We start from the raw sequence: 57,671 nt of genomic DNA on the forward strand, positions 1-57,671 counted from the left end.
ATGTCTGAAACCCTAATTCCAACCGCCGCCGACGCGCGGCTCCTGCGCCACTTTGCAGGGGTTTCCTTGGGTTTCTGGACCGGCCCGACGCGCCGCAAGGCGATCTTGCTCTTGGTGGGGCTCTTTGCGTGCCTGCTACTGAATCTCGCCCCCGCCATCGCGGTGAACCGATGGAACAAGTTCTTCTTCGACGCCCTGCAGAACAAGGACCAGCGCCAGATCCTGCTCAGCATCAGCCTCATGCTCGCGCTGGCAGTCGCCTCTGCGTTGGCGAGCGTCACGCTTCTGCAGGCGCGCATGCGCCTCCAGTTACGCTGGCGCGAATGGTTGACGCAGACGCTCGTGCGGCGCTGAATGGAACGCCGCCGCTTTTATCAACTCAGCGTCCTCCGGCTCGTCGATAATCCGGAAGCGCGGATCGCCGAGGATGGACGCGTTTCCATCGAGCTCTTCGTCGATTTCGCCACCGGCGTCACGAACGCTTTGCTCATGGCGGCCTCCTTCGTCAACGTGCTGTGGTTCATCGGCGGCTCGCTGACACTCGGGCACGTGACGATCCCGGGCTATCTTGTGATCGCGGTCGTGATCTATTCCGCCTCGACATCTTTCGGCATGTTGCTTTTGGGCCGCCCGCTCGTTGCGTGCGTCGAGGCGAAAGCAGCTGCCGAGGCGGACTTTCGCTTTGAACTCTCGCACACGCGAGAAAACGCCGAAACGATCGCGCTCATCGGCGGCGACGACGCCGAACGGGAGCGGCGCTGTGCGAGATTTGATCGGGTCGCATTGCGCTGGATAGCGGTGATCGGGCGGCAAGCGCGCATGCTCTTCCTGTCGAGCGGCAACAACGTGCTCGCGCCCGTCATCCCGCTCATGCTCGGCGCGCCGAAATATCTCGCAGGCGAAATGTCGCTCGGCGATCTCATGCAGGCGGCGGCAGCCTTCATACAGGTGCAATCTGCGCTCAACTGGCTGGCCGATAATTCGCTGCGCCTCGCGGACTGGTTCGCCTCGGCGCGGCGCGTCGCCGCCCTTGATCTCTTCTTCGAAAACCTCGACGAGATTGCAATCGGAGCCGAGGATAACATGATCGATCTCGCCTTCAGCGACGATGGCGCGTTGCATCTTTGCGGACTCTCCATCGCTCAGAATGATGGCAGGTTGATGCTCGCGGAAACTGATGCTGTGATTGGACGCGGCGAGAAGGTTCTCGTCAAGGGAGATTCTGGCGCCGGCAAGAGCACGTTGATCCGCGCGATTGCCGGTTTGTGGCCTTGGGGCAGCGGCCGCATTCTCCGTCCAAGGGATGCACGCATCGCTTTCATGCCACAGCAGCTATACATGCCGCGGGGCACGCTGCGCGGTGCGCTCGACTATCCCCACGACGACATCCCACCCGACCCTGCGCGTATCGAAAAGATCCTCTCCGCCTGTGGCTTGGCTCATCTCGTGTCGCGGCTGGACGAGGAGCAGAGCTGGTCCGATGTGCTCTCCGGCGGCGAGCAGCAGCAGCTTGGCTTCGCCCGGGTGCTGCTGAGACCGCCAGACATCATCATCATGGACGAGCCCGCATCGGCGCTCGACGACCTCAGCTAGACGCGGCTAATGGAACTGCTCAGCGAAGGGGCACCGGGCTCGACCATCATACACGCCGCGCGTCGCAATGTAGACAAGCATTTCTATCACCGCGAGATTCAGCTCAAGGCGAGACCCGCATCGTAAGCCCGACGAGCTATCGCGTGATAACGAACCATGCCAATATGCCGCTTTGCAGCCCTTCAGCTTCGTCGTCGTAGCCCCCGCTCAGAACGAGCCAATTACTCCGTAAACCTTGGCGGCTGACATAAATAGCGAGTCTGTAGCGGGGCTGGTATGGTAAGCCTTGGGCCCACGCCGATGCAGGACCGAACCAAAGCTCATCGAACCGCTACCGAAGGGATGAGTTCACAAAAACCCAGTCGGCTCCACGACGAGGACACAAGTCACTCAGTCAGCCAACGCCTGCACGGAGCGACGATAGGAAACGCTCGCTCGCCTACTTGCGACGGAAATATACGCGAAAGGTATTCTGATCATGTCCCTGGAATGGAAATAGATGAAAAGCTGAACGCGTTTTGCTGCAATGCAATGCATTTCCTTGACTTTTTTGTGCGATGCACATAAACAATATGGCGCGTGCGCAACCCAGCCCTAGAAAGAATCCTTATGTCAAAAGACTTCTCGGAGATAAAAGCGTTCAGCACCACCCCGTTCGAGGCATTTGCCGCGGCAACTGCCTCATCGACCAAGGGGCTTCACGCCATTGCCGCCGAAATAATCGACTATTCAACGAAGTCATTTGAAAAGAGCCGAGTGCTTTTTGAAAGGCTGAACAACGTGAAGAAGATCGAGGAGGCGATGCAGCTCCAGTCGGACTTCGTCAAATCCGTCTATGAAGATTACATCACGCAAGCCACAAAGATCGGCGAAATATACGCTAGCCTCGCCAAGGAAGCTTTCAAGCCCATCAATGTTGCGCCGGCGGCGCAGCCATCAGCCGCCGCTCCGCCATTAGCCACCATTTCACCTTCGGGGGCTGCTTCGACGCCGAAATCGAAGGTTGCTGGGAGTCAAAACGGATTCAACGCGAGTTAGCGCGGCGCTATCCGAGAAAAAAGAACACTCGATTTAGCGATTGGCCGATCGGGTGTTTTTTTTCAAGGTCGTCGCGCGGGCGACCGATGTCCTAGTGGATTGAGTCTAACGCTTGGTGCCCGCGTCTGACGGCGGCGATAATTTTGTCGGGGTCGGCGGTCCATGTGAAGGGCTTTGCCTCGCCGTTATGCTCCTCGAGGAAGCGGTTGATGGCTGCCTGAAGATCGGTGACCGAGTGGAAGGCGCCGCGCTTTAACCGCCTCTTTGTAAGCTTAGCGAAGAAGCCCTCGACGGCGTTGATCCAGGAGCAGGAAGTCGGCGTGAAGTGGAAGTTGAAGCGTTCATGGCGGGCAAGCCATTGGCGCACCTTGGGGTGCTTGTGGGCGGCGTAATTGTCCAGGATCACATGCACCACCTTTCCAGCAGGAACCTCGGCCTCGATGGTGTTGAGGAAGCGGATGAACTCTTGATGCCGATGGCGCTGCATGTTGCGCCCTATCACTGTGCCGTTGATCACGTTGAGCGCGGCGAACAGCGTTGTGGTTCCATGGCGCTTGTAATCATGGGTCATGGTCCCAGCGCGGCCCTTCTTGAGCGGCAGCCCGGGCTGGGTGCGGTCGAGCGCCTGGATCTGGCTCTTTTCGTCTACACTGAGCACGATGGCGTGCGCCGGCGGGTCGAGATAGAGCCCCACGATGTCGCGCAGCTTCGCTGTGAACTCGGGATCCTTCGAGAGCTTGAACATTCGGACGCGATGGGGTTGAAGCCCATGCGCCCGCCAGATGCGCTGCACCGAGCTCACCGAGACGCCAACGGCCTTAGCCATCATCGCGCCCGTCCAATGGGTCGCTTCGAAAGGGGGCTCCTGTTGGGTCAGGGCGACGATGCGTTCCGCTATATCTTGCCCAAGGCGCGCGATACGGGAAGGGCGGGTCTTGTCCCGCAGAAGGCCCTCCACGCCTTCCTCCATGAAACGCTCCTGCCAGCGCCAGATACAGGTCTTCGACTTGCCTGTCCGGCGCATGATCTCATTCGTGCCGACGCCGGCGGCGGACAGCAAGACGATCTCGGCTCGCCATGCGTGCTTTTGCGCAGCATTGCGGTCTTTGACGATGGTCTGGAGCCGCTTGCGATCAGCGGCCGAAGCTTTGATGGAAATTCCCGTGCGCATGCGCCAGACTCGCATGCTAAACAGAAATCGGGAATCCAAAACGGGACTCAAACGTCAGAGTTTATCCACTAGCTACAATTTTAAGTCACCCATGAGTGAGGGCTTCGGAGTCGAAATGGCCAAAACAAAAAGTGCGATCAATCGACCCCATGGCGAACTGTTCCAGACACGCCAGGAGCGCAGCAACAGCTGGAAGCCGCTACTGGGGTCAAGTCCTGTCATGTTCATGGCGCTTCGCGCCGGCATGTGCCGCTGGCCAATCGGTGACCAACATGATTTCAAGAGGTTTCGGTTTTGCGGGTGTGCTTGTTCGTTGGAGACAAATTATTGCGAGACGCACAAGAAGCTGGCATCCGCTCCGAACCGGCCCAAGAGCATTCCTGTTGCTGGAAATTCATTGATGTCTACAATCAAAACTGCGTGAAGTCCGCTTCGTCCTCCTGACCGCAGACTCCCTACCGCAAGGGCGGGTTAAACATCCAACTATCGACAAGGCTTCCCAACGGCAGAAGGCTTATTTTTACTGACATCCCTGAAGCGGGTCCGCGACCTCGGCAGCTCAGATCTGCAACAACAAGGATGCGCTCTATCCGTCCGCTGGTCCCCGGAGCCTATCAATCCCCTGTCGCCCTTCGGCGACTAGAATTGCGCTTGACTGGGTCGGCACCGCCCGCGGCCGCGCCGGCTTCCCGGTCACGCTTACCCTTCTCCTCCTACGGCGAAGGCGGCTTCGTCTATGGCGGCGTGTCGGGTGGGTATTCGAACTTTTCCAACACTCGCACCGGCTGGACCGCTAGCGGCGGCGTCGAGCGGATGTTCATGCGGAGCTGGTCGGCTAAGGCCGGGTACCTTTACAGGATTTTGCCAGCAGCGGTCAGACCGGCCCCTTTGGCCTCCACACCGGCTATCATCGCCATCCGCGGTTCAACATCGGGCGCGCTGCCTCGCTTATGAGAAAGCGCCGTATCGGCACTGACCGCTTTCTGAATGTGCATGGGCAACAAAGAGCCCGCCAAATGGGTATTTGGCGGGCTGAGAAAGAGCGATGACGCGCGCTTCTTGGTCGCGCGGCGACGTCTGCATTACCAAGCAAGGGTGTCTGATAAAAGACGCGCAAGCGGCCCGCCGCCAGCCAACGACGACGAGCCGCTCCCGCCGTCCCTTTCCTTGACACGAAAGTCGCGACGACCAAAGCCGTCGGCGGGCTGTGATGCTGATGCAGCACCGGCGGCCCTAGGGCTGATGGAGCGATGTGAGATACCCCGGGGGGCAAATAGGCCGCCCCGACTGCGGCGGCGAGAGGGGGGTAGCCAAATGGGGCGAAAAGGCGGCTCGGCTTCGAGGTTTGCTGACGCTGACGCCGAGCCGCCATGCACGAACGCCTTGCTGAAACGGGGGAGTTCTGACACGCTGCGATGAACCATGACCGTGAAGCCACAGTCGCGCAGCGAACAGTTGCGTCAATGTGAATGGCAAGAAGTTTTTGACGCCCTCGCCGCTCTGGTCGAAAGTGACGCATGCAAGGAAATACCCCTGTCAGCGCGCCGTGCAACGCGGACCGGCTCATCGACAGCACCTATTGTGATAGCTGCCGGTCAAGCCTATCCGGGTGTCGGCGTGCACGAACACGTCAATCGACCCGCAGAGATCGAGCATTCGATCAAGTTCTTGCGTATCAGGTTGCCGAGGAATCAATGGGAAAGACGCCTTTACCGCGCATTCGCGCGATGAGCTGGGGATTTCGGAAATTACGACAGCGCGTCTCGTACAAGCCGCGCTGACATTGGCTGCAACCTTTTCACTGGGCGCCGCCATGCCTTTGCTTATGGTTCTTCTGCCACCCACTGATTTGCTCGTCCCCATTGTCTTCGGCGCGTCTTTGGGCTTTCTCTCTCTCTCTCTCTCTCTCTCTCCTGGGCGCCATCGGAGCCAGAGCAGGGGGCGAAAATATTCCGCGTGCAACAGTGAGAATGACATTCTGGCGCCTTGGCGATGGTGTTAACCGCCGGTTTAGGGAAAGTTTTCGGCGCAGTGGTCTGAAGCATTGAGACTACGGAAGGGGTCTTCTAAGCGGCAGGCCAGGATTGAGGCTGGCTTGCCACTTCTTCCATGGTTCGCCCAGGCGGCCGAACGATCATGGATTTTCCTTTCCCGCGTTGGTTTCCCGTGTCTCGACGGAAACGGTCATGTCCAAGGCATCCGTTGCAGCGCCCTCGAACGTGCCCGATAGTGTAGCGCTTGACGCGGCTCGCGCGCGACAGCGACGCGGATCAGGTTTTTGTTGCCGACAATGCCATTGGTGGGATCGAACTCAACCCATCCCGCACCGGGCAAGTAAACTTGGCACCAGGCGTGCGTATTCCCGCCGCCCTGGAAGTCGTCGGTCGCCTCGTTCGGGATATGAAGATAGCCAGAAACCATCGTACTAGACGCGGTTGAATAAGGCGTTGAGACGATTCAGAAAAGCGATTCTTTGTCGGCAAACGAAGGATCGCCTTGATGCAGAATACTTTCTCAAACGCCTTATCCGCAGCGATATCCAAACACATGCCGCTGTCCGCGACAAGGCGCGAGACGCTGGCGTGGCTGACATTGCTGATTATGCGGCAGGGGACGATCTGCTTGTGGCGGCTGGCCGCGAATGTCGCGACGGCGGCGACAACGGACTCGGTGCGGCGACGGTTCTATCGGTTTTTCCAACACGTCGAGCTGGACGGCGCTATGACGGCACGGGTGGTTGTCGAACTGCTGGGGATGCGCGGCAAGCCATGGGTTCTGGCGATGGATCGAACCAACTGGGAGTTCGGCAAGACCACGATCAACATTCTGATGATCTCGGTGATTTGGAACGGCATGGGCGTCCCGTTAATCTGGACGCTGCTGCCGTCGGCGGGGAACTCCGCCACGCAAGCGCGAACGGACCTGCTCGATCGTTTGAGAGCCGCCATTCCGGATCTGAAAATTGCTTCGCTGATGGGCGACCGAGAGTTCATCGGCGACGCCTGGATGGCTTATCTGCACGCCAAGAAAATCCCCTTCGTTCTGCGGCTTCGCGAGAACCAGCATGTCGTGCGCGAGGGCTACGCCACATGGACGATCGCCGACATCGCGCGGCGTCTGAACAAGGGAGAGAAAATGATCCTCAAAGGTCGGTGTCGGCTCGGGCAAAACGTCGGCCCTCGCTCGCCGCTGGTGCGGCTCGTCGTGATGCGCTTGCCAACGAACGAGGTTCTGGCGCTGGCGTGTTCCCGCAGACCGCGTCAGGCGTTCGCCGCCTATCGCCAAAGGTGGACGATCGAAACCCTGTTCGCAAATCTCAAAACCAAGGGCTTCAATCTGGAGGACACGCGCATCACCAATCCCGGCAAGCTGTCGACCCTGTTGGCCGTGCTGGCGCTGACCGTGACGCTGTGCGTCAAGACCGGCGTGGCGGCGGCGCGACTTCGTCCGATCCCAATCAAAAAGCATGGGCGCCGGGCATGGTCGCTGTTCGCCCTCGGCGTCGCGACGTTACGAAAAATCGCCGCCACAGCAAATCCTCCTCAAATAATTGTCTTCCTCCGACAGCTCGTATCCCCGAAACTTCCTGTTAACCAATTGAAATCAATGCGTGGTTAAAGGAGAGTCGAGTACGATGGCCAGAAACAAAGCGTGCAGCCAGTCCCAGCGCACGGACGGCTTCCATCATTAACATGGCGAAGTCGCGACAACTCCCACGCCCCGTCAACAGGGTGAGTTTAGGATCCTGCGTCCCGCGCTCCAGCCGCGATTTATAGACGAAGCTTTCCTTTATGGCGGTCGTCAGCGTCAGCAGCAGTTCGCCCGTCTCCGTTGGGCGCCCCTGGCGCAGGAACCGTCGCACCCATCCGTCGATGAGATGATCGGTGTCGAGATACTGCCGCTCGATCAATCGGCTGAGATCTGGCATGTCCTCTGCGCCATAGGCAAAGGGGTATGTCCGTGCATAGGACTCCAGCAGGAATTCCGGTCCATGGGTCGGTTCATGATCGAGCACGATTTTGGTGTCGAACACGAGTTCGTCGGCTTCATCGGTAAAGCTGGCGACCTCAATGCAATTGCCAAACGTATCGTGGAGCCATCGGACATCCTTGGGTCGAGGAAGGATGTCAAGCTGGAAGTCGATCAGGCGCTGATCGAAGCTGTCGCGGGGCCGGCACATCAATCGGTGGTCGCCGAAGCGCACCGGAGCCTTGTAGGTGTAACGTGTGATGTGGCGGACGGACAGGAGCGTCATGAGCGTTCGGGGGCGGAGCGTTTGATGGGCACGCTGGCTGCCGCCAACGTTTGATACGCTTCCGGCAACAAACGCGCGAGTCTTGCGCCCCACATTCGCTGCCCGATGTCATCAGCGATCAGATCCTGGCGGATCTCGATCTCGACGTGGAGCAGGTCGCGTCGCTCGCCGTGCACCGGGATCGTGTAATCCATCGCATCGGTCACGCTGTACGGCTCATTGTCGCCGACGAGGATCCCCTCTTCGCGGTTAAGGAGCGCCATGAGAACACGGGCAAAACGCGGATCGCGATTGTAGAGCATACTGCATTGCCAGGGCCGCGCCACGCCCATATAAACCGGTGTGAAGCTATGCATGGCGATCAAGACCGCTGGTCGGCCCGCTCGCCGCCTCCGGTCGAGCTCAATTGAGATCCGATCATGGTAGGGTTGGAAGATCTCGTGCAAACGTGCGGCCCTCCAAGCCTCGCTCAAGTTTATGTTTCCCGGTATCGAGGTCAGCTCGCTGGTTTCCGGAATCGACGTCTCCGACCCGGGCGGGCGATTGCAGTCGATAACCAAGCGGGAATAGTTCTGCTGCACCAGAGTGGCGTCGAGCGCGTCCGCCACGAGGCGAGAAACCGCCGCGATACCAATGTCCCACGCGATGTGGCGTTCGCATTCGGTTTCGCAAATGCCCAGTCCGTCGAGCGAGCGGGGTATGGCATTGCCCGCGTGATCCACCACAATCAGGAACGGCGACCGGCCGTCAGCGTTATGAACTGTGATCGGCGCCGACTCGTCGGTCGCCAAAAGGCGGTATGTCGTTTCGTTCATCGCCACTCTCTCTTGTTGAAAGAGCGGCGGCTAAGATCGACGCCAGTGTCACCTCTGGCAGGGAAGTTGCTTTCCCTCAAAGCTTTATTATCATGGGGACACAATGCCGAAACCCGCTTCAAGACGCCACAAGGCGATACTATACGCATTCTGCTCAGTCCGCGCTACGATGACGACCGGAATCTCCCTGAACCGGACTTGGCATATCGCCCCCGCTTAGCGAAATCGCTAGACATCTGGCAATCAAGTCGCGAGCCTCCATGTTTTTTCTGCAAACGCCCGGCAAGGCTCGAATTGGTCGGGTCAGAGAGGATATCGATGAAGATTCGCGCAGGCTACGAGATCTCCTATGATTGCCCGCAGCCAACGCCCATGATTCTGACGTTGAGCGTCCATCCGTCACGCGTCCCCGATTTGCTGACCCCGGATCGCATACGACTCGATCCGCCTCTTCACGCCAACACCTATCATGACAGCTTCGGCAATTTCTGCCACGTGATCCGCGCTCCTACGGGCCGACTCACTATGTCCTCGGACTTCCTTGTCCAGGATAACGGTGAGCCTGACACAATCGCCCCGGGGGCCGAGCAACACGCGCTCGAAGACCTGCCGGTCGAGGTCTTGATCTATTTGCTCGGCAGTCGCTACTGCGAGACTGATCGCCTATCAGATCTGGCCTGGTCGCTTTTTGGTCAGCTGCCGAAGGGTTGGCCGCTGGTGCAGGCGATCTGCGATTACGTCCACGATCGCATCACGTTTGGGTACGAGCACGCGAGCCCGACAAGAACAGCATGGCAGGCCCATAGCGAGCGACGCGGCGTGTGCCGCGATTTTGCGCACCTCGCAGTTACGTTATGCCGCTGCATGAATATTCCAGCGCGTTACTGCACCGGCTATCTCGGGGACATCGGAGTGCCGCCAGACGCTTCTCCGATGGATTTCAGCGCTTGGTTCGATGTTTATCTTGGGGGACGTTGGTACACATTCGACGCCCGTCACAACGAGCCGCGAATAGGCCGAGTATTAATGGCGCGCGGACGCGATGCGACAGACGTCGCGATCGTAACCTCGTTCGGCCCGTGTACGCTTGCGGGCTTCAGAGTCATTGCCGAGGAGGTTACGTCAGCCGCTGGAGCTAATGCATGATGAGGTCGGCCCGCTCTCAAATCCGAATGGAAAATCCGTAGGAGGAGACCGCAATTTAGCTGCCGGCTATCGCCATGGCAAGTGTCGCGCGTTGCAGATAATTGTAAGAATGCCCCGGTTCGCAGGAGGTAGTGCACCTTATTGGGTCTGCCTCAGTTTTCGGTCTTTTTACCGGTTGGTGACTTTGTGGCGGCTATTGAGCCATATGCAAGCAAAATCAACGTGGACGCTTGGGCTAGAATTATGGCCGTGGAACGCGAGGGCGATCGCTGGGTGATTTCAGCTACTGCGCGGGAGATCGGCTCTTGTCCGGCATGCGGCGCGCGATCACGACGGCGGCACAGTCGATATTCGCGCTGTCTACAGGACCTCCCGGCGCAAGGCGCGATCGTCGCATTGAGAATCCTCATGACGCATTGGCGTTGTATGAACGGGTCTTGCGCGCGAAAAGCGTTTTCCGATCAGCTTTTCGGCGTCGCCGTCCGACATGCGCGTCGGACATTCGCGTTAGCCGGCTTCTTTATCTATTTGCGCATGGCGCCGGAGGTAAGCCGAGCGAGCGGCTGATAGATAACCGTCTCGGCATGCCAGCAAGCGACGACACGTCCTGCGGCACTTGACGAAGGGCGTAGCGCGCGGCGCCAGCGACGTTCGTGTTTTGGGCATCGACGATTGGAGGTCGCGGAAGGGACAGAGTTATGGAACTGTGATGGTAGATGCAGAACGACGTGTGGTTGTCGATGTCCTGCCTGGACGCTCGGCGGAAGAAACGGCGGATTGGCTGAGCCGGCATCGCCTCTTAGTGTCTGTCCGAAGAAAAGTTGAGTCGAATGAGTCGGTTATGATTCAACGAGGCGATCTGATTCTTTTGGAGATCGCCAAATGTGGACGAACGAAAATCGCGCCCGCTATGATCGCAGCAAGTTGCGCTATCCCAGCGATCTGACGGACGCAGAGTGGGGATTTGTCGGACCTCTGATCCCGCCTGCGAAGCGCGGCGGCGGCAAGCGTAGGGTGAATATGCGCGAGGTGGTGAACGGCCTAATGTATGTCCTATCGACAGGCTGTCAGTGGCGTGCGATCCCAAAGGACTTCCCGCCTAAAAGCACGGTTTATGGCTATTTCGATCTTTGGACATATGACGGGACGTTAGAACGCATCCACCACGTGCTTTATGTTATGTGCCGGGAAGCGGAAGGGCGCGAGGCCAGTCCCACGGCCGCCGTCATTGACAGCCAGAGCGTGAAAAACGCCGAAAAAGAGGGAGCCATATCGATCCCCATGGCTATGACGCGGGCAAGAAGATCAAAGGCAAGAAGCGACATATTCTTGTCGACACGATAGGGTTGCTGCTTCACGCCGTCGTTCATAGCGCGGACATTCAAGATCGCGATGGCGGCATTCTCGTCTTGAGCACATTGTTCGGGAAGTTTCCATTTCTTCAAAAACTGTTCGCCGATGGCGGCTACCAGGGTCCCCAATTTCGCGAGGCGCAGAAGAATGCCTTGCCGGGTCTTGTGAGAGAAATCGTCAAGCGTTCCGATGCGGCCAAAGGCTTCGAGGTCTTGCCCAGGCGTTGGGTTGTTGAGCGAACCTTATCCTGGCTGGGCCGTTGTCACCGATTGGCCAAGGATTGGGAAAATCTCAATCGAAAAGCGCTCGCTTTCTTGCACCTCGCCTCCATTCGCCTCATGCTCAGAAGGCTCTGTAATCAATCGTGAAGTCTCCGGACCGACTCTCAGAGAGGTTTGCACGCCAAATGGTTCGCGTGTAAAATTGAACGAGATGGAGTTTAATCTGCTTGCAGTGCTTTCCGTGCGGCCCGGTGAGATTTTTAGCGCCGACGAACTGATTGAAAAGGTGTTCGCTGAAAAGGCTCAAAAGTCGAAAGTGCGGCTGGCCAGAATGATCGGAAAAATCCGATCCAAACTGGCGGCCAGCTCGGAAAACCATGTGATTCAGACCATTCAGCACAAAGGCTATCGCTTGAAACAAGAAGATGGCAGGGACGGATGAGGCTGAGCAGGCGCCTGAGAGACCATAAGTGGAAATCGAGCTCCTTGTCACCAGGAGCACATGGATGGGATTACAATGAAGATCCCATAAGGGCTGCGGAGGCGCTGGATCGATGCGAGGAATTGCTGGATGACCTCATGTCCCGCCTAGGCGCGCCTGAGTCTGGCAATGAGGGCTTATGGGCTCGTGTTCGAGCTGCCTTGGCAGATTTGCAGGGTCGACCGATCGGCGGGGAAGTGACGATCTATTAGTGCTGGAAGATGGAAAGCTCAGGGCGCTGCCGTTCGATGTCGAAGCTGCAATCGAGGTTCTTCGAGAGGAGTTTATAGCGGGCCACACTCATGGCGTTCTTTGCGTCACGAACTCGAATGGGGATCAGGAAGGAGATAGGTTGATTGCCCAGGGCGAACGTGATTGGCCGGCGTTCGAGGCAAAGGCGCGGGTCTGGCTCATGCAAGCCGTCGACATCGCGTTGAAGCGACGGCTCAATCCTTGAATTTTTAGAATTCCGCGCGTTTGCAGCGGGAGCAATTCGCATGCGGCGGCGGGCTGCTGCCATACAGCCGGCCACTTGCAGTTAGAAGCGCCAAAGGGCCTCCGGCTGGTCATCGAAGTGGACGAAGCCTATACGTCTAAGCGGATACACCGCATACGCGAGGGGGCTCGCGGGAAAATGGGCGGCCACAAGCGTGTCTGGCAGATGCGGGGTAGCTACATGAGGATATCGCCAGCCGGGGAGCCTGTGCCACTCTTTAGCTATTGCGTGGAGGCGAGAGCAGAGTGGCCCGGTCTTCCCTGGCGTAGCCGAATTGGCGCGGTGAAGCCAATCTGTCAGATGATAAGATCTTAAGCTTTATTTGCCACTCTGAGTGCCTTGCTTCCCCTCCACCGCAGGCGCCCCTGCTGACGCCGAGCTTGGATTTGACGGCGCGGCTGGATCGATGTCGGTATTCTCTTTCTGTATTGAGCCCGACGGCTCAACGGGCTTCCCTGCGGCTGGCCCCGAAGTTTCCCCAAGATAGACCGGATGGCGCACTTCAGCCCAGGCCAGAGGCGCTGTAAGGCTAAAGCCAATCACTACGCCGGCCACTTTAAAGCTTTTTCTCATCTGTCTGTCTCCCAAAAACATGTCTATTCGACTTGGAGCGGTCATAGGGCGCCATCAAGGGGGGACCAAGCCAGAGGCCGCGCGGAGCGCTCATCCACCCAGGGAGGCGATTTCGCTGACACGCCGCAACGGATCTACAGGATCCTGCGCAAAGCTGAGCAGGCGACGAAGTGCTGATAGGGGAACATCTTTCTGGTGAGTTGGGTTAAGGAAACGCTACTTTCGAAAATAAGCGCCGGCGGTCCGTTGAGGCCGCTGGGGGATGGGAAGAATGGCGAAACATTCTGGGCACCGGTTCCACGTGGGCGAGCGGGTTCTGTGTCACGCTCCCAATGGACCGTTATTCTGCGTAACGAAGTTACTGCCTGATGGCGGCCAAGGCCCTCAATATCGTATCAGAAGTCTTTTGGACGCTCGTGAGAGGGTCCAAATCGAAGCAGACCTCGTTGCCGCTCCTCAACAGCTAAATATGAGCTTGCCGATACTGCCACGCGGGTGCTTTCCTCCATACCAACCATTGGATCGAACCGGTGGGTCGCGCCGAAGGCAGGGCAACGCGTACTTTCAGAGTAGCGTCTCATAGGGGGCGCTCAGCGACGGGCAACCCAGCTCGGGAGCGCCATGTATGCCACGACCCCGATTGCGTGCGATCGTGGCATTTATTTAGCAAGGCGCCCGCGCTGAGCGGTCCAGGCATGTACACCCGCGGTGGCTGGTTTGGCGCACGGTTCTCTGATGCCCCACCGCATTGGGCCTGATGGGCTTAGTGCCCTTCAAAATGCAACACAGCGAGAGCAATATCCTGAGACATGAAAGAGTTTAAGACACCGACGTCCGATGCTGAGCGCGATGCTCTCCTTTCGTCGTCTAAAGCACTGAAAATGGCGACCTCACCGCAGAGATATGTCCGCGGTTCTACTGAGCGTTTCTATACTTGGCTCGATGGCCTCAAAGGGGGCGAGTTGCCCGAGGGGCCGCCGATTTGGATCTGTGGGGATTGTCATCTTGGAAACCTTGGCCCGGTTGCGAATGCCGTCGGAGATGTCGACGTTCAGATTCGCGACCTTGACCATACGGCGGTCGGTAACCCCGCTCATGACCTTGTCCGTCTTGGATTGTCGCTTGCGTCTGCGGCGCGGGGCTCGAATCTGCCCGGAGTAGTTACTGCTCGCATGGTCGAGCATATGATGGATGGCTACATCGGGGCCTTTGCGGAAAGCTCGAATGATTTCCCCACCCTTGAGCCGCCGAAGGCGGTTAAACGCTCTATTCGCCTTTCGCGCGCTTCAAGTTGGCGATTGCTTGCAAAAAAGCAAATGCACAACAGCAAAGCCGGTATTCCCCGAGGTAAACGTTATTGGCCGATTTTTGATTCCGAGCGATACGAAATCGACCGGCTGTTTGCCACCGAGGAGATGCGAGAGCTGGTGACAATGTTGAGGGAGAGGAATCAGCGCTCGGGCTTTAAGATCGTAGACGCAGCTTACCGGGTCAAAGGATGTAGCTCGCTTGGCAAAGCTTCGATATGCGGTGCTACTCACTCTTCACGAGGATGACCGGGCGAAGCAGTTTTGTCTCATCGATCTCAAGGAGGCAATTGCACCGGCGCGGGGACTAGGCTCGTCTTGTATGCGCATGAATCCTGCTGAACGGGGAGTCGCGGGCGCACGGCGTCTGGCGCCTTATCTCGGAGAGCGGATGCGGGCGGCGACGTTTCTAGGCAAACCGATCGTTGCGCGGGAGTTGCGACCTCAGGATCTTAAGCTTGAAATCGAGACGCTCTCCCTCGAGGAGGCGACAACAGCCGCCAGATATCTTGCCGCCGTCGTAGGACATGCGCACGCACGGCAGATGAATCGTTTAAACCGGGAATCCTGGCGCAAGGAATTAACGCGGAATAGATTGGATAGCCTAGATGCGCCCAATTGGCTTTGGAAATGTATTGTAGAACTTCTGGCGCTCCACGAGCGCGCATACCTCGAGCATTGCAGGCAATATGCTCTGACGGCTCCTATCCGTGGCGTCCGTTAGCGCCCTCCACGCCAGTACGACGACCTCAGCAGCGGCGCTATTTGGCTAACTTGCGCTAGAGTGGCGCTTGCGAGATTGCGTCATGTACAGGGTTCCGCGGGCTCGACAGTTACATCGTTCAAAGCCTTTGCTCGAAGCGCGCATGTTGTGGCTGCGCTTTTAGCAGCTGGACATAAGCAGGAGTCGCCTGATAGCTTGAAGGAGAGTATGTCGATCGAGCACGGACTGAAATGCAAGAAGGGGAATTAACAAATTGCCTTGAGGGTTTCAGCAAAAGGGCTTGACAGAATCCCGCCTCTAAGCTGGGATGATTAATGGGGCTGGAATACCAGACGCACTACGGAGGCGGCGAATGGGGTGGCTGATTCCGATTTGCATGTTGGCCATGGTCATCATTCTGGCGGTGACCCTCACACGCCTCTGAATTCTCGAAACTGCTTCTTGCGCAAGGTGGCGAACTCGGCCAAGCAGGAGCGACGAGAGGCCGCTGCCCGGTCGACTCGCGCCGTCCGCCCAAGGGGCTTTTTTATGGTCCGGTTTCGATCAAGTGCCAAAGTGATTTCTCTAGTCGATGGCGTTTGACGCGCGCCCCTGCGGCACGTCGCTCGAGCACGAGCTTCGAGTCGTGGAAATCCTCCATGCCCGGGCGGTGGCCGACGCTAATCACCGTCGCGTAAGACAAGTCTTCGTTCAAGAGACGCAGCAGCGATGTCTGGCTTCCCTCGTCGAGCGCCGAGGTCGCCTCATCCATGATGATGATATCTGGTCTTTGCAAGAGCATGCGCGCAAAGGCGATTCGCTGGCGCTCGCCCCCTGAAAGCTTCTGGTCCCACCGGCTTTCGTCATCCAGATATTTCGTCAGGTAATCGAGTCCACATCGAAGCATCGCTCCGCGGATCATGTCGTCCGTGACATCGGCGTCGGCGACGGAATATAGCAAAACCTGTCGTAGGTTCCCACGGGGAATGTAGGGTTGTTGCGGCGCGAAGGCGATACGCGCATCGCGAGGCAGCAGGATGCTGCCCGATCCCCAAGGCCACAGGCCGGCAAGCGCGCGCACCAATGTGCTTTTGCCGGTCCCGCTGGCGCCGCCGACAAGAAGCTTTTCGCCGGCCTCGATAACGAGGTTGGCGTCAAGTATGACGACCTGACCATCGCGATGGGCGACTGCAAGGTTGCGTAGATGAATTCGCCCGTCCGAGCTATGTCCAAATTCGATAAATTCCTGATCTGTCATGGTCGCGCCGACATCGAGCGCCTCAAGCGACGCGATCAATTCGGCGACGCGTTGCGCCGACGCCATCCACTCGGCGACGCGCACAAAATTATCGATGAACCAGCTCAGTGCAATTTGCACGCTGATGAACGCCGACGCCAGCTGCATGACCGCGCCGAGCGAGAGCTCGCCTGAAAGATATTTGGGCGCGACAAGGACGAGGGGCAACAGTGGCGCCAGCGCGCCGTTGGCGCTTTGCACGCTCGCAACGATCCCGTTGCGGGTGATCTGGCGGATCCACGCCTGAACGACGTTCGCATAAATCACCATAACGGCGCGAAACTCATCGGCGTCACCGCGAATGAGCGCGATACTCTCGGCGTTTTCCTTGACGCGCGTGAGTTCGGCGAGAAACTGCCCTTCCATTTCATTTTTCTCGGCGACGAAGCGCACCATCGGGGCGCCCAGGAAAAGCGTCGCCGTTCCAAGGATTGCGGTGTAGCCCACGGATGCGAAAGCCAAATAACCTGGAATGTACAACGATTGGCCGCTAAACGTGACGGCCAGACCGCCTCCGACCGACCAGAGAATTCCCACAAAAGCTGACGCGGTTACGCAAGCGCTGACGAGCCCGATGGCGAATTCCACGAGCGGATCAATGGCAAGCTGCGCGTCTCGGGCGAGTCGAAACTCTGGCGCCGTGCGTTCTTCAGATTCAATTTCAAGGCGATAATAGCGCTGATCCTCAAGCCACCAGCCCGCGAGCTTGTGCGTCAGCCATTCGCGCCAACGCGTCTGAAGCAACATTTTCGCAACTAAAGCCGCGCTCGTGGTTGTGGCGGAGAAAATGACCAGCCCGATGAGTAGATAGATCGCGAATTCAATATCGCCGCCGCGGCGCTTTTCCAGCGCATCAAAAAAATAGCGGCTCCAGGCGTTCGACCCCAGTTGGCCGGAAAGTTGCAGAGCGATGGAAACGAAAACTGCAATCGTCAGTGCGACCGCACGCGTGCGCGACTCTCCGGTCCAGAACAGCAAGGCGACCCTGATGAATCTTAACCAACGAAGCCGCGATGGCGTTTCTTCGTCCCTCGCGTTCCGCGCGACCGCGTCCAAATATCCCTCCAGTTGAATATCGGCGTGGGACCCCGGGATCCGACCTCTTCGAGGGTGCCGAGAAGCGATGGAACTTCGCGCGTTGAACCCTCCAAGAACAAGGAATTCTCCGGACTTGCCGCGCGCGTTAGAAGATCCAGTTGAGACTGAAACCCGGCAGCAGCGGACATGTTCCGTATGCGTACGGCATCCCGCGCAGAATTCAGTCAGCTTGCGGCGCGGGTTGCTTTCCGCTCAAAAAATAGAGCCTGGCTAATCATTGCCTTGACCGCATCGAGCTTATAAGGCTTGGAAATAAGGAAGGCTGGCTCCGGCCGGTCTCCTGTCAACAGCCGTTCAGGAAAGGCGGTGATGAAAATGAGCGGAACATCAAATTCCTGGAGGATTTCATTGACTGCGTTGAGGCCCGAACTTCCATCCGCAAGTTGAATATCCGCGAGAACAAGGCCGGGGCGCTTTTTCTTTGCAATATCGACTGCCTCATAATGAGTGCGCGCGATTCCGGCCACCGAATGCCCTAGGTCGCTTGCAATAGACGCTATGTCATGAGCGATCAACGATTCGTCCTCGATGATAAGAACGTCGGTGGCCACATGTCGCGCGATTTCGCGACCGCTTTCGACCATGAGCGCGTCCACTTCAGCCTCGCTGACGGAAAGGATCGCGGCGACGTCGGCACGCGAAAAACCCTCGACGGTGCGCAGGAGAAAAGTCTGGCGCGAGCGCGGGGTGAGCATGCTGATATTGCGGAGCGCGGGCGGGTCTCCTTGGTCTGGTCGCTCCTCGGTGTTAAGTCGTATCGACGTCCAGCACGCCATGAAGAGCTTGTAGAGACCGACCTTCGGCGGAAGGCCGAGGGGAAACGCCTCTGGATTGGCGATGAGAGATTCGAGCACTTCCACGACATAGGCGTCGCCGCTCGTCTGAGAACCGCAGAGGGCGCGAGCAAACCGCCGCAAATAGGGAAGATGCGGCGCAATGTTTTGTGAAACGGTCATGGTGGGTCCTGATCGGAAGTAGTGGTGCGTGTCAGATTTTATGCAAGAGTTCGCGTCTGAACGCGGGCAGTCTCACCTTTGGACTCCGCTTCCGCGCTGCACGGTAGGAGGCAGTCGATCGCGCGCGTGCGCGTGTCCAGGGGAGACAGCATTTTCGGGCCCTCAATGGGGAACAAATGGCGAATGGATCGGCGCGATACTCGGATTGTTCCTAATTCAAATTGGTCGCAGCCTTTCGACACAGCTCTGATATTTTTTGCAGTTCATCCTCGGGAAGGCGCTCTATGCCAATAAATCGGTTGCGCGCCTGGCTCGCGCGAATGAGTTCGTCGAGTTTCGCTTGAATTGCCGCCGCATCTCTATTCTGTGCGCTTTGTATCAGGAAAACCATCAGAAACGTTACAATTGTGGTTCCGGTGTTAATGATAAGTTGCCACGTGTCCGAGTAGTTGAAGACGGGACCTAACGCAGCCCAAACCATGACGATAAGAGCGCTAGATAAAAATGCGCTGGGATGGCCCGCCCAATGCGAAAATGTGGTGGCGAGGTTGCTGAAAAATCTGAGCATTGCTTTCTCGCTTGTTGGCCGCCAATGAGCTGCATCGATTTCAGCGATGCATCAACTCAAGAAGAATGATGATCGGAATCGGCACTCCAAGAATCCAGAGAATGATGTCGCGTCCGAGTCGCATCTGCGACCTCCTTCACAGACCGGCGTGATTGCATTCATCCTGGTGTGCCGCTCCCCGTTTAGCCGCGGCCCAGCATGTCGCGGCGCCAATTGCGAGCGTCGAGGCCGTGAAAAAGGCGAGGATCACTCCAACTTTGCGCGCGCGGTCGGCGCGTTCTCGCTCCTTTTCGGCGTCAGCTTTCATTTCGACCGCTACCTCTGCAATTCGCCTCTCTGCATCGGGCGGGGAAAGCGACGTACGTGCCGAGAGAACGTTCACGAGATAATCGCGGTCGCGATCCTTGAAATCGCCGCTGGGCGACATTGCAACAATATGGTCGACTACCCTGGGGGTGCTTTCGTCGATTTGGGCGCCCGTGTCTTTGATGTCGCCATCGCCTCGAAGCAGCCATTCCGAAAACCTTATGTGCGGCTCGGGATTTCGCGTGGGCTCCATTTTCGATTTCGACGTCATTACCATGTCAGACGTCAGCGCCGTTCCAAGGATAACGACTAAGGCCCAGACCGCAAGTCCATGCATGCCATCTCGAAAACGCGCCTCTGTGGAAGGTACGGATGTTGGGCTTCTGACACGCCCAGCGGCATAGCCCCCAGCGAGAAACGTCAAGACCGTGACCCAAAGAACCCAGAGCCCTAGTCTTACTGCGTCATAACTTTCTTTGCCGCGTTTGTGGCTCGATCAGCGTTGCGCAGCATGGGCATCGAGACAGAGTGGTTACGACCGCGACGATCAATCTTCGGCGCATCGTCGCGATTGAGTTTGGGACATGGCGTTCTGTTCTCAGCGGCAGAGCCTCGGGGTCGGCGACTGCCGGGAACGGCAGGTTTCTTGAACAAAGGGGTGGAACGAGGTCCTGAGGGGGGAATCGTCTCCCTCTCGGAGACAAGGAATCCGTAAGCCGCGATGCATAGGGTTGCATGGTGGTGGAAGCCCCGCCAACCTCGCCCTTCGAAGTGTCCGAGTCCCAACTCTTGCTTGAGCTCCTGATAATCGCGCTCGATACGCCAGCGCAGTTTGGTAATGTCCACCAATTTGCGGAACGAGATGTCTTTCGGAAGCGTTGAAAGCCAATATTTCGTCGGCTTTTTCTCGCCGCCGGGCCACTCGATCAGCAGCCATTCTTCAGGCCGGCTTTCCGTGAGCGTGTAATCGCGATGCGCGACGCGAACCCGCACGCGAGCAAAGCGCGAGCACAGAGGGTCAGCCGTCCCCTCCCGCCACTCGATGCTTCGCCATGCGCGCTTCGGCAAGCGGAGAGCGAGCTCTTCGGCCGACACCGGTTTATGCTTCTCGTCACGACGAAGGAGCTTTGGTCGTCGGCCATGGCTCGACCATTTCTTCGGCGGCAGCGGTCCTGTGCCGGGCATCCACATCGTGGTATTCGGCAAGATGCCGGCCACATAGGTCAACTCGAGCGCACTGATGCCGGCACGTAAATATGTGTTGCAGCCGTAGCCGGCATCCATCAGCACCACACCGCGAGGCAACCCGGCCTCGCAGGCCGCTTCGATCAGTTTGAGCGCGATCTCGGGTTTGGTCTCGAAGTCGATATCTTCCGGCACGCCCGTCTTGCGACGACGTTCGTCGTCGGTTGCCCACTCTTGTGGCAGGTAAAGACGCCATCCCACCGGCAGGCTTGCGTGATGATTGGCGAGCGATAGGGATACTGCGACCTGGCAATTGTCCTGCTTGCCCAGTTGCCCACAATATTGCCGCGCCACGCCCACCGAGTGCTCTCCCTTCTTTGGAAAGCCGGTGTCGTCAATGATCCATGCTTCGATCGGTCCGGGCCTCTCGATCGCCGGCAAGACCATCTCGCCCACCTTGGCCAAGACCCTTCGGTCCGACCACGGCGACTGGCCAACGAAATGCAATAACGACTGATGCTGCGCCGCTGTTCGCTCCGGCGCCGTCATTGCCGCTATCGGCTCAACGCTCTTGCGCTCGCTGGGCATGATCAGGCCTTGGCAATAATCCCTCAGCGGACCAGCCCGGTCCGCGTGCCCGATCACGCTCGAGAGACCTTCAACATAGGCAGTAAATCGCGCCAGTGAAGCGTCGATCGATTGGCGATCCATACCAGCCTCTCTTGCTGATAGTTGAATCTCAAGCCATAATTGATTCGTGACGTTGGGAAACCGCGACTTTCTGACTCAGTAAGACTAGGGCCCAGTAGTGAAAGAGGGGTTTGGGACCATTATATGGATTGGAGATTGAGAGTCCGATTGCGGCGCCGAACGCCGAGGCCAGCAAGGAAGACGCAAGAGCGACAATCGACCCAATGACGATTGCGCCCCAATCGATATAGGCATGTGATTCATGCGCGGTCGCCAGACCTTCCTCGCCCATCGGGCGGATGTCTTCTTGGGGCATGGGATTCTCCTGAAAGGGGTCTCAACCTCTAACGAATGCCGAAAAACGATAAGATCGCCATGACGACAACCACCAAACCTACAAGGTATATGATTTCGTCCATACTCTGGTCTCCGTGAAACGTCTATGAGACGCCAATTCCTGGCGCTTGGGGCGCGCCGCTCTCTCTCACAACTTGGCTTTTGACAGTTTGTTCCGCGTCAGGCCTTCTCGACTATTTGCCGATCGCAGCGGCCAAACAAAAGGAATGGCGAACGAGGAAACAGGGCAATCGTACCGCATATCAGGATGCAATTGCAAAAAAGTTTCTAGACGCCCGGTTCGTTGGAACATTTTTTTAGGAGAGGCGTTAAAGCGCTTGCTAAGCCTTGGAGGAAAAGCATGAAGGAGTTTGTCATCCCCGTGGCTTTTGCCGCTACAGCGCTCACCTTGTCGAGGCCGATCGCGCATGCGGAAGGGGAAGCGGGTGGTTCGCGCGCCTTCTTGAAGGCGCTTCCGGCAGATTCTCTGCTTGTGTCCAATGTTTACGCGCAGTCGGTCTACGACGCGACTGAAAAGAAGGTCGGAAAGATCGAGGACTTGCTGCTTGATCGAGGGGGAAAGGCGCAAGCGGCGATAATTTCGGTTGGCGGATTTCTCGGAATTGGCGACAAAGAGGTCGCGGTGCCGTTTGAGGCCATCAGAGTCATCGAAAAAGGCAATAAGAGCTGGTTAGAGATCGACGCGTCGAAGGACGCTCTGAAATCGGCGCCGGCCGTGATGTTGGATAAGGCTAAGGGAATCTGGTCCGTTAAGGACTGATTTGCTTTTCGCGTATCTGCAATGGAGGATGGACGATGGATTGGGATTACATTGAAGGGAACTGGAAGCAGTTCGCCGGAAAAATCAAAGAAACCTGGGGCAAGCTGACGGACGATGATATTGCAGCCGTAAGCGGTAAGCGGGAACAGCTCGAAGGAGCTCTTCAACAAAAATATGGCTACGCGAAAGATAAGGCGAAAACGGAAGTCGATGAATGGATCGCCAGGCACAAATAGCCTCGTCTGTCGCACCGCTTACGCGCGTTTCTCGCGCGTAAGCGCGCCTCAAAAAAAAGGAGGTCCTTTCATGCGTTCGAGAGTCATCCCCCTGGTCGTTTTTGGATTTTTGACCTCGGCATACGCCGAGGAGACGAAGTGGGCGCCGCCTAACGTTGTGGGAATGCCGGGTTACCACGAGAGCGTCGAGGCTCCGGCGCCCAAGAGCGAGATCATGAAGTGGGACATTGTGGCTGGAAATTGGAAGCGTTTAACAGGCAGCATTAAGCAAAAATGGGGGCAGCTCACTGACGACGAGCTCACCGAAATCAACGGCCAGCGCGAGCAATTGGAGGGACTGCTCCAAGCAAAATATGGTTACTCGAAGGCGCAGGCCCAAAAGGAAATTGACGACTGGATTCCGAAGCTAGCACATTGACGCAAGTTTTTCGTGCGGGGGACGCCTATTTCGCTGCCGCTCGAGGTGGACTGCGCGTGGAGCTCTAATTGGCCAGCGCTCTTCGCCCCAGTTGGAATGGTTCTCGCACGCTCATCTCGGGCCAGCCCGCGAGGCCGGGCGGGCCTCGCTCCGGGCGTGGCTTCGCAGCGCTTCGACGGTGCGTGCCGGTCAAGATCAGCGGGGCGGTCGGTGGCTCCAAAACTTCGCGCGCGTCGGATCGCATCAGCATTCCTCGTCCTCGGCCGGAACGGGATAAAGGCCATCCAACGACGTCTTCACATGCTGACGGAACGCCTCATTGCAAGCGCAGGATTTCTGCTGCAAGGCGCTCGGGTCCTTGACGCAGATCATCCCGCGCTTCGTCTCAATAATACCTTCCGACTTCAGCGCTTTGACGACGCGGGTAAAATAACTGCGTCCAATTCCTAACATCTCGGCAACCTGGTCCTGAGTCAGACGAAACTCATGCTCACCCGTGCGATCCATGGCTGAAAGCAGCCATTTGGCGGTTCGTTGCTCTATTGTATGCGCCGCGTTACACGCCACGCCTTGAAATAGCTCCGCAAGGAGGCAATCGGCATACCTCGCGAACAGGCCCTGGATCACCGGGGAACGCGCCTTGGCGGCTTCGAGCGCCTTTGTCGGGATGCACAAGACACGTCCAGGTAGCTGCACTTCCGCGCGCGCATATGCGGGCAGTCGACCCTGGCTGACAATGCCGCCGACCGCACCCTCGCGGCCGACCAACCCGACATCCACCGTCTGGCCACGCTCAAGCACGACGAGAAAGGAAACAACCGTCGCTCCGCAGGGGAAATAGGCGTGCGTCACCTCGTCCCCTGGGTCATAAAGACGTTGCCGAGGCGCTGCGTGCCGTTCCTGTAGGTAGGGCGTCAATAAAGACGCTTCCTCCGGGCGGAGCGCCGCCAGCAGGTCGTTCTCAATGGCTCCGCTGGCGCTCGGATTTTTTTGCATGGCGAGAAACGCTGCGTCTCGACATTGAACCTCTCCTGAGGTGGGAAGTTCGCAAGCGCCAAAAATAAATGTTCCTGTACGGCACAGAAATGTGCAGAAGTGAGCAGACAGGCGCCCGCTCGGCCTATTGGATGGGCGGTTCCCCGTGGCGTACCGGAGCCTCTCGCCGTGCAAGTCCCTCGCGCCCAACCGAGGCGCCGCCTATTACTGTTCGCTGTCTGTATTCTGGCCTTTGCAGCCCTGGCGGCGGTCCATGTTGAAACGAGCGAGCGAAACGCCCGGCTGGCGCGGCAATCATTTGCTGTCGAGAGCGCGATAACTCAGCTTTGGGCGGATTTTCAGAGCGCGGCCTGGGGCGCAAACATTTCTCCTTTCACAGCGGATGACCGGGCCCTCGCGTCATTTGAACTTGTTATACGCAATATGGAGCAGGAAATCGGGAACCTGCGCGATTTGGTTTCCCGCGATCCGGAACGCCTACAAACCATGGAGCGGCTACAGGCCGCGATCGATGAGCGGCTCGCGCTGCTCAAAAGCCGCGTAAAGGCGGCCCGAGCGGGGCGCGAGGACGCGGTCCTGGGCGGCGCCCTTCGAGAAATGCGGGTTCCGCAAGAAGCGGTAAACTTGCTCGTCCAGTTGGCTCAAGACGAGCGCCAGCTCTTTCAAAAGAATCAACAAGCTTATTTTGAAACGTCCTGGCCCCTGGAAATTGCGCTTGGCTTTTTGTTTTTCATGGTGGCGGGCGCGGGCCTACATATCCTGTTAGCCTCGGAACGACGAATAAGCGCGCTCGAAGCCTCGACCAAAAGACTCGGCGACGAACTGATGGAACAATCGCGGCAGCATATCGATATCGAAGCTCGCCTGCGACAGGCTCAAAAGCTCGACGCGTTAGGTCATCTTGCCAGCGGCGTCGCTCATGATTTCAATAACATGCTGGCGATCATCGTCGCAAGTCTGAATCTCCTGCGACGCAAGTTGGGAAGCGCCGCGAGCGAGTGTGAAATGCTTGTCGACGCCGCCGAAGAAGGCGCCAACAAAGCGGCGCGACTCGCAAGCCGGCTTCTCGCTTTCTCGCGCGAGCAACCGCTGGATCCGAGAGTCATAAACGTCAATGAATTGATTCTCGGGATGTCGCTGATCTTCCGCCAAATCGTTGGCGCGACGATCACCGTTGATTTCGCGCTCGCGGACGATCTATGGAATACCTGCCTGGATCCTCATGAACTTGAGAATGCGCTCGTCAACCTCGCGGTGAATGCGGCCGATGCAATGCCAGGTGGCGGAAGTCTCGTCATCAAGACCGAGAACGTCGTTGTGGGAGAAGCCGACGGCTGCTCCGGCCTTAGGCCCGGGGCCTATGTAAAGATTTTTTTTGCCGATACGGGAAAAGGGATGGCGCCAGACGTCGTTGCAAGGGCGCTCGAACCCTTTTTTACGACAAAGTCCGCTGCAAAAGGCACCGGTCTCGGCCTCGCCCAGGTGCACTCGTTCGTGAAGCAATCGAGGGGAGAAATTTTGCTTGAGTCGGAGCTCGGCCAGGGGACGAACATCAGCATGTTTTTCCCTCGCTTTTTAGGTGTGAGCGAGCCCTTTGCACCGTCGGCCGACCTTAAGCTCGCAAGGTTTGGAGAAGCCCTGCTTATCGTCGATGACGACGTCACGGCGCGGCGCCTGCTTGTCCTTGCAGCACGAGAGCTTGGCTATATTGTCTATGAGGCTGGCAGTCCGGATGTTGCGCTAAAACTCCTCGAAGAACATTCCGAGATTGCATTGCTGGTGACCGATCTTGTTTTACCCGGCATGGATGGATCCCGATTAGCGAAGGAGGCGATCATCGATCGGAAGACCCTCTGTGTTATTTTTATCACAGGTTTTTCAAGGACGTACCTCTTCAGTCAGAACATTCGCGCTGAGGGCGTTCTTTCAAAGCCGTTCAGCTTGCATCAATTTGCAGACGCAGTTCGGTTGGCGCTGGATCGTAAGGGCCAGCCTCCCGAGCTCTCGGCGGAAGGTAACGCTGGTCAGACGCCTGACGCGATTGTTTGAGACCGTATGCAGCCCTCGCGCAGTGGAATCGCAGCTATTCCGTCGCTTAGGGTATTTTCGCCCGCATGCCAGAGACCCACCTTTCCAGTTCTTCGGCGGATGTCTTTTGCGCCTTGGAGACGCGAGGAGCGGAACCGGAGGCCCCGAGTCGGTGTCGGCGCTCGCGCCCAGACTCTACGGAGGTTCCGAAGCTGCGTGTCTTGCTAAGTCGCGCCAGCGCATTAGCTTACGAGCGTAGCCGAGGCGCTCGTGAGCGTAGCCGTAACTACAGCGCAAGATCACTCCCCACTTGGAAAGGTGCTTCGTGACTCAACCAACGGATCGCCGGGAGGCGAAAGTTTCGTTGCGAACAGACCAGGGCGGACCAGCTGATGCGCCTGTATCTCAGATAGACCCATTTCCTCAGGCTCAGTTGAAGCAGCTTCTATCAGCTTTGCTGTCCTTCCGCGACGGCGACTTTTCGATACGGCTGCCAACGGATTGGCAGGGGCCCCACGCGAAAGTCGCTGAGGTTTTCAACCAAGTCGCGTCTCTCCAGGAGAACGTCGCGCGCGAGACGATTCGTCTGAGCAAAGCCGTCGGCAAGGAAGGCCGGCTTAAGGAGCGTATGTCGATGCCCGGGGCGATCGGCGGATGGGCCAAAAAAATCGACGCCTTCAATATGTTGTTGGAAGATCTCGTGCGTCCGACCACGGAGATCGCGCGCACAATTGGCGCTGTCGCGAAAGGCGATCTTGGCGAGTCGATGGAGCTTGAGGTTGACGGTCGGCCGCTCAAGGGCGAGTTTTTGCGCTCGGCTAAGCTCGTCAACGCCATGATCGAGCAACTGGCCGTTTTCACTTCCGAAGTTACCCGTGTCGCACGCGAAGTAGGGACGGAGGGAAAGCTTGGCGGTCAAGCACAGGTTAAGGGCGTTTCGGGGGTCTGGAAGGATTTAACGGAATCCGTCAACCAGATGGCGGGAAATCTCACGGCGCAAGTGCGCAATATCGCCGATGTGACGATTGCGGTGGCGAATGGCGATCTGTCGAAGAAAATCACCGTCGACGTCCGGGGTGAGATTTTGCAGCTCAAGGAGGCCATCAACACCATGGTCGACCAGCTGCGCTCGTTTGCCTCCGAAGTGACACGCGTTGCGCGCGAAGTTGGAACGGATGGAAGGCTCGGCGGACAGGCGGTTGTGCCCGGCGTAGCAGGGACGTGGAGCGATTTGACCGACTCCGTCAATGCGATGGCGACGAATCTGACGGCGCAGGTAAGAAACATCGCGCAAGTAACGACGGCGGTCGCGCGCGGCGATCTGTCACGCAAGATCACCGTGGATGTGAAAGGAGAGATCTTGGAGCTGAAAGAAACCATCAACACGATGGTGGACCAGCTGAACGCATTTTCATCCGAAGTGACCCGTGTCGCGCGCGAAGTCGGCACCGAGGGTAGGCTTGGCGGACAGGCGGCGGTTCCTGGCGTCGCCGGGACCTGGAAAGACCTTACGGATTCGGTGAATTTTATGGCCTCGAATCTGACCGGTCAGGTTCGCAATATTGCAGAAGTGACGACGGCCGTGGCGCGGGGGGATCTCTCTCGTAAGATTACCGCTGACGCCAAGGGCGAAATTCTGGCGCTCAAGAACACTATCAACACCATGGTCGATCAGCTGAACGGCTTTGCATCCGAAGTGACGCGGGTCGCTCGGGAGGTCGGGACGGAAGGAAAACTCGGTGGCCAGGCCGCGGTCCCCGGGGTTGCGGGCACGTGGAAGGACCTGACCGACAACGTTAATTACATGGCCTCCAACCTTACGAGCCAGGTGCGCAACATCGCCGAGGTCACGACGGCCGTCGCGAACGGCGATCTTTCAAAAAAAATCACCGTGGACGTGCGTGGAGAGATACTCGAGCTCAAGGTTACGATCAACACCATGGTCGACCAGCTCAACGGTTTTGCAGCCGAAGTGACGCGCGTCGCTCGCGAGGTGGGCACGGAAGGAAAGCTTGGCGGACAGGCAGGCGTTCCAGGCGTGGCCGGCACGTGGAAGGATCTCACCGACTCTGTGAATTCCATGGCCTCGAACCTAACGGCCCAGGTTCGCAGTATCGCGGACGTGGCGACGGCGGTCGCCAATGGCGATTTGTCGCGCAAGATCACAGTCGATGTGAAGGGAGAGATTCTCGAACTGAAAAACACCCTCAACACCATGGTCGATCAGCTCAACTCCTTTGCCGGGGAAGTAAGTCGGGTCGCGCGCGAGGTTGGCACGGAAGGCAAGCTCGGCGGCCAAGCGGAGGTGCCAGGCGTCGCCGGCACCTGGAAAGATCTGACTGATAACGTCAATTCGATGGCCAATAATTTGACCAATCAGGTGCGTAATATCGCTGAAGTCGCCACAGCGATCGCGCAAGGGGATCTTTCCTCGAAAATCACGGTGGAGGTGAAAGGAGAAATTCTCGCTCTTAAGAACACCATCAATACCATGGTCGACCAGTTGAACGGCTTCGCTGGCGAGGTGAGCCGAGTCGCGCGCGAAGTCGGCACGGAGGGAAAACTCGGAGGGCAGGCGGCGGTCCCGGGCGTCGCCGGCACATGGAAGGATTTGACCGACAACGTCAATCAGATGGCCGGCAATCTCACGGCGCAGGTCCGCAACATTGCGGAAGTCACAATCGCGGTGGCGAATGGCGACCTCTCGAAGAAAATCACGGTCGACGTTCGCGGCGAGATCTTGCAGCTCAAAGAGGCCATCAACACCATGGTGGATCAATTGAGGTCCTTCGCAGCCGAAGTGAGCCGCGTCGCGCGCGAGGTTGGCACCGAAGGCAAGCTCGGCGGACAGGCTGCGGTGCCGGGTGTTGCGGGAACGTGGAAGGACCTGACCGACAACGTCAATTCCATGGCCTCGAACCTGACAGGCCAGGTGCGCAACATCGCAGACGTGGCGACCGCGATCGCTCGGGGTGATCTCAACCGCAAAATCACGGTCGACGTGAAGGGCGAAATCCTGCAGCTGAAAGAGACTATCAATACGATGGTCGACCAGCTTTCCGCCTTCGCTTCCGAGGTGACGCGCGTCGCCCGTGAGGTCGGCACTGAAGGCAAGCTCGGCGGACAGGCGGTGGTGCCGGGAGCGGCCGGCACCTGGAAGGACCTGACGGACAACGTCAATTCCATGGCCAGCAACCTGACCGACCAGGTGCGCAATATCGCCGAGGTGACGATCGCCGTCGCCGACGGCGATCTCTCCAAAAAGATCACCGTGGACGTGCGTGGCGAGATTTTACAGCTCAAAGAAACCATCAACACGATGGTTGACCAGCTTCGCTCCTTCGCTGCGGAAGTCACGCGCGTCGCGCGTGAGGTCGGCACGGAAGGCCGACTTGGCGCACAGGCGGTGGTGCCGGGAGCAGCGGGCACGTGGAAGGACCTGACTGACTCTGTCAACGCCATGGCCTCGAATTTGACCGCTCAGGTGCGCAACATCGCTGAAGTGACGACAGCGGTCGCGCGAGGGGACCTCAACCGCAAAATCACGGTCGATGTGCGCGGGGAGATCCTGGAGCTGAAAAATACGATAAATACAATGGTCGATCAGCTCAACGCCTTCGCCTTTGAAGTGAGCCGGGTCGCGCGCGAGGTCGGAACTGAGGGCAAGCTCGGTGGACAGGCGCAGGTCAAGGGCGCGGGCGGCACTTGGAAGGATCTGACCGACAATGTCAACTCGATGGCGTCCAACCTGACCGACCAGGTGCGCGGCATCGTGAAGGTTGTAACGGCCGTCGCCAACGGCAATCTCAATCGGCGCCTGACCGTGCAAGCCAAAGGCGAGGTCGCCGCCCTCGCCGACACGATCAACAATATGACCGACACGCTCGCAACATTCGCTGACCAGGTCACGAATGTGGCGCGCGAAGTGGGCGTCGAGGGGCGCCTGGGCGGTCAAGCCAATGTGCCTGGGGCAGCCGGCACCTGGAAGGATTTGACCGGCAATGTCAATCTATTGGCCGCCAATCTCACCAATCAGGTTCGCGCGATCGCTGAGGTCGCCACCGCCGTCACGAAGGGGGATCTCACGCGCTCCATTCAAGTGGAAACCCGCGGCGAAGTGGCAGAGCTCAAGGATAATATCAATGCAATGATATCCAACCTGCGCGAGACGACGGAACGCAATCGGGAACAGGACTGGCTGAAGACAAATCTGGCGCGCTTCACCGGACTGCTGCAAGGCCAACGCGAACTGACCACTGTCGGGGAAACGTTGTTGAGCGAACTCAGCCCGCTCGTGCGCGCCCAACAGGGCACAATTTATCATCTGGACGGGGCAAATGGCACGGCAAAGCTCAGGCTCCTCTCAAGCTACGCGCACCCCGGCAAAGTCTACGAAAGCCTCGAACTCGGCGAAGGTCTCGTGGGTCAATGCGCTGTCGAAAAAAAGAGAATTCTCCTTTACGAAGTTCCCTCGAAATTCCTGGGCGTGTCGTCTAGTCTCGTTAAAGCTTCGCGCGTTAGCATTATCGTGCTTCCGGTTCTCTTCGAAGGCGAGACGAAAGCCGTGATCGAGCTCGCGACGATCAATCGTTTTTCCGATGTCAATTTGGCGTTTCTCGATCAGTTGACGCTCAGCATTGGCGCCGTCTTCAACACGATCGAAGCGACCATGCGCACCGAGGGCTTGTTGGAGAAGTCTCAGCAGCTCACGGTTCAACTACAGTCTCGGCAAAGCGAGCTGCAGCAAACAAATGAGGAGCTGGCGACGAAAGCAAAGCTGCTTGCTGAGCAAAATGCCGAAGTTGAACGCAAGAATGCCGAGGTGGAGCAGGCGCGCTTTGCTCTGGAAGAAAAAGCCGCTGAGTTGGCGTTGACATCCAAATACAAATCGGAATTCCTGGCGAATATGTCGCATGAATTGCGCACGCCCCTGAATTCGATCCTGATTCTCAGCCAACAGCTGGCCGAAAACGCTGCCGGGACCTTGTCCGAAAAGCAAGTCGAGTTCTGCCGCAACATCAATTCATCGGGCTCCGATCTTCTCAATTTGATTAATGATATCCTCGACCTCTCAAAAATCGAATCGGGAACCGTCACGGTCGAAATTGAAGAAATTGCCTTTGCGAAACTGCGGGAGACCCTTAACCGTACCTTTGGCCATGTGGCCGAAGCGAAAAAGCTGCCATTCCACGTCAACTTCGCCGAAAATCTGCCCCCAAATATCGAAAGCGATCCCAAACGGCTTCAGCAAATCCTCAAAAACCTCCTGTCGAACGCCGTCAAGTTCACAACGCGCGGCCATGTCGACTTGCGCGTGGAGCTCGCGACAGAAGGTTGGAGCCCAGACCATCCAATTCTAAGTAAATCGCAAAATGTTGTCGCCTTTATTGTGGAGGACACGGGGATCGGCATTGCGCCTGACAAGCAAAGGCTGATTTTTGAAGCCTTTCAACAGGCCGACGCCGGGACCGCGCGCAAATATGGGGGGACGGGGCTGGGTCTGGCGATCAGCCGCGAGCTCGCTTTTCTCTTGAAGGGCGAGATCAAATTGGAGAGCGTGCCTGGCCAGGGAAGCATATTCACGCTGTTTTTGCCGCTTCGCTATCCGGGCAATGGGGCTGCGCCAATCGGAGAGCATTCCGCTTTGGCTTTTGACGCGCGCCGCGCGCCAGGGTCGACCGCCTTGCCCTTTATTCGAGAGGAGCCCATTGAGGATGATCGGGACGATGGCGCCGACCGTCCCATCTTCCTGATTGTCGAGGACGACTCTCACTACGCGCGGATACTTCTCGGACTCGTCCGCGAGAAGGGCTTCAAAGGGATCGTCGCCACGAGAGGCGCCGCCGCGCTTCAACTTGCCCGTCAATATTCGCCCTCCGCAGTTTCTCTCGACATCTTCCTGCCGGACATGCTGGGCTGGACCGTTCTGCACCATCTCAAGCATGATTTGGCCATGCGTCATATCCCCGTCGTTATTATTACAATTGAAGAACAAGGTCGAGAAAAGCTCGCTCATGGGGCCTTTGCCTATCTTGTGAAGGAGGGCTCTATTGACAATGTGAGCGCCGCGTTCGACCGGGTTAGAGACTTTACGGCAAGAAAGATCAAGCGCTTGCTTGTTGTGGAGGACAATGACGTCGAACGCCGGTCGATGCTCGAGTTGCTCAGTCACGATGATGTGGAAATTGAGACCGCCGCAACAGGCGCGCAAGCGATCAGTATTCTGGCGACGGCAAGTTTCGATTGCATGGTTCTCGATCTTCGCCTCCCCGACATGTCTGGCCTGGAGCTGCTAGATCAGAAAAGGGATGATCCGCGCTTCAAGTCGCTGCCAGTGGTCGTATTCACAGGCAAGGACTTGTCGACCGAAGAGACCGCTCGTTTGAACACCGTGGCGAAAAGCTTGGTGCTCAAGGATGTGCAGAGTCCCGAACGGCTGCTTGATGAAACTGCTCTGTTTCTCCACCGCGCCACAACGGCTCTCCCCAAAGAGAAGCAAAACATGCTTCAGCGGTTGTGGAGCTCGAATGAGGCGTTGCGCGATCGGAAGGTTCTGATCGTCGATGACGACGCTCGAAACATTTTCGCACTCACCGCGCTTCTGGAAGAGCGCGGAATGGAGGTAAGCAGCGCGACAAGCGGGCGGATGGCAATCGAGAAAATCGCGAGCCGACCCGATTTGGATATCGTGCTGATGGACATTATGATGCCCGACATGGACGGATATGAAACCATACGCCAAATTCGAGAGGATCAGCAATACGCGCGGCTCCCGATACTCGCTTTAACGGCGAAAGCCATGAAAGGCGACCGCGAGAAATGCCTCGCCGCGGGCGCCAGCGACTATATCTCCAAACCTGTCGACACGGATCAACTTCTGTCGCTTCTGCGGGTTTGGTTGTTTCGGTGATGGTTTCTGATGACTCAAATCGCCGGGCTGAGGGACGGCCGCCAGGACTCGAGACGCGCACGGACGCTGGGATGAGCAGGATATCGAGAGCGACGCCGCCAATGGAACGCGATACGGGTTCTGGCGGGGCGCACCCGGAGCGCCGCGGCAATATCGAAGATGCGAGCGTCGCGACGGATGCGACGCCCGTCAATATTCTGATCGTTGACGACGAACCCAGAAATCTTTTCGTCCTGGAGACCATCCTCGATGATCCCAGTTATCGACTGGTTCGGGCGGAGTCCGCGGAACAGGCTCTGTTTGCGCTTCTCGCTGAGGAATTTGCGCTTCTCATTCTCGACATACGAATGCCGGGGGTGAACGGGTTTGAGTTGGCGCGGTTGGTGAAGGAGCGTCGAAAATCGGCCGACGTGCCAATCATCTTTTTGACAGCCTATTATAACGAGGATCAACACGTCATCGAAGGCTACGGATCTGGCGCTGTAGATTATCTCCTTAAACCCATTCAGCCGGCGATTCTGCGGTCGAAGGTGCGCGTCTTCGTCGAACTTTATCGAAAGCAGCGGCGTCTTGAGATCGCCAATCGCACGCTTGTCGCGGAAATTGCCCGACGAACGCAGGCGGAAGGGCAGCTGCGCGAGCTCAATGACACGTTGGAGCAGCGCGTCCAGGAGCAGACGGCGGCTTTGAATAATTCGCTCCAGCGGCTACAGGCGATCCATGACGGGTCGCTCGAATATTTGATTCTGTTGCAGCCGGATGGACGTCTTCTTGAAGCCAATCGAGGCGCGCTTGAGTTCGCTGGCGTGGCGTTCAACGATATGGTTGGAAGGACGCTCTGGGAAACGGTTTGGTTTCAGCCTGATCCTGAGGCAAGCGGCGTCATTCGGGAGGCTGTCGCCCGTGCGGCCGTCGGCGAGGAGCTTCGTTTTGAACTCATCCTCGAAAACTCCAAACAGGAATCAAAGACGCTGGATGTCATGATTCGACCCCTTGCGAACGGACATGGCGAAGTTGCATTGCTCCTGTTCGCCGCCCTCGACATCAGCGCCCGGAAGGCCGCCGAACAATCTGTGCGCAGCAGCGAACGTCGTTTGCGCGAAACCCTCGATAGCTTGCCGGTCGCCGTCTATGGCGTCGACCCAGATGGACGACTGACGGATTACAACCCTGCGTGCGTCGATTTGGCGGGGGTCGTCCCCGAGACCGGCGTGACACGATGGTGCGTCAGCAGCCGCCTGTTTGATACGAACGGCGCGCCCATGCCAATGGAAGCGAGCCCTCTTGCGACGGCGCTTCAATCGAACCGTTCGATGCAGGGAATCGAATTGATCATCGAGCGGCCAGACGGTTCGCGACGTTGGGTTGCAGCCTATCCAACGATCATGCGGAGTGCGGAAGGCGACATCACCGGCGGAGTGAATATTCTCGTCGATATTACCGACCGCAAGCTGCACGAGGAACGGGTCAACCTGTTGATGAATGAGGTGGACCATCGCTGCAAAAACATTCTAGGGGTGGTCCAGGCCATTGCGCGCCAGACCGTTCTGGGCGGGTTGGACGATTTCGTGCCGCGCTTCTTCGAGCGCATCATCGCCTTAGCCGCGAGCCACGATCTTCTGGTTGAGAGTCGATGGTGCGGCGCGGACTTGTCCGATCTCATTCGCGCCCATCTCGACCACTTTGACGGCGCGTTGAGATCGAGAATTGCGCTGGCCGGCCCCTCCGTTCGATTGTCAAACGCCGCCGCGCAGACAGTTGGGATGATCTTGCATGAATTGGCGACGAACGCCGTTAAATATGGCGCGCTTTCGACTGACACAGGAAGGGTTGCAATCTCCTGGCGCCTGTTGGACGGTCGGAAGTTTTCGCTCGCCTGGCAGGAACGCGAAGGCCCTTCCGTCACGGAGCCGACGCGGCGCGGCTTTGGCTCGACGGTGATCAAAGCAATGGCGGAGTCAAGCTTCGCTGGGGCGGTTGACCTGACGTTTGGGGCCGAAGGCCTCAGTTGGCGCCTGGTCTGTCCCGCCGCGAAGATACTTGAGAGCGCGGACTAACGCGCGGAAATGTGTGGAGGTACCATACATGAGCATCCCGGTCTTGGTCGTCGAAGACGAGTTTCTGATAGCGCTCGAGATTTCCGCTCAGCTGACTGATGCGGGATACGAGGTCGTGGGACCAGCGAATTCTGTCGCGGAAGCGCTTGCGTTGGTTTCGGAGGCTGAATGCGATATGGCGCTTTTGGACGTTAATCTCGGCAGTGAATCTTCCGCCCCGGTCGCGGCGGCTTTGAAAGCGCGCAATATCCCGTTTGTGGTTCTCTCGGGATATAAGGAGCGTAGCCTCAACGAAGATTTCAACGGGGCCAAAATTTTGGGTAAACCGTTCCGCACGGCGGATCTGTTAGCGGCATGCAAACGGTGCCTTGACGGATCAGGGAAAGGACAGCAAAGCGAAGCGCCATGAAGGCGGCGAGGCGAGCGTCCGTCATCGTTCGCTCTCATGTGGGTCGCAGACCGACAGGAGGCGTGAGGCGCGGCATGTTTCCGCTAGAGGCTGGTCTTGCTGCGACCATACGCTATAGATAAATATGCGGTAGAGACTACGGATCGCCTATGAATACAAAGCTACAACTAAGTCGGCTCGCCTCGAGCGGAGTGCCCGGCCTGGATGCGGTCGTGCTAGGGGGCCTTAAGCGAAGACACATCTATCTCATCGAGGGCATGCCGGGCGCCGGCAAAACAACCTTGGCGCTTCAGTTCCTGCTCGAAGGCGCACGGCAAAAGGAGCGGTGTCTCTACGTCACCCTGTCGGAAACAGAGCGCGAGCTCAGAAACACGGCGCAGAGCCATGGCTGGTCTCTTGACGGCGTAACCATCTTTGAGGTGATGCCGCTCGAGGCCGATCCCGAGCAGCAGCAGAGCATGATTTATTCTTCCGAGGTGGAGCTCGACCAAACTGTAAGCCTTATCATTCAAAAGGTGCGGGAGCTGAATCCGGATCGGCTGGTCATTGATGCGTTAACCGAATTGCGTCTCCTTGCACAGGATGCTCTCAGCTATCGGCGCCAGGTGCTCGCGCTCAGGCGCTACTTCGCGCAATCACGAAGCACAGTGCTGGCCCTCGACGACTTGACCGACCTGAAGCCCGGTCTCCAGCTGCACAGCATCGTCCACGGCGTTTTCAATCTGGAGCAACGTCGGCTCGAATATGGCGCGACTCGCCGCCGGCTATCGATCATCAAGCTGCGCGGGGCCAATTACCGAAGCGGCTACCACGATTTTGTGATCCGTACGGGCGGGATCACGGTTTTTCCGAGCCTCGTCGCCGCCGAACATGAGACTAAATTTACTCCTGGGGCGTTCTCCAGCCAGATCGCAGAGCTCGACGCTCTGCTCGGCGGAGGGCTTCGGCGCGGGACAAGCACGCTGCTGATCGGCCCTTCTGGGGTCGGCAAATCTTCCATGGCGCTGCAGTTCGCCGTAGCCGCGAGCAAAAAAGGTCAGCGCGTCGCGATCTTCGCTTTTGACGAGGCGTACCGTACCGCTTCCGATCGCGCGCGTGGGCTTGGCCTCGACCTGGATGGCGCGCGCGAATCGGGCCACCTGATCTGGACAAGATGCAGCCCGACGACGATTTCGCCGGGCGAATTTGTCGACGAGGCGCAACGGCAGGTGAACGCCGGCGTCGGCATGGTGATCATCGACAGTCTCAACAGCTATATGATCTCCATGCCAGAGGAACAGACCCTGCTCCTACACATGCACGAGCTCCTGGCCTATCTCGGCAACAAGGGAATTGTCACAATTTTGCTGCTCGCGCAGCGCGGCTTGGTCGGCAGCACGGAGGCGCCGCTCGATGTCAGCTTCCTGGCCGATACGATTGTGCTCATGCGCTATTTCGAGGCGGAAGGCGAGGTGCGCAAGGCCGTCTCGGTTTTGAAAAGCCGCAGCGGCCGTCACGAAACAGCAATCCGTGAATATCGCCTAAATTCGAAACAAGGCGTCAGCGTGGGGCCGCCCATACGGGATTTCCAGGGAGTGCTGACGGGCGTGCCGACATTCATCGGTTCGCCCGGCAGCTTACCGCACATGCCCCACGACGCCTCATGAGCATGATCCGACCGGGTAATCCACAAGACGAACGTGTTCTGATCCTGGCGCCCTCGCATCGGGATGGGCCGACCCTCGCCACGGTCCTTGCCAGGGCCGGGCTGATCACGAAGATCTGCGGCGACATGCAGGAGCTTTGTCACGACCTATCTAATGGCGCAGGCGTGGCCGTCATCGCCGAAGAGAGTCTATCCGATCCGCGCGAGGCTGCGTGTCTTCCAGCGTTTCTGGAACGACAGCCCCCCTGGTCCGAGCCGCCGATCGTAGTGGCCATGGCGCCCCGCAAAGGTCACGGGCGCGGCTCCCAGGCGCTCGTCGACCATGGCAATCTGGTGTTGCTGGAGCGCCCGTTCTCCTCCGCCACACTCGTCAGCTCAGTGCGCTCCGCGCTCAGGGCCAGGCGCCGCCAGTATCAAATACGCGACCACCTACTTGAACATGAGCGTAACGAAGCGCGTCTGGGCGCAAAGGAGCAGGAGCTTCGGCAGTTGAATGAAACGCTCGAGCGGCGAGTGCGGGAACGAACGGCGGAGCTCGAAGAAGTCAATCGCCAGCTGGTGGACGAGATCAGGCAGCGCCAGGAAGCGGAGCAATCATTGCGCCACGCCCAAAAGATGGAGGCGATCGGTCAGCTTACCGGCGGCGTGGCCCATGACTTCAACAACCTCCTGATGGTCGTTTGCGGCGGCGTCAATCTCCTGGAGCGCACCAACGATACCGCCCAGCGAGCGCGGATTCTGTCAGGGATGCGCGACGCTGCGGCGCGGGGGGAAGCGCTCACGCGCCAGCTTCTGGCGTTTTCGCGGCGCACGGCTTTAACTCCGGAACCGATCGACCTACCGTCTCTATTGGAAGGCATGCGGATTCTGATCGCAGGCGCTTTGCGTGGCGACATCGTCATCGACATCAAGATGGCTCCAGACCTCTGGCCCGTGTTGACCGATCCGACACAGCTCAACCTCGTTATTCTCAACCTTGCCGTCAATGCGCGCGACGCCATGCCAGATGGCGGAACGCTGACGATCGCGGCGACCAATGCGACGCTGGAGGGATCAAATCGTTTTGCGCTTGCCGGCGAGTTTGTTCGCCTCGAGGTTCGCGATACGGGCGTTGGGATTCCCCCCGAGATTCTCGATCGGGTATTTGAACCCTTCTTCACGACGAAGGAGATAGGCAAGGGCACCGGTCTCGGATTGAGCCAGGTTTACGGTTTCGCTAAACAGTCGGGTGGGCATGCCGAGATCTGCAGCCGTGAGGGTGACGGGACGAGCGTCATTCTGTATCTGCCCCGTGGCGAGGCTGTCGCCCAAGACAACGCTCAGACTCAACTGAGCCGTAGCGAGGAGAAAGGGGTGGACGGCCCGCATCGGATCTTGCTGGTTGAGGATAATGACGCAGTGGCGGCGTTGGTCCAGGAGATGCTCGAGGGACTGGGTTTTGCGCCGCGTCGGGTAGCTAACGCGCGGGAAGCCCTCGCTGCGCTTGAGAACGACCAAAACTTTGACCTTGTCTTTTCCGATATTGTAATGCCGGGCGGCATGAACGGTATCGAACTGGCGCGCGCCATCAAACGGAAAACACCCGAAATACCGGTCATTCTGGCGACGGGCTACAGCGCCGCGCTCCGCCATGCGAATGGAGTGGATGGGTTGCAGATTTTGCGCAAGCCCTATGACATGGATACGCTCAACACCGCTCTCAGGGAGGCGTGGGGGGGGCGGGAAAGCTCAAAATCCATCACGGTCAGCTGATCTCGACCTGGACACGGCTGCCCGCGGGCCTGGTCACGGCCCGATTGATCGCCCTCTTAAGGCCGATGACGTCGCAGGGTTTGCCGAGTGTAACCACCCCCGCTTTGTCCACGACGAGTTCGTTGCCGGGCAAAAGACCGGTGACAAAGACGATCGCCGCGGGCCCCTGTCGCAAGATTGCATTCGCCGCGCGCACCCCGGAGCCTTCTGGACCCAGCCTGAGATCGCAAATGATCAGATTTGGATGTGAGCTTTCCGCCACCGCAACGGCGCCGGCCTCGTCACGTGCGGCGAGGACCTCCTTAAAGCCGAGATCTGCCGCGCACAGCTCCAGATCAGCGCCGATAATGGCGTCGTCCTCGATGACCAATACACGCATATGACCTTCCTGCTTATCGAAATATTAGCGCCTTCGTCTGCCCATTCAGCTCCACACCGAGTTATTCATCGTCGCAGTGTTGGATTTGGGGAACTCAGGCCCTACCTTGATGGTTGCGATGGGCAAAAGACGGGTTTTCGTTCCCTTTAAAAGCCCAACTTGGCAGGCTCGGCCATCTCTCTGGCCGGGCCTTTTTTTCTAATAGGCGTCTCTCCAGCGCCGCCGCGAGGTCGGGTCGCTATATGAAAACGTGGATGTCTGGAGCGCGTCACAAGATCGCCCGCGAGGCGACGAGTGACGCTTCGTGGCACGGGATCTTCATTCTTCGTTGTCGCCAACGCCAAGCCTCCACATCATGCTCACGCTAAGGCGCCCCGCGGCTGTGGGAGGCATGACCACCCTTGCGCCCCGCTGCCGATGCGAGAGCGTGATTCTGAGCAAAACTACGCTTGTTCGGTTCAACCGCTTGCCCGCCCTTGCGGCCGGCGGACACTGCAAGGTCTCGGTCGGTAGAAAAGCTCCGCTTCTCGCCTGGAACGGATCTCCCGCCCTTACGGGCAATTTCGCGCTGCTTGTTGGGCTCCATTGACGCAAAGCCGCGGTTGGACTTCTTGGCTTCCATCTCGCCTACTCCCTTTTATGCGCGTAGATAAATAGGTCAGCCCACCGACCTGGGCGAGAGATGCATCAAAAGCCGGTGTCAGGCTTGCGCTCGTTGCGGTTGGTCTCGACGAATTGAGTTGGCGTGAGTGGTGCCTATCACACTTGGGCGCGCTCGGCTTGATCCTTACCGGCCCTCGTCTACGCTTGGGCCGAAAAAATCGACACGACGGCCTGAAAAGATGCTAAGGCGGACTCGGTCGCAACAGCGGGAGGCGCATTGCGATTTGCTGCTGTGCAGCCATTTGACCCAGGCCAGGAGGTCCTAAATGGATTCCTTCCTGGTGGAAAGGAGCTCCGCTAGCGCGGCCTCCATCTGTCCGATCGCGAAGGGCTTTTGAATAACCGACTCGGTCTTCCAGTCGGCCTGTAGACCGTCGCCGCCATACCCTGTCGAGAATAGGATGGGGATGCGTCGATCCCGCAAAATTCGCGCGGCAGGATAAACGAGCTGACCATGTAAATTAACGTCCAATACGGCGATCTGCGCCTCCGTCTCGACCGCCCGGCTCAAAGCCGCAGGTAGACTAGACACCGTGTCGGTAACTTTGCAGCCCAAATCGAGAAGCACGGACTCGATGAGCTGAAGAACGTGAAATTCGTCTTCAGCAAGAAAAACCTGCAAGCCGGCGAAGTTACGCATCGTCATTCGTCAGCGGCACATGAATTTCGCATCGCACCCCGTCTGGCGCAAACTCGATTCGCGTCTCGCCCTCCAACTCTGCTTGAATTCCTCGTTCAAGGAGACGCATTCCAAAGCCTTGATGTTTGGGCGCCACGACGGGTGGTCCGTTCCGCTCAATCCAGAACAGCCGCAGACGGGGCCCCCCGCTCTCCATTTCCACCCTCCAGCTCACCTCGATACGCCCAGCTGACGAAGCCAATGCGCCATATTTCGCGGCATTAGTCGCAAGCTCGTGGACCGCCATGGAGAGCATCAAAGCAAGGTTAGGGGAGATCTCAAGGGGGGCGCCTGAAAGCGCAACATTGCCCTTGGTGAGATAGGGCTCGAATTCCGAACGTAGCAGCTGGCTCATTTCGGCGTTGACCCAGCCGCGACGACTCAGCTGGTTATGTGCATGGCTCAGCGCCAGAATGCGGCCTTCGACAGCCTGGCGGAATTCGTCCACGCTACCAGCGCCGCGCGCGGTCTGCGCGACAAGTGACTGGACCGTGGCCAATGTGTTTTTTACCCGGTGATTCAGTTCGTCGATGAGCAGCTTCTGTTGGGCTTCCGCTTGTTTCCGCTCGGTGATGTCAACAAGCATGTTTATGGCCCCCACGAGACGCCCCGTTGAATCGCGCAACGGCGTCGGGTAGGGCGCAAACCAGCGCCGAGACCCGTCCGGACGCTCCGCTATGGCTTCGACCCCGCGGATCGGACGATTTTGTCTCAACGCGATCGCCATCGGGCATTCGTCATGCGGCAATGGCGCGCCGTCAGCACTATGAAGGCGCCATGTCACGCACCAGAATTCTCCTATCTCCGGGCGCCTTCCTGCGAATTCGACGGCTGCTTCATTAAAAAACGTAATTCGACCCTCTGCATCCGTGGTGTAGACCGCTGCCGGAAGCGCTTGCAACAATTGATGGAAACGATGCTCGGATTCCCTTATTTTCAACTCGTCTAGCTTACGCTGGGTCACGTCCCGGGTGACCGCCAATTGCGCGACCATGCCGTCCGGCAGCCGGATGGGCGACGCACGCGTCTCCATATGACGCCGCGTTCCCTTCAACCCGATGAGATCGAATTCCCAGCTCAGCTTTTCCCCGGCGCAGACTCGGTGATGGTGCTCCTGCCAGCCCTCCCGGAATTCGGGGGCTATCAAATCTAAGATGCAGGCCCCATCGGCGAGATCTGCCGCCCCCAATTCAATCATTTCGCGCCCCGCAGCATTCATCCGAAGCAGCGTACCGTCGGGCGCAACAATCTTTATGCAGTCCGGGGTCGTTTCTATGATCGCCTCCAGAAGATGCTTCGATCGGCTGGCCGCGTCCATGCCATCTAGGGCGGCCCGGCTTGCTTCCTGCGCATTCAGGAGCTTGACTGTCTGGTAGGCCGCCGAAGCAAAGCGTCCGATGCTCTCGAGTTGCCTGAGATCTTCTGCATCGAATCTGCGGCGGCGGTCGTGCGCAATTGTCCAGACGGTGCCGACTGCTTTCCCTGAGACGAAGAAGGGAACCAAAAGTCCTTCCTCCGCTAAAGGCGTCGCCTCCGCAAGATAGGGATACCGGACCTCCCAGTGTCTAAAGAGAAGCGGCGTCTTGCGATCGAGGACGTCGCCACAAGGACCGAACTCCCTCGGAGTGCCGCCTCCTATATGGGGCGCCCATGCGCCCGCGATGGCCGCCCAATGAAAATGCTTCTCATCCGCGGTGAGCAGGCTGATCCCCGCAGAGTCCGCGTTAAAAACCTCGAGCAGAGTGTCAGCCAGCGTCTGCAAAATCGTCCGAGGCGATTGGGCCAAGGCGCTCACGAGCTTCCCCAGGGCTTTGTTCTCGGTTTCGAAGTCCGGGGGCCGCCTAGGGCGGCGCCAAAGCTCTTCTGTGCAAAGGATCGCCTCCAAAGGGGCGAAGCGTCGATCGGGCGTCACCTGATCTCCATCTGCCGCCATCGCTCACCTTTTCATGTCATTCCGGCGCGGGGAAGTTTGCACGAAGGTCTCATTGCCAACCTAGGGCCGTGAGCGATATTCACAAGCCAGTGCTACATCCATTCTAAGAGGAGAAAGCGGCGGGTCAAGCGGCTGGAAGCGGCTTCGACAAAGACGCGCCGGACCGGCGTTCGTGTCTGGAGCTCCACTCCGTAGAAGCCGTCCGGGCGTCGTGGATTTGGGCTACAGGGAGAAATTCTCACGCTTGCGTAAAAGGGGGGCTATCGCGCGACCCCGCCCTACGATACGCCATTCGAGATGACTGGCGCTCTGGGCTTTACCGAGATCAAAGCCATGGAGAAGGGCCTTGGCCGCCCGGCGATCGCCAAGGAGTCGACCGATGTGTTGCAAGCTGGAGCCGTTGCTGGGCCTCGCCATGCGCGACGATAGAACCGCTCGCGTTTCTGTCGTGCGACCATCTCTCGCAGACAGGCGCGAGAGGAGACGGTTCGCATCGCCAAACAACCAACTGCGCCATTGAATTCGAGACGCTCATATATCCAACCCAAGCGGGCCAACCTTTTTCAGCGTTTTTTCTTACTCGTCGTCTCCTTCGCTATGAATGAGTTGGCTTGACGAATCGCTGAGCCTTCGGAAGCTCCGCGGGACAGCGCTGAGTCCGCTACGTCTGACCATTGTTTTTGTTTTTTTGGGGTATCCGCCTTCTTTGTATGTCGTTTGGCGTCGCTTGACTTCCATGGCATGGCTATTCTCCTAGGATGACGTAAATTCGAGATAGGGCCTCCACCCTGGGTTTGCCATTTCTGAGACGTTGCGCGGTGGACCTAGCGAAACGCTACGGTCGCTGCTCGGCGGCGACGCCCGCGACGGTAGGGCGCAGTTGCGCGAAACTGGCGGACTGGCTGTCGGGTGAACGGAGAAATTTCCTCGCAACGAGCCATCAATGCAGGAGAAGGATCATGTCCGACAAACTCACCACCTGCCTGTGGTTCGGTCACGGCAAAGCTCGCGAGGCCGCCGAATTCTACGCCGCGACCTTTCCTGACAGTCACGTCAGCGCAGCCAACGCCTCGCCCAATGACAATCCGTCGGCGAAACAGGGCGAGGAACTGACGGTCGAATTCACCGTGCTCGGCCGCGCGTTCATCGGGCTGAATGGCGGTCCTCATTTCAAGCCCAACCAAGCGGTCAGTTTCATGATTTTGACCGACGACCAGGCGGAAACCGACCGCTATTGGAACGCGATCGTCGGCAATGGCGGGGAAGAAAGCATGTGCGGATGGTGCCGCGACCGCTGGGGCTTTTCGTGGCAGATTACACCGCGCGCGCTGCTTGCGGCGACGACCGACCCCGACAGGGCGGCGGCCAAGCGCGCGATTGATGCGATGATGACGATGCATAAGATCGATATTGCCAGGATCGAGGCGGCGCGCAGCGGAAAAAGCCAGGACGTCTAGGAGCACCGGCCAATCTTCCCTTGGCGAAATGTTGGACGGATGGCCGAGCGAGGGCGAGAGCGGCTCGTTTTGTCGAGGACGACACGTGGCCAGGTTCGACGCCTATGGCAATCTAGAACCATAGGACCGCTGTCGGCGATCCAGGCTGCGAGACCGCTGATCTCTTCGCCGCCCTATGCAGAGGTGACACCTTCACGCAGGTCGGCAAGCGCGGCCCGAGCCCAAGCGCGTACGCGCTTCAAAACCGGCTCACATGCCCCTCTCTCGCTAGCGCCCCAGGGACAGATGGGAATACCGGAAAAACGCCGAAATGAACCTTATGACAAAACCCACCAGCCCAGAACCGCCATAAAACCCGTTCCTATTGAGTTGCACGAATACATAGGCTGTCTTGTCAGACCGGTTGGTCATCTCGCAAAGGAAAAATCCTTCGCGGGCGCGTATCGATTCAAAGAGGATTCTAGCCGCGCGAAAGAAATCCCTCACCCCGTCTCTCAGCGATCGCGTCGCGCCGTCACCGGCTTGCACAACAATAGCATCATTTTCGAGCCGTGCGCCTGCTTCTGCGAGGCGTCCAGTTTCGGGATGATGCTTGCTCGTTGGGCGTAAAGTCGAATCGATATTGGCGGTGGCGGCGATGACATTGCCGAGGGCGAAGTCGCGGCTCTCCCCGGGCGCCAGCCGCTCACACCAGACCATGGTTCGCCCCGAAAGACACAAGATCGCTGACGTGCCGAATTCGGGCGGAAACCCTGCCTTGTAGACATACGGAGCGCGCGCCCAACTTATAATCGACGGATCGCAAGCCACAGAGCGGATCGTTACATTTGCAGACGAACATAGATAGGCGGGCTGAAGGAAAAGAAGCGGCGGCGCGCCATCTCTGGCGAGCTCGGCCAGATCAATCTTCTCGGCGACGTTTCCCTCACCAGCCGTGAGCAGGATTTCCCGCTGCTCGCTCAGCGACGCGATCTGGTTGAGACGGACGTCGCCGCCTCCGCATAAAATCCGCAGAAATATGCTGATTTCGCGCATGATCTTGGACCGCTTCGGCAGCGGATGAGGGCATTGGCGGGGGATTGTTTTTGTTCCAGGCGCTCGGCACACAGATCGGCCGGGCCGATCGAAGATCGAAGCATTCGGGCCGAGGGTGACGACGAGGCCGTCACGTTTGTCCAAGAGACGGAAATCGCTTTCTCCTTCTTGGAGCGCGACGCCCGCCGGGTTGAAAAAGGGATTACGCGCAAGGGATCGCAGTCCCATCTCGAGGAAGAACGTCGGGGACATGTACATGTGCGAGCATCCTTCTGTTTGCCAAAGCCGCGAGCCCTGCCGCTCGCCGAAAGACCAGGCGGAGACGCCAACCGGCCATTTCGTCTTGTTGATTTGGGCGCTTTTCGAAAGCCTTAAGCCACGATCTCGATGATCAGGCGGCGGGTTTTGGCGTCGACGATCACGACAGTTGCATCCGGCTGAGCCCCTTTCGCGATCCTTGCCGACGCCGCCGCGTCGCGCAGGTCTTCGAATCGCCCCGTCGAGGCTCCGTTTAAGCGAATTTCATAGGGAAGCGCATGCGCGCGCGCTTCCCTATGGCAACTCCGAGCGGGGCGTTCTTTTTGATCCCCAACCACGTGCAAAAGAGGTTCGCAAACGGACATCAGGCGCGCTGATCGATGGAGGGGCGAATCTTATCCTGCCTGCGGATAGCGGGTTACGAACAGGCGCAAAGCCGTTTCCAGTTCCGCGGCGCGGCTTTTCGCGCCTAGCTCGAGGAAACAGTGACGATCGCGGTCGAGCATTTCCCTAACTACTTCCCGTCCACGATGAATGTTGAGAAGGTAGCTTGACAGTAACCTGCTAGCCGGGGCACAGCCCTCGCCGCCGTCGGAAGCGATTCCAGACTGGGCGGCGCATTGCGCGAGCTTCATCATGGGTCTCTCCCATACTCTAGTTTTCCTATAGTCATGATATTCTAGTGGCATATTGCGCGGCAGTCTATAGGTCGCCAGGCAACGACTTCGCCATGCCCCTATCAACCCGATCGGCCGCTTTGCTCGTCACGCCGGCAGCTAGGGCGCGACTGGCAAGTGAGAAGTGCGCCTGATCGTTAATCCCTGTTTGTTTCTGCGAGATGACGCCTCTCTTACGTCTTTGGGGGAGCAGGCGAGAGACTCTCCCTTTTTCTCCAATCCCGATGCGGGATGGATGGCGTAAAGACGTTCGTCTGGGAGGAGTGCAAGTTACTCCCCGGGAGCCCTCTGGCATAGATAGGGATTATACCTAGCAGGGCTGTTGGACGCGCCTAATTTCTGGCGGCTTCGTCCAACTTTGTTTGCACCAAAAGCGCCGCTGGCGTCGGCGTTTGATTACCGAAACAAAGCGTTGATGCGAGGTGCAGAGCGTGGGCGGCCAACCTAGCGCCACGTCGCTGGTCGGTGTGACGGAAGATAGGAAGCGCGCGCTCGGGGCGGACAAGGCTTGCGGGGAAGAAAGGCCCGGGCGGGGCCGGGCCAGTTTTTCCTCGGGGAAGGGACGTCGTCCGAAATTGGCAGATCCGCCGATTGTTGCAATGCGATAAATTGCCACGTTAGGGTTCATCGCCATGGGCGCGCTCAATAGGGCCCAGCCCTCGCCGTCGGCACCTCGACGCCGCGCCAATGCGGCTAATTGCCGTCTCTGGCTAAACGATCTTCTCTCCGAGCGCTTGCTGTTACGCTTGAGCAAAAATTTCGGAGTTGGCGCAGCGCGTGATCGCGAAGGGCGCGACGGCGACCAAGCCTTACCGGTGGAATCGCGCGAACGGCCATTAGCTTGCAAGCGGCGCTTGATAAGAGAGGCCCGGTGTGGATTTTCCGCGTTTCCATGTAATTTTACAAAAATGCGACTGAATCGTTGGGCCATTGCTTGAAAGCCACCATAACCCGTTTTGAGGCAAGCTCAACTTTGCCGCCATAGACACCCAAGGAGCGCGCCCAAAGTAAACGGCTGCTGGCAATGACGGCCGTGAGCGAGGCAACCAGATAAGCTGGAGAGGCCGCCATAGGGGGCTTTTCCATCTGGAAAGGAAAAACCTTGCGGCTGCTCCTGGGCATTTCGTCATGCCGCCGTGATGCGCATTCGGTAGTCCTTCACTCGCTTTCAGCACCTAATAATGCTTCGCGGTCCGTTACGATTTTTCGGGATGGGCCGCATTTTTTTGGCCGGGCACGGCGGTTTATTGGCGGATCAACGGATGACGACTTGGACGTAGCTGCCGGCGGGCTTCGTGGTGGTGCGGCTGATAGCCTCCCGGAGGCCCCTCGTATTGAAAGGCTTGCCGAGCATCGCCACGCCTGCGTCATCCACGACAATTTCGTTTCCCGGCAAAAGGCCCGTGAGGAAAACGATCGCCGCAGGACCATGATGCAGAATTTCATTGACAGCGCGCACGCCGGGGGTAGACGCTCCTAAGCGCACGTCGCAGACAATCAGATCGGGAGGGTGGGCTCTGGCCATCTCGATCGCCGCGGCTTCGTCGTGCGCGCGCATGATCTCGCGGAAACCGAGGTCGAGGGCGCTCAACTCCAGATCCTCGCCGATGATCGCGTTTTCCTCGATGATCAACAGGCGCACCGGCGTCTCCTCAGGTTATGACCCTGCGCTGTTCTTTTAAATACGCGACAAAAAATACGAGCTCTAGGGGTTTATCCGCACGAAAATTAGGCACTTAACAGGCATAGCCACAATATGCCCTTTTGCCCTTGCTATACAGCGATCAAAATATTTTGATCATCTCTTCGCCAAAGCCATTTTCGTGTCTGTTTTCTTTCCTCGACGCCTTGTTTGTCTTGGTAGAACATTCTCAAGCCTGCGCGGTTGCGCTTAGCAAGCACACGGAAAGCCTTCCCCGCGCCCCAACGCGAACTAGCTAAGGTTGGAAAGGCCCGGCCTATCCCTTCTCGCCGAACCCTTTGTTCCAGCAGAGCATGCGAACCTGGTCGCCACGGAACACAATCAGCCCGGCTTGCTAAAGAGCGGATGACGAAGGTGACAGATCGACTGAGCAAATGCGGTGGTCCAGGCAGCGACGAACTGCTGCGGCTGTTGGTCGACAGCGCGACCGATTTCGCCATCATCGCCATGAACAGCCGCGGCGAGGTGACGAGCTGGAACGCCGGAGCTGAACGCCTGCTCGGCTATCGCGAAGAGGAGATACTCAGCCACAGCGGGGACGTGATCTTCGCGCCAGAAGATTGCGCGGCCGGCGTGCCCGAGCGGGAGCGGGCTGAGGCCCGCGCCAGGGGGCGCGCCGAGGACGAGCGGTGGCACCAGCGAAAGGACGGGTCGCGTTTCTGGGGATCGGGCGTCATGATGCGGCTCGCGGACGGCAGCGGCTTCGTCAAGATCTTTCGTAATCTGACGGAGCGCCGGGCGGCGGAGCAGCGAGTCCGCGAGAGCGAAGAATTGTTCCGCCTGCTCGCGACCAACATCCCCCAGCTGGTCTTTCGCACGAAGCGCAACGGCGCGCGCAGCTGGGGCAGCCCACAGTGGATTGCATTTACCGGTCTGTCGCTTGAAGACAGTCTGGGCTTTGGTTGGGTGGACGCTGTCCATCCCGAGGACCGCGAGGACACCCTTGCCGCCTGGACCAGGGCTTGGGAAAGCGGCGAGTATTACGTTGAGCATCGTTTTCGGCGAGTCGCCGACGGCGAGTTCCGCTGGCACCAGACAAGGGCGAAGCCGGTCGCCGATATCGACGGCGACTGGGTGGGCACCTCGACCGACGTTCACGACATGCGTGAATTCCAGGAGCGCCAGCAGATACTCTTGGCGGAGCTCCAGCACCGGACCAGCAATCTGCTCGCCGTCGTGCAGTCGATCGCGCGACAGACCATGCGCGCCAGCCGCTCGCTCGACGGATTCGCAGCGGAGTTCGATGGGCGGCTGCGAGCGCTCAGCCGCGTTCAGGGGCTGCTCGCGCGCCCGGATCATGGCCCCGTCGATTTGCGCGAGCTCGTCGAAATGGAGCTTGAGGCGCATGGGGGCGGTCACCTGGATCGCGACAAGGTGACCATCGATGGCCCGAGCGTCATGTTGCCCGCCAACGTGGCGCAGGCCTTGGCGCTGGCGATCCATGAGCTCGCGACCAATGCGGTAAAGTATGGCGCGCTCAAGCAACCGTCCGGCAAAATGGGCATTAGATGGCGTATTGAAGATGGCGAGGCGGAGGAGCGGCGCGTGGCGCTCGAGTGGCGCGAAACGGGCGTCGACATGCCTGACCAGGGCGACGGTTCGTCACCGGGAGGTTATGGCCGTGAGCTGATCGAGCGCGCGCTTCCCTACCAGCTTAAAGCCAAGACTAGCCTCGAGTTCGGCCCGGACGGGGTGCGCTGTCGGATTACGGTCGTACTCGAGCGCGAGGAGAGCGTCGATGGTTGAGCAAGCGATGAGCGCAGTGAGTGGCCGACGCATCCTCATCGTGGAGGATGAGTACATCATCGCCGCCGACCTGGCGCAGTTGCTGGAGGGCCTCGGCGTCACGGTTATCGGCCCGGTCGGATCGGTGGCTGACGCGCTGGCTTTGCTGGCCGGCGAGCCGGCGATTGACGCCGCGGTGCTCGACGTCACGCTCGGGACGGAGAAGATCTTCCCTGTCGCCGACGCCTTGCGAGCGCGCGGCGTGCCCTTCGTCTTCGCCACTGGCTATGACGCGTGGATTATCCCCCCCGCCTATGCGGACGCCCCGCGCTTCAAGAAGCCGGTCGATCCGCGCGCGCTTGCACGCGTCCTCTCAAATTACAGCTCAGGCGAGCCCGAGTGCAGCTCGACCACCGTTCGCGGACGCATGGCTTGAGCGGCGCAAGCGGCCGGTGCGACAATGCACTTACAGCGCGTCTGATTGATCAGCCCCTCGCATCGCGGATTTCTTCGGGGCCAGCAGTGCACAACCGCGCTGATCGCACCGATACCGAAGGATGAAATGTCTAAAAAAGCGCTTGCCCGCGGGGCCGTTCCACATATGTCGCGCTCTTCTCGCTCCGCGATGAGCAAGAAGCGCCATGTCTATCACCTCTCGGTGGCGTGCTAGCGGGTACGGCGTTTCTCGCGCCCACGCGCCTCGCCTGAACTCGCCGCCTTCGCGTGCTGGGCGTCAAGCTGCAGCTGCGAAATCATTCAAGATGGCGCCGAGCCTTGCCTAAGCCCCGCACCGCAGTCGAGCCCTCCATTACGGGAGCGCCGGCAGCCAAATGTCGACCAAGGTACCTTTTCCTTCCGCGCTCCTGAGTTGCATTGCGCCGCCCGCTTGCGTGATGAAGTCGCGTATCATAGACAGACCCAGCCCGGTGCCGCTCTGGCCCGCTTTCGTGGTGAAGAGCGGTTCGGTGGCGCGCGAGACCGTCGTTTCATTCATGCCACAACCGGTATCTGACGCCGAGATTCGCAAGTAATCGCCAGCCTTCAAAGCAGCAGCGTTTGCATCCGCAACCTGCGCTTTGTCGAGACTGATCGAGAAAGTCCCGCCCTTCGGCATCGCGTCTCTAGCGTTGGTCGCAAGGTTCACGAGCGCGAGTTCCAGCAGGTGCGGCTCGGCCAGTATATCTGGTAACTCGGGAGGCGCATCGAGAATCATGTCGATGCTTGGTCCTAGAGAGCATGCTAGTACCCAGAATCACTGTTCCGCGAAACAAGGTTTGAGGCGTTTTTGGTGGACTTCGCTTTTGGTCCAGACGAACGGCCTTGCGGTTTCATTGTAGCTTTCGATGAACGCCTCGATATGGGCGATGAGTTCGGGGACGCTTTGGAACGAGGCTCCGTTCAGCGATTTGCCCGAGAGGATCGAGAACCAGATTTCGACTTGATTGAGCCAAGAGGCGTGCGTCGGCGTGAAGTGGAAATGCACGTTCTTGTGGCGTTTGAGCCACATGTCGCGCCGGGGCTTGTGCGTAGAGAGATTATCCAGAACGACATGGATTTCCTTGTCGGGATAGGCGGCGACGACCTTGTTCATGAAGTCGAGGAACTCGACGCGACGGCGGCGCTTGTAATGTTTGCCGACGACCTTGCCGCTCTCGAGATCGAGCGCTGCGAAAAGTGTTGTCGTTCCGTGCCTTTTGTAATCATGCGATTGACCGATCAGGGCGCGTCCGTTCGGCAGCTTCAAATAACCCTGCGAGCGTTCCAGTGCCTGGATCGATGGTTTTTCGTCCACTGCGAGCACGATGGCGTTCTCGGGCGGCGCCATGTAGAGCCCGACTATCTCAGCGGCCTTGGCCGCGAACTCAGGGTCGTTGCTGACGCACCAGGACTTGCGGCCCGACAGGTCGATCTTGTGCGTGCGCAGGAAGCGCCAGACATATTGGACATTGACGTCGCCAAGCGCTTTGGCGACGAGCGGTCCCGTCCAGTTGGCGTAGCCTTCCGGCGGTTTGCGATTGAGCAAGGCCAGGATGCGCCGGTCGGTCTCCTCGTCGTATTTAGGCGCCGCGCCGCGCTCGCCGACTTCCGAAAATCCGGCAAGCCGATCCTCGGCGTAGCGCACGCGCCATTTCGACGCCGTGCCGGTGGTGCATCCGAGCGCGCGGCCAATCGCCCGGGTAGCGGCGCCCTCGGCCGCCATGAGCACGATTTTCGCCTTCAGACGCGTGCGATGCTCCGTTCTGGTCGAGCGCGCCAAGCCCTCGAGCTCGGTCCGCTCTTCATCCGTCAATTCAATTGGCGTCGCTTTCAACTGGCTGCTCATGCAGCCTTGAATCATGACTCATCAATCAGCGATAGTGGGTACTAGCAGTTCGCGCATGCCCTCAAACAATTCTCGAACACAAATCGGTTGAGGTTCGGAGTCCCCGCGCCTGGCGTAGAGAAGAAGCCGTCCGGCCAGATTCGCCGCTCGGTTGGCATTGGCGATCGCGTCGTCAATGGCGTTCGCGTGCGGCTGCCCTTTTAACTGCCTCTGCAGCACGCGCAGATTTGCCATTATGACGGCCAGAACGTTATTGAAGTCATGGACGACAGTGCTGGTAAACTGTCCGATACTCTCCAATTTTTGTGCTTCGAATAGCTTCCCCATCGCTTCCTTAGCCTGCGCTGTGCGTTCTTCGACTTGACGCTCTAGGTCGGCGTTGAGATGGCGCAGTCGCTCTTCGCTTTCCCGCAGCTGATCTTCAACCTTACGGAATTCGGTGACGTCGACCTCGACCACGACGCCAGCGACGATCTGGCCACCCGAATCGTAAATGGGAGCTGAATTGTTGAAGAAGAAGCGCCGTTCGCCGGTCTGGAAATGCTCGCTTTGCACAAGCTCGTTGCGGATCGCCTCCCCGGTCTGCAGCGTTCGCGCCATCGCCCATTCCTCGGCCGTTAGGCGTTGGCCAGAGTTAGGCCAATAGCCAACCCAGTCGGAGTAGCCTTCCCAATTTGTCGTTACGGGCGGCGTCCCCCAAAGCCTCCGGCTCGCGGCGTTATCGCGAATGATCTTGCCATGGGCGTCCGCGATGATCACCCCTACGGGCAGTGCGTCAAGCACGGCGTTGAGCATTGCCTTGCTGAGCGCGCGCTCACCGGCGTGGGTGAAATGTTGACGCTCGTTCGGCTCAGGTTTGGTCTGCATGGGCACCGCGACGCTGGCAGGAGTTCCGCGTTCCTATGGGTCTTTCCTTCTACGCTATCCGCGTCGCACTTAATACAGTTTCTTCGAAAAACTACTCTAACTCAGTAGGGCAGGTCGGTCCTTTTGTCCGTTACCTGGCGAGCATAACGTGCGCCGAGATGTCGCTTCCTTGTGCGCTAGTTGACCTACCGGCTGAGCCGTCGTCTAGAAATTTGGTTGCGTGGCACGGGTCTGCAACGAGAGTTGTCCTTCTGGAGCGACCGGACATCCCTCCGCCATCTCCGCACTGTTGGATGCGACCGCGCGTTCTTACTGACCTGGTGAAAGCAGCGAGGTTCGCCTCGCTCCCTGCGCGTGTTGCGTCGGGGCTGCTCCCAATTTCCTGGCCAGCGATTCTGATGAGACTCGCCGAATCGTCCATCGGCAGCATCGGCCGGGCGAGCTGTTCGCGGTGTGCCCGGTACTGTGGCCGCCAAGCGCATAGTTGGGCGCTCACGAGTTGCCTCGGTTCAACGAAGGCGTCAAATCCGTCAGTGGCCTCGCGAGCCGTGGCGTCAGGAGAAATCGCGCAGCTTGATAAGCGCCCATCACCCAATTGAGCTCGCGGCGCGACCGCGCGGGGCTGGATGCTTGCTTTCGTCCGAGCATGTTTGGCGGGACGTCTCCGTTTTTGTGCAGGCGATAGCTCGAGCCTCCCTTTGGGCAGCCGAGGGCGTGGCATAGGAGCCGGTCGATCCGAGTCGCGGCAACAATGAGATCGACGGGAGCGGGGCCTGCAGAGCGGGCCCGACGAATCGGCTTCTTTACCGGCGCTGCGCGACCAGCATCTATAGCGACGTTCACACCATTCTATGGCGGGATCGGAGAACGGCTCTAATGTAAGAAAAAGCGTAGCGGTCTTTTGACCGCTCCGCTCTCGAGCAACAGAATCGGCCTTTTGTCCGTCAGCTTGAGCGCTGGAAGGAGGAAGTTTCCCCCTGGAGGGACACCGGTAATGAAGGGTCTAAGCTTCCTGGGAAGTCGCTCTCGTGGGGCAGAAAAGCAGGTTTGCTCCCGCGAAAAGCGCAAAGGGACTGGCGATGATAACCGTTTTCGCGCTGTGCGCGGGGGTCGTGGAAATGATGAACTTGCGTAAACGCAGACGGGGGAGTCGACCACAGTCACTTACGCAAATTAGAAAGACGCTCCACGGGATCTTCGATGCCGTTCCCGACGGCGTCATCTTGATAGATGAAACCGGGGCGATTCAATTCTTCAACTCCGGGGCGGAGAAGTTGTTCGGCTATCGGCGCGATGAGATCAGGGGAGAAAAAATTACGATTCTGATGCCGTCCTTAGATCAAGATGTTTATGACCGTTCATTCTTGAACTATCTGCAAGCTGGGATCAAAAAAATTACCGGGGTGGGACGTGAAGTTAACGCTCAGCGTAAGGACGGCTGCGTCTTGCCGATCTTTCTGTCCATCGGAGACACCCGATTGGGGGAGCGGCGAATGTTCGTGGGAATTGCGCAGGACCTGACAAGCCGCATTCGGGCGGAGCAAAAAGTGCTGACGCTTTCCTCTGCAATAGATCAAAGCCCAAATGCTGTGCTCATAGCGAATAAAGATGGTGTAATCGAATATGTTAACGGAAGCTTTGTGCGCCTGTCGGGATACGACGCTAATGAGCTCATGGGGCAAAATCCCAGGATGCTTCAAGCAGGGCACGCCGATCGTGACCAATATCGACGCTTGTGGCGGGCAATTCTTGAGGGCCGCGAATGGCGCGGCGAGATTGAGGACCGTAGGAAGGATGGCACCCGCTATTGGGCGAGACAGACGATAACACCTCTTCGCGATGCGCTCGGCGAGATCACGCATTACTTAGCGATTCAAGAAGACATCACTGCGCTTAAACTCGAACAGGAAGCTCTCGCGGAGAGCGAAGAAAGATTCCGAAACATCGCGGAAATGACGGGAGAGTGGTTGTGGGAGCAAAATCCCGAGGGTCGCTACACGTACAGCAGCGTGGCGGTTACAAAGATTCTCGGCTTTTCTCCTGAGGAGATCGTCGGGAAGTGCTATCTCGAGCTGCAATGCTCAGACGACCTATCTTCTGTCGCATCCAACCTCTCTCGACCGTATTTAAATCTCGTCAATCAGTATCGTCATAAGAACGGACACATCGTCTTCACCGAGTCGAGCGGAATGCCGCTCTTCGGAGAATCCGGCGAGATTTTGCGGTGGCGGGGCGTGGACCATGACATTACTGAGCGCAAGGCGTTTGAAGATGCCTTGCGTTTGCGCAATCGTGCAATGGAATCGTTGCATGTCGGAGTTGCGATATGTGATGCGCGAGTTCCGGGGCTTCCGAATATCTACGTCAATCCCGCGCTTTGTCGGATCACTGGGTATTCGACCGAAGAATTGATCGGCAAAAATACCCGCATACTACGCGGGCCCGAAACTGATCTCGCGACCCTCGAGAGGATGACCGAAGCCCTTGAGCATGGCCAAGATTACGAGGCAACGTTAAGAAGCTACCGAGAAGGAGGCGCCCCGTTTTGGAACGAGCTTTCTATCGCGCCAGTTGCCGACGAAAGCGGTGATATCACACATTATGTAGAGAGTCACACTGATGTGACCGAGCGCCGAAAGGCGGATGAAAATCGGCGACAACTGGAAATAGCAAAGCATATTCAACTGTCGCTTCTGCCAAGGACGACGCTGCGCCTCGCCGCGGCCGAAGTTGCCGGAGTTTGCCTGCCCGCAAGTCATGTCGGAGGTGATTACTTCGATTTCTTCGAAAATGCTAAAACAATCGACGTCGTAATTGCAGATGTTTCCGGACATAATGTCGGCGCAGCCCTTCTCATGACCGAATTGCGGAGTGCATTGCACCTTGAGACCCGGCTGTACGGAACGAGCGGACCCGCGCCGGGAAATATCCTGCATCAGCTGAACGAAGTGCTTTATGACGACCTAAACAAGACGGAATCATTCATCACAATGTTTCTTACAAAATACGACTCCGGCACAGGACTGCTGCATTATGCGAACGCAGGTCATAATAAAGCATTATTGTTGCGGGCTTCCGCCAACAGATGCTTATCACTTGATGCAAACGGCTTAGTCTTGGGGGCGATGCGTAACGTGACGTTTGAAGAGAAAAGCATTCAGCTCTTCGCTGGCGATCTGCTAGCGCTTTATACGGATGGTGTGATTGAGGCGAGAAACGCGAAGCAGGAATTTTTTGGGATCGACCGGTTGTCCTCGTCGCTGTTGGCGCATCGCGCTTCGCCTCCTGAAGACCTGGTGACGCGGATCCTCGCGGAGGTACGGGCGTTTTGCGCGGACTATCCCTTGGATGACGATGTTGCGATAGTCATTATGCGGGTTAAGGGGCCGTGCTTCTAGCACTACTTTGGCAGATTTTTAAGAGGCCCGGCACTTTTGGGATTCCCTCGGATTCGTTTTGCGTGTTTCATGGGTGGTCGGCTTTTGGAGGGCCGACCATGGACGAGAGCTGGAAGTCCGATCCTCGAACGTTGGCTCGCGCCTTTCATTGGCGCACTTCGGCACAAAACCGGGCGCGGATGTGTCCGGTTTATGTGGCGGGGCTGATCGGCGCAGGCGACCGCAAGAGCATGCAGCCCATGGCGGCGCGGGATGGCGACGTCGGCTACGACCAGCTTCATCACTTCATCGCCAGCAGCGTTTGGGACGCCGCGTCGCTGGAAAAGGCGCTGCTCCACGAAGCAGACAGAATGGTGCGCGGCTCAGATTCGTGGCTGATCATCGACGACACGACCCTGTCGAAGAAGGGCGCGCACTCGGTCGTCGTGAGGCCACAATACGCCTCGTCGCTTGGAAAGTCGCCAACTGCCAGTCGCTGGTCTCGCTCACACGCGCAGCGCCAGTATCGCTACGATCTCGACACACATTTGAGCGTCATACGATTTGGCTAGCGCAATGCGTTTAGCCCCGAGGCTGAGCGTCCGATGAATAGTCGATCTTGAAACAGCGAAGATCGAGGCTATCTCGCCGATGGGTCTCCCCAGCGTTGGGCACACACTCAGTGAGGACGCGCGCGATCAGAGGTTTATTGCGACAATACCGCCGGCAGTTCTCAGCACGCTCAGGATAGTTTCGCTGCGCCGATAATTCCCTCCAGCGCCGCCAATCCATCTGTGAGCGCCGCCGGCCCTGGTTGCAAGATCAAAGGAGACTTGATTTCATAGAGACGCCCATCGCGAACTGCTGGGACCGCTCCAAATCCAGGTCGGGCGACAACCTTATTCTTGTCGAATTTCTTGCCGCACCAAGAGCCGATGATGATGTCGGGCGCGCGACGGATTACCTCATCGGGAGTCACAACACGGTCCTTTGCGGATTTGCGGTTGGCGAGCTCGGAAAAAATATCGTCGCCTCCTGCAATATGGATCAGTTCGGACACCCAGGAGATACCCGATATCATTGGTTCGTCCCACTCTTCAAAATAAACTCGTGCTCTCGCGGCTTGCCCGGCTGTTCGCCGCCGCGTGGCTTCGAGGTTGGCTACCAGCCGATCGACCAAAGTGCTGGCGCGATCTTTCGCGTCTACAAGCGCGCCAATCATTCTGATCATGTCGAGAATCTCGCTGATGGTGCGCTGATTGAAGGCATGGACGGAGATGCCAGCCCGGATAAGCGTCCCTACAATATCGGCCTGCAGATCGGAAAAGGTCAGGACGAGGTCGGGCTCCAGAGCGAGGATCTTAGGAATAACTGCAGAGATGAAGGCCGAAACCCGCGGTTTTTCCTTACGCGCCTGCGGTGGCCGGACAGTATAGCCAGAGATTCCGACGATGCGCTGTTGCTCACCCAGCAAATAAAGGGTTTCGGTCGTTTCCTCGGTCAAGCAGACGATTCGTGTGGGCGGATACATGCTATTCGCCTTGGATTACGACAGAGGACGGCGGTGCCAGGCAACGGCGCCTGACTTTGAAGAATCCGCCGGCCTTCGTTGCAAGGAGAGCACGTCAGCAACAGGCAAACAAGACGCCAGCGACGGGGTCGACAGTGATGGGAAAAAAACGAAGCGCTCTCCGTCTCACCGGCAAGACTCGGAGCGCTCATGTTCGCAGTTCCTATCGAACGAGCTTGGCTTCCATCGGCGGGAACGATATTGCA

The 57,671-nt window shown here is 58.4% G+C and carries 46 protein-coding genes and 4 pseudogenes; 27 read left to right on the forward strand and 23 right to left on the reverse strand.

The genetic code is table 11. The features are described from left to right. The 3 genes and pseudogenes from RVU70_RS20930 to RVU70_RS20940 all read left to right on the forward strand — a co-directional run. Positions 1 to 969, forward strand: a pseudogene (locus RVU70_RS20930) (SbmA/BacA-like family transporter); the annotation flags it as partial. 192 nt (positions 970 to 1,161) lie between these two features. Further along, on the forward strand, positions 1,162 to 1,593 hold the full coding sequence (locus RVU70_RS20935; RefSeq protein ID WP_363352493.1) for an ATP-binding cassette domain-containing protein: 432 nt from the start codon (positions 1,162 to 1,164) through the stop codon (positions 1,591 to 1,593). A 609-nt stretch (positions 1,594 to 2,202) separates the two neighbouring features. Next, complete coding sequence (locus RVU70_RS20940; protein WP_363352378.1) at positions 2,203 to 2,631, forward strand: phasin family protein; 429 nt, start codon at positions 2,203 to 2,205, stop codon at positions 2,629 to 2,631. 91 nt (positions 2,632 to 2,722) lie between these two features. On the opposite strand, the gene RVU70_RS20945 is transcribed toward RVU70_RS20940, so the two are convergent. After that, positions 2,723 to 3,802 carry an IS630 family transposase gene (locus RVU70_RS20945; protein WP_363352381.1) on the reverse strand — a complete coding sequence of 360 codons (1,080 nt, stop codon included), beginning with the start codon at positions 3,800 to 3,802 and terminating at the stop codon, positions 2,723 to 2,725. A gap of 226 nt (positions 3,803 to 4,028) precedes the next feature. Between RVU70_RS20945 and RVU70_RS20950 the strand changes: the two genes are divergently transcribed. Next, on the forward strand, positions 4,029 to 4,226 hold the full coding sequence (locus RVU70_RS20950) for a GcrA family cell cycle regulator (RefSeq protein WP_363352495.1): 198 nt from the start codon (positions 4,029 to 4,031) through the stop codon (positions 4,224 to 4,226). Positions 4,227 to 5,451: 1,225 nt separating this feature from the next. Continuing rightward, positions 5,452 to 5,842 (forward strand): annotated as a pseudogene (locus RVU70_RS20955) (VIT1/CCC1 transporter family protein); the annotation flags it as partial. A 94-nt stretch (positions 5,843 to 5,936) separates the two neighbouring features. Here RVU70_RS20955 and RVU70_RS20960 read toward each other — a convergent pair. Further along, a pseudogene (locus RVU70_RS20960) lies at positions 5,937 to 6,232 on the reverse strand (transglutaminase family protein); the annotation flags it as partial. Positions 6,233 to 6,349: 117 nt separating this feature from the next. On the opposite strand from RVU70_RS20960, the gene RVU70_RS20965 reads away from it, so the two are divergent. Beyond that, positions 6,350 to 7,420: an IS4 family transposase gene (locus tag RVU70_RS20965; RefSeq protein WP_363352383.1), complete on the forward strand. Its 1,071-nt coding sequence runs from the start codon at positions 6,350 to 6,352 to the stop codon at positions 7,418 to 7,420. Here RVU70_RS20965 and RVU70_RS20970 read toward each other — a convergent pair. After that, the gene (locus RVU70_RS20970; RefSeq protein WP_363352384.1) at positions 7,392 to 8,057 is read right to left on the reverse strand and encodes a transglutaminase N-terminal domain-containing protein; all 666 of its coding nucleotides are present in this window, start codon (positions 8,055 to 8,057) and stop codon (positions 7,392 to 7,394) included. The two genes, RVU70_RS20965 and RVU70_RS20970, sit on opposite strands and share 29 nt — an antisense overlap. Continuing rightward, positions 8,054 to 8,872 carry an N-formylglutamate amidohydrolase gene (locus RVU70_RS20975; RefSeq protein ID WP_363352385.1) on the reverse strand — a complete coding sequence of 273 codons (819 nt, stop codon included), beginning with the start codon at positions 8,870 to 8,872 and terminating at the stop codon, positions 8,054 to 8,056. Before RVU70_RS20975 ends, RVU70_RS20970 begins: the two co-directional genes overlap by 4 nt. A gap of 318 nt (positions 8,873 to 9,190) precedes the next feature. Here RVU70_RS20975 and RVU70_RS20980 point away from each other — a divergent pair, with 318 nt between their 5' ends. The 7 genes from RVU70_RS20980 to RVU70_RS21010 all read left to right on the forward strand — a co-directional run bounded on the left by RVU70_RS20980 (position 9,191) and on the right by RVU70_RS21010 (position 15,173). Further along, the gene (locus RVU70_RS20980; protein WP_363352386.1) at positions 9,191 to 10,018 is read left to right on the forward strand and encodes a transglutaminase family protein; all 828 of its coding nucleotides are present in this window, start codon (positions 9,191 to 9,193) and stop codon (positions 10,016 to 10,018) included. Between the two features lie 658 nt (positions 10,019 to 10,676). Further along, positions 10,677 to 10,964 (forward strand): transposase, encoded by a 288-nt coding sequence (locus RVU70_RS20985; protein ID WP_363352497.1) that lies wholly within the window; start codon positions 10,677 to 10,679, stop codon positions 10,962 to 10,964. Then, positions 10,901 to 11,739, forward strand: a protein-coding gene (locus RVU70_RS20990) for an IS5 family transposase (RefSeq protein ID WP_363352388.1) whose coding sequence is annotated in 2 segments (ribosomal slippage) — positions 10,901 to 11,288 and positions 11,288 to 11,739 — 840 coding nt in all. Because the reading frame shifts where the segments join, the coding sequence is not laid out codon by codon here. Before RVU70_RS20985 ends, RVU70_RS20990 begins: the two co-directional genes overlap by 64 nt. A 55-nt stretch (positions 11,740 to 11,794) precedes the next feature. After that, positions 11,795 to 12,034 (forward strand): helix-turn-helix domain-containing protein, encoded by a 240-nt coding sequence (locus RVU70_RS20995; RefSeq protein WP_363352390.1) that lies wholly within the window; start codon positions 11,795 to 11,797, stop codon positions 12,032 to 12,034. 250 nt (positions 12,035 to 12,284) lie between these two features. Then, the gene (locus tag RVU70_RS21000) at positions 12,285 to 12,530 is read left to right on the forward strand and encodes a hypothetical protein (protein WP_363352392.1); all 246 of its coding nucleotides are present in this window, start codon (positions 12,285 to 12,287) and stop codon (positions 12,528 to 12,530) included. Between the two features lie 1,421 nt (positions 12,531 to 13,951). Continuing rightward, entirely contained in the window at positions 13,952 to 14,698 is a 747-nt protein-coding gene (locus RVU70_RS21005; RefSeq protein ID WP_363352394.1) for a DUF2252 family protein, read from the forward strand. After that, positions 14,673 to 15,173 carry a DUF2252 family protein gene (locus RVU70_RS21010; RefSeq protein WP_363352499.1) on the forward strand — a complete coding sequence of 167 codons (501 nt, stop codon included), beginning with the start codon at positions 14,673 to 14,675 and terminating at the stop codon, positions 15,171 to 15,173. Before RVU70_RS21005 ends, RVU70_RS21010 begins: the two co-directional genes overlap by 26 nt. A 526-nt stretch (positions 15,174 to 15,699) precedes the next feature. Here the strand turns inward: RVU70_RS21010 and RVU70_RS21015 are convergent. The 6 genes from RVU70_RS21015 to RVU70_RS21040 form a co-directional block, all read right to left on the reverse strand. After that, positions 15,700 to 17,505: an ABC transporter ATP-binding protein/permease gene (locus RVU70_RS21015; protein WP_363352396.1), complete on the reverse strand. Its 1,806-nt coding sequence runs from the start codon at positions 17,503 to 17,505 to the stop codon at positions 15,700 to 15,702. 206 nt (positions 17,506 to 17,711) lie between these two features. After that, positions 17,712 to 18,503 carry a response regulator gene (locus RVU70_RS21020; RefSeq protein ID WP_363352398.1) on the reverse strand — a complete coding sequence of 264 codons (792 nt, stop codon included), beginning with the start codon at positions 18,501 to 18,503 and terminating at the stop codon, positions 17,712 to 17,714. Between the two features lie 211 nt (positions 18,504 to 18,714). Beyond that, positions 18,715 to 19,071 (reverse strand): low affinity iron permease family protein, encoded by a 357-nt coding sequence (locus RVU70_RS21025; protein WP_363352400.1) that lies wholly within the window; start codon positions 19,069 to 19,071, stop codon positions 18,715 to 18,717. 136 nt (positions 19,072 to 19,207) lie between these two features. After that, positions 19,208 to 19,714 carry a hypothetical protein gene (locus RVU70_RS21030; protein ID WP_363352402.1) on the reverse strand — a complete coding sequence of 169 codons (507 nt, stop codon included), beginning with the start codon at positions 19,712 to 19,714 and terminating at the stop codon, positions 19,208 to 19,210. 119 nt (positions 19,715 to 19,833) lie between these two features. Continuing rightward, complete coding sequence (locus tag RVU70_RS21035; RefSeq protein ID WP_363352404.1) at positions 19,834 to 21,273, reverse strand: IS701 family transposase; 1,440 nt, start codon at positions 21,271 to 21,273, stop codon at positions 19,834 to 19,836. Between the two features lie 28 nt (positions 21,274 to 21,301). After that, positions 21,302 to 21,568, reverse strand: a complete 267-nt coding sequence (locus tag RVU70_RS21040) for a hypothetical protein (RefSeq protein ID WP_363352406.1) — start codon at positions 21,566 to 21,568, stop codon at positions 21,302 to 21,304. A 381-nt stretch (positions 21,569 to 21,949) separates the two neighbouring features. Between RVU70_RS21040 and RVU70_RS21045 the strand changes: the two genes are divergently transcribed. The 3 genes from RVU70_RS21045 (at position 21,950) to RVU70_RS21055 (ending at position 23,023) form a co-directional block, all read left to right on the forward strand. Further along, positions 21,950 to 22,369, forward strand: a complete 420-nt coding sequence (locus RVU70_RS21045) for a PRC-barrel domain-containing protein (RefSeq protein WP_363352408.1) — start codon at positions 21,950 to 21,952, stop codon at positions 22,367 to 22,369. Positions 22,370 to 22,404: 35 nt separating this feature from the next. Next, the gene (locus tag RVU70_RS21050; protein WP_363352410.1) at positions 22,405 to 22,605 is read left to right on the forward strand and encodes a CsbD family protein; all 201 of its coding nucleotides are present in this window, start codon (positions 22,405 to 22,407) and stop codon (positions 22,603 to 22,605) included. 70 nt (positions 22,606 to 22,675) lie between these two features. Then, on the forward strand, positions 22,676 to 23,023 hold the full coding sequence (locus RVU70_RS21055; RefSeq protein ID WP_363352412.1) for a CsbD family protein: 348 nt from the start codon (positions 22,676 to 22,678) through the stop codon (positions 23,021 to 23,023). A 243-nt stretch (positions 23,024 to 23,266) separates the two neighbouring features. On the opposite strand, the gene RVU70_RS21060 is transcribed toward RVU70_RS21055, so the two are convergent. Continuing rightward, positions 23,267 to 24,019 carry a Crp/Fnr family transcriptional regulator gene (locus tag RVU70_RS21060; RefSeq protein WP_363352414.1) on the reverse strand — a complete coding sequence of 251 codons (753 nt, stop codon included), beginning with the start codon at positions 24,017 to 24,019 and terminating at the stop codon, positions 23,267 to 23,269. Between the two features lie 168 nt (positions 24,020 to 24,187). Here RVU70_RS21060 and RVU70_RS21065 point away from each other — a divergent pair, with 168 nt between their 5' ends. The 6 genes from RVU70_RS21065 (at position 24,188) to RVU70_RS21090 (ending at position 38,820) form a co-directional block, all read left to right on the forward strand. Then, a complete protein-coding gene (locus RVU70_RS21065; protein WP_363352416.1) occupies positions 24,188 to 26,068 on the forward strand; it encodes an ATP-binding protein in 1,881 nt (626 codons plus the stop codon). A 304-nt stretch (positions 26,069 to 26,372) separates the two neighbouring features. Further along, positions 26,373 to 32,957 (forward strand): HAMP domain-containing protein, encoded by a 6,585-nt coding sequence (locus RVU70_RS21070; protein ID WP_405044898.1) that lies wholly within the window; start codon positions 26,373 to 26,375, stop codon positions 32,955 to 32,957. Between the two features lie 101 nt (positions 32,958 to 33,058). Beyond that, the gene (locus RVU70_RS21075; protein ID WP_363352418.1) at positions 33,059 to 35,014 is read left to right on the forward strand and encodes a response regulator; all 1,956 of its coding nucleotides are present in this window, start codon (positions 33,059 to 33,061) and stop codon (positions 35,012 to 35,014) included. A gap of 28 nt (positions 35,015 to 35,042) precedes the next feature. Beyond that, positions 35,043 to 35,423, forward strand: coding sequence for a response regulator (locus RVU70_RS21080; protein WP_363352420.1), 381 nt, complete (start codon positions 35,043 to 35,045; stop codon positions 35,421 to 35,423). Positions 35,424 to 35,572: 149 nt separating this feature from the next. Further along, positions 35,573 to 37,069: an ATPase domain-containing protein gene (locus RVU70_RS21085; RefSeq protein ID WP_363352422.1), complete on the forward strand. Its 1,497-nt coding sequence runs from the start codon at positions 35,573 to 35,575 to the stop codon at positions 37,067 to 37,069. Continuing rightward, positions 37,066 to 38,820, forward strand: coding sequence for an ATP-binding protein (locus RVU70_RS21090; protein ID WP_363352424.1), 1,755 nt, complete (start codon positions 37,066 to 37,068; stop codon positions 38,818 to 38,820). The genes RVU70_RS21085 and RVU70_RS21090 overlap by 4 nt, the downstream gene beginning before the upstream one ends. Here RVU70_RS21090 and RVU70_RS21095 read toward each other — a convergent pair. The 4 genes from RVU70_RS21095 to RVU70_RS21110 form a co-directional block, all read right to left on the reverse strand. Further along, positions 38,813 to 39,190, reverse strand: a complete 378-nt coding sequence (locus tag RVU70_RS21095; RefSeq protein ID WP_363352426.1) for a response regulator — start codon at positions 39,188 to 39,190, stop codon at positions 38,813 to 38,815. The genes RVU70_RS21090 and RVU70_RS21095 overlap by 8 nt on opposite strands. A 373-nt stretch (positions 39,191 to 39,563) precedes the next feature. Continuing rightward, positions 39,564 to 39,821: a KGG domain-containing protein gene (locus tag RVU70_RS21100; RefSeq protein ID WP_363352428.1), complete on the reverse strand. Its 258-nt coding sequence runs from the start codon at positions 39,819 to 39,821 to the stop codon at positions 39,564 to 39,566. Between the two features lie 303 nt (positions 39,822 to 40,124). Beyond that, the gene (locus tag RVU70_RS21105) at positions 40,125 to 40,502 is read right to left on the reverse strand and encodes a response regulator (protein WP_363352430.1); all 378 of its coding nucleotides are present in this window, start codon (positions 40,500 to 40,502) and stop codon (positions 40,125 to 40,127) included. Continuing rightward, positions 40,495 to 42,474 (reverse strand): HWE histidine kinase domain-containing protein, encoded by a 1,980-nt coding sequence (locus RVU70_RS21110; protein WP_363352432.1) that lies wholly within the window; start codon positions 42,472 to 42,474, stop codon positions 40,495 to 40,497. The genes RVU70_RS21105 and RVU70_RS21110 overlap by 8 nt, the downstream gene beginning before the upstream one ends. Positions 42,475 to 43,433: 959 nt before the next feature. Between RVU70_RS21110 and RVU70_RS21115 the strand changes: the two genes are divergently transcribed. Next, entirely contained in the window at positions 43,434 to 43,931 is a 498-nt protein-coding gene (locus RVU70_RS21115; protein WP_363352434.1) for a VOC family protein, read from the forward strand. A 267-nt stretch (positions 43,932 to 44,198) separates the two neighbouring features. On the opposite strand, the gene RVU70_RS21120 is transcribed toward RVU70_RS21115, so the two are convergent. From RVU70_RS21120 to RVU70_RS21135, 4 genes are all read right to left on the reverse strand, one after another. Beyond that, a complete protein-coding gene (locus RVU70_RS21120; RefSeq protein ID WP_363352436.1) occupies positions 44,199 to 45,224 on the reverse strand; it encodes a hypothetical protein in 1,026 nt (341 codons plus the stop codon). A gap of 395 nt (positions 45,225 to 45,619) precedes the next feature. Next, entirely contained in the window at positions 45,620 to 45,862 is a 243-nt protein-coding gene (locus RVU70_RS21125) for a hypothetical protein (RefSeq protein ID WP_363352439.1), read from the reverse strand. A 939-nt stretch (positions 45,863 to 46,801) separates the two neighbouring features. Beyond that, positions 46,802 to 47,023, reverse strand: a complete 222-nt coding sequence (locus RVU70_RS21130; protein WP_363352442.1) for a hypothetical protein — start codon at positions 47,021 to 47,023, stop codon at positions 46,802 to 46,804. Positions 47,024 to 47,156: 133 nt separating this feature from the next. Further along, positions 47,157 to 47,543 (reverse strand): response regulator, encoded by a 387-nt coding sequence (locus RVU70_RS21135; RefSeq protein ID WP_363352444.1) that lies wholly within the window; start codon positions 47,541 to 47,543, stop codon positions 47,157 to 47,159. Between the two features lie 405 nt (positions 47,544 to 47,948). Here RVU70_RS21135 and RVU70_RS21140 point away from each other — a divergent pair, with 405 nt between their 5' ends. Both RVU70_RS21140 and RVU70_RS21145 read left to right on the forward strand, forming a co-directional pair. Beyond that, positions 47,949 to 49,349: a PAS domain S-box protein gene (locus tag RVU70_RS21140; protein WP_363352446.1), complete on the forward strand. Its 1,401-nt coding sequence runs from the start codon at positions 47,949 to 47,951 to the stop codon at positions 49,347 to 49,349. Further along, positions 49,342 to 49,764 carry a response regulator gene (locus RVU70_RS21145; protein WP_363352448.1) on the forward strand — a complete coding sequence of 141 codons (423 nt, stop codon included), beginning with the start codon at positions 49,342 to 49,344 and terminating at the stop codon, positions 49,762 to 49,764. The genes RVU70_RS21140 and RVU70_RS21145 overlap by 8 nt, the downstream gene beginning before the upstream one ends. A gap of 372 nt (positions 49,765 to 50,136) precedes the next feature. Here the strand turns inward: RVU70_RS21145 and RVU70_RS21150 are convergent, their stop codons facing one another. From RVU70_RS21150 to RVU70_RS21160, 3 genes are read right to left on the reverse strand one after another with little or no spacing between them, the layout of a single operon-like run. Then, positions 50,137 to 50,541 (reverse strand): ATP-binding protein, encoded by a 405-nt coding sequence (locus RVU70_RS21150; protein WP_363352450.1) that lies wholly within the window; start codon positions 50,539 to 50,541, stop codon positions 50,137 to 50,139. A gap of 39 nt (positions 50,542 to 50,580) precedes the next feature. Beyond that, positions 50,581 to 51,651: an IS630 family transposase gene (locus RVU70_RS21155; protein WP_363352452.1), complete on the reverse strand. Its 1,071-nt coding sequence runs from the start codon at positions 51,649 to 51,651 to the stop codon at positions 50,581 to 50,583. Between the two features lie 21 nt (positions 51,652 to 51,672). Next, complete coding sequence (locus tag RVU70_RS21160; protein WP_363352454.1) at positions 51,673 to 52,518, reverse strand: PAS domain-containing protein; 846 nt, start codon at positions 52,516 to 52,518, stop codon at positions 51,673 to 51,675. Positions 52,519 to 53,546: 1,028 nt separating this feature from the next. Between RVU70_RS21160 and RVU70_RS21165 the strand changes: the two genes are divergently transcribed. Both RVU70_RS21165 and RVU70_RS21170 read left to right on the forward strand, forming a co-directional pair. Next, positions 53,547 to 55,916 carry a PAS domain S-box protein gene (locus RVU70_RS21165; RefSeq protein WP_363352456.1) on the forward strand — a complete coding sequence of 790 codons (2,370 nt, stop codon included), beginning with the start codon at positions 53,547 to 53,549 and terminating at the stop codon, positions 55,914 to 55,916. Positions 55,917 to 56,014: 98 nt separating this feature from the next. Then, positions 56,015 to 56,412, forward strand: a pseudogene (locus RVU70_RS21170) (transposase); the annotation flags it as partial. A gap of 225 nt (positions 56,413 to 56,637) precedes the next feature. Here RVU70_RS21170 and RVU70_RS21175 read toward each other — a convergent pair. Continuing rightward, positions 56,638 to 57,426 (reverse strand): cobalamin-binding protein, encoded by a 789-nt coding sequence (locus tag RVU70_RS21175; protein WP_363352458.1) that lies wholly within the window; start codon positions 57,424 to 57,426, stop codon positions 56,638 to 56,640. Positions 57,427 to 57,671 lie beyond the last annotated feature (245 nt).

Origin of the sequence: Methylocystis echinoides, from assembly GCF_040687965.1 — a bacterium.
GTDB classification, from domain to species: domain Bacteria; phylum Pseudomonadota; class Alphaproteobacteria; order Rhizobiales; family Beijerinckiaceae; genus Methylocystis; species Methylocystis echinoides_A.

Coding starts and splice junctions, on each gene's coding strand:
- RVU70_RS21150 (WP_363352450.1), bottom strand. CDS start 50,541: ATGATTCTCGATGCGCCTCCCGAGTTACCAGATATACTGGCCGAGCCG.
- RVU70_RS20945 (WP_363352381.1), bottom strand. CDS start 3,802: ATGCGCACGGGAATTTCCATCAAAGCTTCGGCCGCTGATCGCAAGCGG.
- RVU70_RS20980 (WP_363352386.1), top strand. CDS start 9,191: ATGAAGATTCGCGCAGGCTACGAGATCTCCTATGATTGCCCGCAGCCA.
- RVU70_RS21125 (WP_363352439.1), bottom strand. CDS start 45,862: ATGATGAAGCTCGCGCAATGCGCCGCCCAGTCTGGAATCGCTTCCGAC.
- RVU70_RS21045 (WP_363352408.1), top strand. CDS start 21,950: ATGAAGGAGTTTGTCATCCCCGTGGCTTTTGCCGCTACAGCGCTCACC.
- RVU70_RS20940 (WP_363352378.1), top strand. CDS start 2,203: ATGTCAAAAGACTTCTCGGAGATAAAAGCGTTCAGCACCACCCCGTTC.
- RVU70_RS21090 (WP_363352424.1), top strand. CDS start 37,066: ATGAGCATGATCCGACCGGGTAATCCACAAGACGAACGTGTTCTGATC.
- RVU70_RS21110 (WP_363352432.1), bottom strand. CDS start 42,474: ATGGCGGCAGATGGAGATCAGGTGACGCCCGATCGACGCTTCGCCCCT.
- RVU70_RS21080 (WP_363352420.1), top strand. CDS start 35,043: ATGAGCATCCCGGTCTTGGTCGTCGAAGACGAGTTTCTGATAGCGCTC.
- RVU70_RS21040 (WP_363352406.1), bottom strand. CDS start 21,568: ATGCCCCAAGAAGACATCCGCCCGATGGGCGAGGAAGGTCTGGCGACC.
- RVU70_RS21130 (WP_363352442.1), bottom strand. CDS start 47,023: ATGCCCAGGAGCAGCCGCAAGGTTTTTCCTTTCCAGATGGAAAAGCCC.
- RVU70_RS21005 (WP_363352394.1), top strand. CDS start 13,952: ATGAAAGAGTTTAAGACACCGACGTCCGATGCTGAGCGCGATGCTCTC.
- RVU70_RS21055 (WP_363352412.1), top strand. CDS start 22,676: ATGCGTTCGAGAGTCATCCCCCTGGTCGTTTTTGGATTTTTGACCTCG.
- RVU70_RS20970 (WP_363352384.1), bottom strand. CDS start 8,057: ATGACGCTCCTGTCCGTCCGCCACATCACACGTTACACCTACAAGGCT.
- RVU70_RS21175 (WP_363352458.1), bottom strand. CDS start 57,426: ATGTATCCGCCCACACGAATCGTCTGCTTGACCGAGGAAACGACCGAA.
- RVU70_RS21155 (WP_363352452.1), bottom strand. CDS start 51,651: ATGAGCAGCCAGTTGAAAGCGACGCCAATTGAATTGACGGATGAAGAG.
- RVU70_RS21085 (WP_363352422.1), top strand. CDS start 35,573: ATGAATACAAAGCTACAACTAAGTCGGCTCGCCTCGAGCGGAGTGCCC.
- RVU70_RS21050 (WP_363352410.1), top strand. CDS start 22,405: ATGGATTGGGATTACATTGAAGGGAACTGGAAGCAGTTCGCCGGAAAA.
- RVU70_RS21060 (WP_363352414.1), bottom strand. CDS start 24,019: ATGCAAAAAAATCCGAGCGCCAGCGGAGCCATTGAGAACGACCTGCTG.
- RVU70_RS21025 (WP_363352400.1), bottom strand. CDS start 19,071: ATGCTCAGATTTTTCAGCAACCTCGCCACCACATTTTCGCATTGGGCG.
- RVU70_RS21075 (WP_363352418.1), top strand. CDS start 33,059: ATGGAACGCGATACGGGTTCTGGCGGGGCGCACCCGGAGCGCCGCGGC.
- RVU70_RS21145 (WP_363352448.1), top strand. CDS start 49,342: ATGGTTGAGCAAGCGATGAGCGCAGTGAGTGGCCGACGCATCCTCATC.
- RVU70_RS20965 (WP_363352383.1), top strand. CDS start 6,350: ATGCCGCTGTCCGCGACAAGGCGCGAGACGCTGGCGTGGCTGACATTG.
- RVU70_RS21100 (WP_363352428.1), bottom strand. CDS start 39,821: ATGGAAGCCAAGAAGTCCAACCGCGGCTTTGCGTCAATGGAGCCCAAC.
- RVU70_RS21115 (WP_363352434.1), top strand. CDS start 43,434: ATGTCCGACAAACTCACCACCTGCCTGTGGTTCGGTCACGGCAAAGCT.
- RVU70_RS20935 (WP_363352493.1), top strand. CDS start 1,162: ATGCTCGCGGAAACTGATGCTGTGATTGGACGCGGCGAGAAGGTTCTC.
- RVU70_RS21030 (WP_363352402.1), bottom strand. CDS start 19,714: ATGCATGGACTTGCGGTCTGGGCCTTAGTCGTTATCCTTGGAACGGCG.
- RVU70_RS21035 (WP_363352404.1), bottom strand. CDS start 21,273: ATGGATCGCCAATCGATCGACGCTTCACTGGCGCGATTTACTGCCTAT.
- RVU70_RS21160 (WP_363352454.1), bottom strand. CDS start 52,518: ATGCAGACCAAACCTGAGCCGAACGAGCGTCAACATTTCACCCACGCC.
- RVU70_RS21105 (WP_363352430.1), bottom strand. CDS start 40,502: ATGCGTAACTTCGCCGGCTTGCAGGTTTTTCTTGCTGAAGACGAATTT.
- RVU70_RS21020 (WP_363352398.1), bottom strand. CDS start 18,503: ATGACCGTTTCACAAAACATTGCGCCGCATCTTCCCTATTTGCGGCGG.
- RVU70_RS21120 (WP_363352436.1), bottom strand. CDS start 45,224: ATGTACATGTCCCCGACGTTCTTCCTCGAGATGGGACTGCGATCCCTT.
- RVU70_RS20975 (WP_363352385.1), bottom strand. CDS start 8,872: ATGAACGAAACGACATACCGCCTTTTGGCGACCGACGAGTCGGCGCCG.
- RVU70_RS20950 (WP_363352495.1), top strand. CDS start 4,029: ATGGCGCTTCGCGCCGGCATGTGCCGCTGGCCAATCGGTGACCAACAT.
- RVU70_RS21140 (WP_363352446.1), top strand. CDS start 47,949: ATGACGAAGGTGACAGATCGACTGAGCAAATGCGGTGGTCCAGGCAGC.